A 57,671-nucleotide genomic window follows, 5' to 3' on the forward strand; every position below is an offset into this window, starting at 1 on the left:
CGGTGTCCGCGGGGCCGGTGGAAGCGTCCGCGCTCGGCAACGTGGGGTGCCAGCTCATGGCGCTTAACGAAGTGACAGACGTAGCGGCCTGGCGCCGGATCGTCACGCGCAGTTTTCCGCTGGCGCACTACCTGCCCAGCCCGATACCCGATTTTGCCCATCATTGGCAACGCTTTCAGGCGCTTTGCCATTCGCAAGAGGAAATCCTGTTATGAACTCATCCCTTGAACAAGCCTGGCAACTGGCCAAACAGCGCTACGCCGATAGTGATGTCAACGTGGAGCAGGCGCTGGCGCTGCTGGATACGCTGCCCGTTTCGATGCATTGCTGGCAGGGCGACGATGTTGCCGGTTGTGAGAACCCCACCGGCACCTTGACCGGGGGGATTCAGGCCACCGGTAATTATCCCGGTAAAGCCACCAATGCTCAGTAACTGCGCGCCGATCTGGAGCAGGCGTTTAGCCTGATCCCGGGATCGAAGCGGCTCAATCTGCACACCATTTATCTGGAGGCGGAGCAACCGGTAGAGCGCAACGCCATCGAGCCGGCGCATTTCGCCCGCTGGGTCGCCTGGGCGCGGGATCAGCATCTGGGGCTAGACTTTAATCCTACCTGCTTTTCCCATCCATTGAGCGCTGATGGCTTCACCCTTTCCCATGCCGATGACAAGATTCGTCAATTTTGGATTGAGCACTGCCAGGCCAGCCGTCGCATTTCCGCCTATTTCGGCCGTGAATTGGGAACGGCGTCGGTGATGAATATCTGGGTACCGGACGGGATGAAAGATCTCACCATTGATCGGCTGGCGCCGCGCGAGCGGCTGATGGCGGCGCTGGATACGGTTTTGGCGGAAAAACTGGGCCCGCGCCATCATATCGACGCGGTGGAAAGTAAATTATTCGGCATCGGCGCGGAAAATTATACCGTCGGTTCGGCGGAATTCTACCTTGCCTACGCCACCAGCCGCGGTACCGCGCTGTGCATGGACGCCGGTCATTTCCATCCCACCGAGGTCATCTCCGATAAAATCTCCAGCGCCAGCCTGTTTGTCCCGCGTTTGCGGCTGCACGTTAGCCGGCCGGTGCGCTGGGATAGCGATCATGTGGTTCTGCTGGACGATGAAACACAGGCTATCGCCAGCGAGATCGTGCGGCAAAAACTGTTCAACCGGGTCCATATCGACCTGGACTTCTTTGATGCCTCCATTAGCCGTATCGCCGCCTGGGTTATCGGCACCCGTAATATGAAAAAAGCGCTGCTGCGCGCGCTGCTGGAGCCCACGGACACGTTGCGTCGCTTGGGACAGGACGGCGATTATACGGCGCGTCTGGCGCTGCTGGAGGAGCAAAAATCGCTGCCGTGATAGGCGGTGTGGGATCGTTCTTGCCAACAACATCAGGTACCGGTGGGCAGCGATTGGCTGTCGTCGGTGCGCGAATATGAACAAACCGTGTTAAGTCAACGCTGAGGATACCTGGTTATGCAATCATTACTTTCTTCCTGGTTCGTTCAGGACATGGTCAAGGCGACCAGCGATATGTGGCTCAAAGGCTGGGACGAACGCAACGGCGGTAACGTAAGCCTGCGCCTGACGCTAGAGGATGTCGCCCCCCTACCGGGCAGAGTTTAACCCGCAGCCGCGCAGCGAAACATTGTCGGCGCCGGTGCCGGCGCTGGCCGGCAGTTATTTTCTGGTCACCGGCTCCGGCAAATTTTTCCGCAACGTGCAGCTCTCTCCCGCCGACAGTTTAACACTGTTGCAACTCAATGAGGACGGCACCGGTTACCGTATCCTGTGGGGGCTTATCGCCGGTGGACTGCTCACTTCCGAGCTGGCCACGCACCTGCAGTCCCATGCCGTGCGTAAACAAGTGACGGGAGGCGGCGATCGGGTCATCATGCACTGCCACGCCACCAATCTTATCGCCTTAAGCTATGTGCTGGAGCTGGATACCGCCCGCTTTACCCGCGAGCTGTGGGAAGGCAGCACCGAGTGTCTGGTGGTGTTCCCCGACGGGGTAGGCATCATTCCCTGGATGGTCCCCGGGACCGACGGTATTGGCGCCGCTACCTCGGAAAAAATGCACGCGCATTCGCTGGTGCTCTGGCCTTTTCACGGTATTTTCGCCAGCGCTCCCTCGTTGGATGACGCTTTCGGCCTGATTGATACCGCGGAAAAATCCGCCGAGGTGATGATGAAAGTCCGCTCGATGGGGGGCAAAAAGCAGACCATCAGTTGCGCTGAACTCGTCGCGCTCGGCGAGCGTTTCGGCGTGACGCCGATGGCGGCGGCGCTGGACGTTGAGTCGCGTTGAACGGGGAAATGTGATGATAAGAAAAACCTTTATTATGCAGGTCAATCCCGAAGCGCATCAAGAGTATGAACGCCGGCACAATCCGATCTGGCCTGAGCTGGCGCAGACTCTAAAGTAGCACGGCGCCCATCACTACAGTATTTTTCTTGATGAACAGCGCCATCTACTGTTCGCCTATGTAGAGATGGAATCCGAAGCGTGTTGGAATGCGGTGGCGGAGACGGAAGTGTGCCAGCGCTGGTGGCGCCATATGACCGACGTCATGCCCGCCAACGCCGATAACAGCCCGGTAAGCGCCACCCTGCGGCCGGTGTTTTATCTGGAGTAAGTCGGTCCGTGGTAGCGGCAAGAGAGACGCGCCGTTGCCCTGCGTTATGATATCGCCACTGTTGCGGGCCAGGAGACCTTCCTGCGAGCTGTGGCAGTACCGCTGCGCGGCGTGTAGGTCGCCTCTGCCGGCGATGACGCCGCAGGCGACCGACGATGGTGCCGTAGTGTTACTCGGGAAATTGTTCGAGCCAGCTTTCCAAAATGATGACCGCCGACCCTGCGTCCACATTGCCTTTCTCCAGCGCGCGATAGCCGCCGCGCGCAAACAGACCCGCGCGGGCTTCGACGGTGCTGAGGCGTTCATCGTGCAGCACTACCTGTACGCCAAAGCGGCCGTGCAGCCGGTTGGCGAACTTGCGCGCCCGGGCGGTCAGCGGCTGTTCGCTGCCGTCCATATTCAGCGGTAACCCCACCACTACCGTATCCGGCCGCCACTCGTTGAGCAGTTTTTCGATCTGCTGCCAGTCAGGCACGCCGTCACGGGCCTTGAACGCCGTCAGCGGTCGGGCGGTACAGGTAACGCGTTGACCAATGGCCACGCCGATGCTGCGCGTACCGAAATCGAATGCCATGATGCTGCCGGCGCCGGCCATTAGGCATGACCCGCCTGGTTGGCGATATTATGAATATCGATGCCGAGGGTTTTGGCCGCTTCGCGCCAGCGGGCGGCGATGGGGGTATGGAACAGAATTTCGCTGTCGGCGGGGGTGGTAAGCCAGGCGTTTTCCAGCAGCTCGCGCTCCAGCTGGCCCTGCTCCCAGCCGGAGTAGCCGAGCGCGACCAGCACATCCTCGGGCTGATCGGCGGTGCCGAGCGTCTCCAGCACATCCTTGGAGGTGGTTATCATCGTTTGCGGCGAAATACCGATGCTGGATCCAAAACTCTCGCGCGGCGTATGCAGGATAAAGCCGCGGTCATCCGCCAGCGGGCCGCCGGCAAACACCGGTTTGTCCAGCCGGATGGCCGGATCGCGGTCGGCGGGCATGATTTTAAGCTTGTGCAGCACGTTTTCGACGGTGAATTGCTCGACGGGCTTGTTGATGACGATACCTATGGCGCCGTCACTGTTATGCTCGCAGATGTAGACCACCGAACGCTTGAACAGCGGATCCTGCAACGAGGGCATGGCAATAAGAAAATGGTGCTGTAAATTCATGCTTTAAATAGGCAACATCAGTAAGTTTAAAAAATAGACGGCGTCCAGTATGCGGGCAAAATGGTGATAAGTCACTGGCCGCAAGCGAAATCAGATTGCGGCCACGTCACACACATCAGCGTTGTTGCGCCGCCAAGCGTTTTTCTATTGCGTCCATCAACATACCGGTGATGGAAATAGGGAAAGCCGCTTTGATCTCCCGTATGCAGGTGGGACTGGTGACGTTAATCTCCGTCAGCCGGTCGCCAATGATATCCAGACCGACGAAAATCAGCCCTTTCTTCTTCAGTACCGGCGCCACGTCGCGGGCGATTTTCCAGTCGTTGTCGCTGAGCGGGCGGGCCTCACCGCGGCCGCCGGCGGCCAAATTACCGCGGGTTTCGCCGCTTTTGGGAATACGCGCCAGGCAATAGGGAACCGGGTCGCCATCCACCACCAGCACCCGTTTATCGCCGTCTTTGATGGCCGGCAGATAATTTTGCGCCATACAGAAATGGCGGCCGTAGCCGGTCAAGGTCTCAACAATGACCGTCAGATTGGGATCGTCTTGCTTGACGCGAAAAATCGACGTACCGCCCATGCCGTCCAGCGGTTTCAGGATGATGTCGCCGTGCTCTTGCCAGAAGGCACGGATGTGGTCGTCGCGGCGGCTTACCAGCGTATCCGGCGTGTGGCGCGCGAACCAGGCGGTGAACAATTTTTCGTTGCAGTCCCGCAGGCTCTGCGGTTTGTTGACGATAAGCGCCCCTTCATCTTCCGCACGTTCCAGAATGTAGGTGGCATAGATAAATTCGGTATCGAAGGGCGGATCTTTGCGCATCAGGATCACATCCAGTTCGCCCAGGTTGATATCCTGTTCGCCGTTAAAGCTGTACCAGGCGTCATAATCCTGTTTTACCGACAGCAGACGGGTGGTGGCCCGCGCCTCGCCGCCGCGCAGATACAGGGAGCTCATTTCCATATAGTGAATTTCATAGCTGCGGCGCTGCGCTTCCAGCAGCATGGCGAAGCTGCTGTCTTTTTTGATATTGATGGAGGAAATCGGATCCATCACGATGCCAAGCTTAATCATTGTCTTCTCCTTTACCCCAAATCGCCGAAACGCACCTGCAGGGCGGTGATGGCGGTGATGGCGGTGGTCTCAGTGCGTAACACGCGTGGCCCCAGCAGAATATCGGTAAATCCATAATTGGCGGTCAATGCAATTTCCTCCGCCGACAGGCCGCCTTCCGGCCCGATCAGCAGGCGAATATCGTCCGCCGGCAGCGTATTAATGCGCTGTTCGGCGCGGGGATACAAATTAAGTTTTAACCCCGCGTGCTGTTCCGCACACCAAGCCTCAAGTGTCATCGCGGGGCGGATCTCCGCCAGGCGATTGCGGCCGCACTGTTCACAGGCGCCGATGGCGATTTTGCGCCACTGCTGCAGCTTCTTTTCCAGCCGCTCGCCCTCCAGCTTGACGCCACAGCGTGCCGAAAACAATGGTGTGATAACATTTACCCCCAATTCAATGGATTTCTGGATAGTGAATTCCATTTTTTCCCCGCGAGACATCACCTGTCCCAGGTGCAAATGCAGCGGCGATTCGCGATCTTCCGTGCGTACCGACAGCACCCTGGCCTCGACGGTTTTTTTGTCCACTCGGCTCAACCGGGCGCTAAAAACCTGATTACTGCCGTCAAACAGCTCAAGCGGCGCGTCGGTGGTCATGCGCAGCACCCGGCTTAAATGATGCGCCGCGTCTTCGCTAACGTCGAGGACGTCGCCGACGGCCAGCGGCGCCGGATGATATATACGAGGTATTCGCATAAGGCGTGGTTATAATCCTGATTGTCTGGCCGCCCGGGGCGAATTTAACCCTACCGGCGTAACGGCGGGACCACTCTAGTGTAGAGCAGCGCTTTTATTGGCTGCAAGCCCGCGTGATATAAGGATTGAGATTGCCCTGCACCGCGGCGATACGCTGATTGCGTTTGCATTCCCACTCGGTCACCGGATAAGTACGGTCCCATACGTCAAATAACTGCGTTTGCGCCCGGGAAAGACGAAGCTGGTAACGATCGCGTGTGTAGAAGTAAGTCCGGGCGATGGCGCCGCGCGCGCGGGCGGGCGGCTCCGCCTGCTTGTTTTTGAAATCCACCTTCATTTCACAGCGGCCGTACTGGCCTTCGCCGCCGCGCCATTGACTGTATTGATAGTTGCCGCGATCGCCGTTCACTTCGCCGATCGCGGGTTGCAGGTTATGCAGGTCGGTTTCGATTTGCCTATAAACCGCATCTTTGGCGCAGCTTTTACGACCGCCGTTTTGCCAGCATTGGCGCTGATGGCCGAACTCCCAAGCCGGTACCACATGTTCCCATTCGATGCGGTTGGCGCGCAGCTCGCTTTTACGCACCTGATAGCCGCAGGACGCCAGATCCGGGATACCCTTTTTGCCCTGCCAGCGGATGGGACAACCGCAGTAAAAGGTGCCGGGTGCGTCGCGATTGATTTTCACCTCCGCCGCTTTCGCCTGGTTGAAATTGGTAATCTGCTGCACTTTGGCCGCGGTGGAAAAGGAAAGGAACAAGAGGGCAGCGGCCAGCAGGCCGGAAGTTTTATGCAGCATCATCAGCGTGTTCAATTTGGAAAAGCGCAGGTTACCTAATTGCGCAGCGACAGGCAAATTGAACGCGCGGTGCGTCGAATGACGGAAATGATGGAAAGCGCGCGAGGAGTCTTAACGTCCCGCCGTAGTTGTCTCGGGCTGTAATAGGTCGCCGCAGCGTCTGCAGCGGTATTGGGCCTCGCCGCGCAGAACGCGGTTATGCCGGCGTACGGTCAGGGCATGCTGCTGACAGCCGCAGCGATAGGGGAAGGTATTGGGTCTCACGACCGTCAGGTCAAATTCGTGGGTCCGGCGGGCAGGGGTTTGCAGCACGTGACTCATCATCCAGCGCCACTCCCGTCCGTGAGGCGCCACCCGGCCAAACTGGCGAAACACCAGCAGATGCGCCAGTTCGTGCGGAATCACTTCATCAATGAAAGTTTGCTGATTTTCCAGCAGCAACTGCGGATTCAGGCGAATTTCCCACCGCTCCAGCCAGGCGGTGCCGGCGGAGGTGCCGCGCTGTTGGTAGGTGATAGTGGGTTCGGGAAAAGTACAGTCAAAGTACGCCTCGGCCTGTGCGAGCTTGGCCCGCAGGCACTGCATGACGCTCTGTTGCAGGGCTATTGGAATACGTAACGGTTTCATATTCGTCAGCCTAACCGGCGGCGCATCAGGATGCAACCGCGTGAGCACGGCGTGCAGCACCGTCCAACCGTGCACAGGCCAACGTTTCGCTGCCGCAGATGGGCATTATAATCCGAGCGCGCCAGCGCGACCATCCGCCGCTCGGGGCGTCGTTGTCGTTAAGGGAGGTACTTGGGCTGAATTCGCGCCCGGCGCCCCTGGATAAGCATGGAAATAAAAGGGTCTTCCCCTGTTGTGGTGGCTAAGGGCATTATGATGGCAGTCTTGATTTTTGAGGAGTCTGCCATGGACGAAAAGTCCCTCTATGCCCATATCCTTAACCTGTCCGCACCGTGGCAGGTACAATCCCTTTCTCTTGATGAAAAATCTGGATCAGTGACGGTAATTGTCGGCATTGCCGAGCACACACAACTGGCCTGCCCAACCTGCGGTAAATCCTGCTCCATACATGATCATCGGCGTCGTAAATGGCGTCACCTCGATACCTGTCAGTTCACCACGCTGGTTGAGGCTGATGTCCCCCGCGTTGACTGCCCCGAGCACGGTTGCCAGACACTGCCTGTTCCCTGGGCAGGGTCAGGCAGCCGCTACACCTTGTTGTTCGAAGCCTTTGTTCTTTCATGGCTGAAAGTCAGCACCGTGGATGCTGTCAGAAAGCAGCTCAAACTCAGTTGGAATGCCGTTGACGGCATCATGATGCGCGCAGTCAAACGAGGCTTGGCCCGGATAAAACAACCCTTATCCGCCCGTCACCTCTGCGTGGATGAAGTCGGGTTCAAAAAAGGACACCAGTACGTCACCGTTATCTCTGACAGGCAGGGACGCGCTTTGCAACTGACCGACAACCGCGGTGTAGAAAGCCTTGCCAGTTATCTGCGCAGCCTGAGAGATCACCAGCTTGATGAGATAAAAACGCTGTCTATGGACATGAACATGGCCTATATCAGTGCAGCCCGCATCCATCTCCCCAATGCCGTCGATAAAATCGCTTTCGATCACTTCCATGTGGCAAAAATGTTGTGCGCCGTCGTTGATAAAACCCGTCAGGCTGAGATGAAACAGATCCCGTCGTCAGACAGGAAAGACGCCCACCGCTCACGCTATCTATGGTTTTACAGCAAACAAAATCGCCTCGGGTGCCGGGCAGAGAGGTTAGAAGTTGCCCGGCTGGTGTTACCCCAAACGAGCCAGTGCTGGGTAATGAAAGAGCTTGCTCGCGATCTGTGGCACCGCCGCTATGACAATCATAGCCGTAAGCTGTGGCAGGAATGGATGGCGATGGCTAAAGACACCGGCATACCGCTCATGGCCAGCATTGCTCGCATGGTGGCAAAACGCCTTTACAGCATTCTGAATGCAATGAAAAACCGGGTATCAAATGGGAATGCGGAGTCCCTGAACAGCAAAATACGGCTGCTCAGGATCAAGTCACGGGGCTTCAGGAACAAAGAACGTTTCAAGCTGGGCGTAATGTTCCACTATGGGAAACTAAATATGAATTTTTGAGCAATCATTTAAGGGAGTTATAAAATTTTTTTTGCTGGTGATGTTGTATTCGCTCGTCATTCTCCTTTTCTTTTTCCTTTTGCCACATATTGCTGCATCCCGGATCGCTAGGGATAAGACAATATTGAGTTTTATCAACTTGAGACTCACTTTTCTCCCAAGATAATTTTGGCGTTACCTCTGGTGACAGTGAATAGTCTTTTTTATCAGTGTTATACATCATATTTGGTGAGGCCGATGCTGCAACACCATGATGCAGTAAGATAAATGGGGCATATGCATATTTTTTTAAGCATGACATGAACGTTATTCCTTTAAACGTAAATACGTTTGACATCCATATAGAAGTCCAAGTTCCAGCCAAAAGAATAAGTAAAGTAAAAATGCAGAACTGTCGATTGAGCCATCACAACAGGGGAAGACCCAAATAAAAACACCGCCACACCCTGGCCATCGAGCAGGCTGCTAAGGCGGGCCTTTGCGGTCTACCTCGGCATAAAAAACGCCGCCGTCCAACGGGACGGCGGCGCAGGGTCTACGCAAAGGGGAGCGGTTAGTCCCGCGCGCCAATTTCGCGCAGCGGCTTGCCGGTCATCAGATTACGTTCGATATGCTCAAGGGAAACGTTTTTGGTTTCCGGAATCAGCATAATGGTCAATATGATAAAGATGACGTTCAACGCGCCGTACACCCAGAAGGTGTTGGCGTTGCCCAGTGTCTCCAGCATGGTCAGGAAGGTCGCGCCGACGATCATGTTGGCAATCCAGTTGGTGGCGGTGGACACGGTGGTACCGAAGTCGCGCCCTTTCAGCGGCTGAATTTCAGAACACAGTACCCAAATCAGCGGGTCGGCGCTCATCGCGAAGCCGACGATAAACAGCATCAGCATGATGATGGCGAAGTATTTTTGGAATTCGGTGTCGATCCCCAAGTGCAGCAGCGTACCCAGCACGCCCATACCGACCGCCATGATCAGGAAGCCCAGTTTCAGGGTCGGTTTACGGCCCCAGCGATCCACCAGACCGATAGCGATAAACGTCGCCAGCACGTTGACCAACCCGACAATCACCGTTCCCCACATCTGGTTGGAGGTGCTGGTAAAACCGGCAATCCCGAAAATTTTCGGCGCGTAGTACATAATCACGTTCATACCGGTGAATTGCTGCATCACCTGTAGCAGGACGCCGAGAAAGACCGCGCGGCGGAAATTACTGTTGTCTTTAAACAGCGCCCAGCCGCTTTATTTGATTTTCAAACTTTCGCGGATTTCTTCTAGTTCTTTGCGTACCTGTTCGCTGGAGCTGCGCAGCATATCCAGCACTTTTTGTGCTTCATGGTAACGCCCTCGGGCCGCCCGGCAGAAATAGCACGCCGATGAACAGCAATACCGCGGGAATGGTGATGATGCCCAGCATCCAGTGCCAGGAGCCGCTATAGCTGAAAGCGGTATCAGAGAGATAGGCCGCGAGGATCCCGATGGTGATCATCAACTGATACATGGAAATCATCGAACCGCGGATCTTTTCCGGCGCGATTTCCGACAGGTAAAGCGGGGCGGTATATGAGGCAATCCCGACCGCCAGCCCCAGCAGAATACGGGCGATGATCAGCGATTCCACATTGGGGGATAGCGCCGACCACAGCGAACCGATGATGAACAAAACGGCGCTGGTAAGCAGGCTGAATTTCCGCCCCAATTTGGCTGACATCCAGCCGGCGGCAAACATCATGGAGCTAACCACCCATTCCTGTTGCCGGTTATCGATGTGCAGATCCGTAGACAGGAAAGGCAGCGCGCCGGCGATGACGCCAATATCCAGTCCAAATAGCAGGCCGGCCAACTCCGCCATAAAACAAACGAAAAAAGTAAAACGAGCATGGGATCTGCCAGATTTATGTATGGCAATACTCATAATGCCTCCACGTACTACGTAAATTAATAATTATGAATGCTATGTAAATGCATGCTGACAAAGCGTGAACTCGATCACAAATATATAATCGGTTACATACCTTATCCCTATCTGTCAGCATATTCATCCGTAGCAAAAAGCGTTGCCCCTCTAATATAGGGTATTCAGAGCGGTTGTCATCGGGAATAATCCGGATGTCGTACCCATTTTGTAACAAATAAGAAATGAAGTATTTATTGTTTGCCATAATCATATTAACTTAATGATAATTATGATCTATTTTTCTATAATCGGTTTCAAAAAAGATCGGATTCTCTTTGGTGTGGCGGCGTGTTTTAGTTTAGATGAAACAAAAATTTTCGCTGAATAAGTTTTATCGCGCTGCACGGGGCGACTAGACAGTATCAACGCCGTAGAAAAACGTCGCTGTCCTGCGACAGTAGGCAAAATGGCACTAGCCGGTATGCGTCCGCCTGGTAAATAACTCGTATCACCCCGCGTGATGACGGGCCGCAGGCAGCTGGAGGATAACGCTAGGCTAGACCGCAACAGCGGGAAAGGGGCGCGCCAGGCCAGATCGCAGCCGCGGGGCGGCCAGCGCCGGACCCGACCGCATTAGGGGAGTGTGAAAGCAGCGACAGGGTGGGTGCGCGCTCGGCTTAGGCGGACTCTATCGGCAGGCGAATCCGGCGGGAAACCCGTCCCGCAGCAGTTCGGATTTATCGGTCTTTTCCCAAGGGAAATGTTCGCGTCCGAAATGGCCGTAGGCGGCGGTTTCGCGGTAGATCGGCTGCAGCAGATCCAGCATGGTGATGAGCCCATAAGGACGCAGGTCGAAGAATTCGCGTACCAGCGTCGTCAGGTTTTCCGCCGGGATCTTTTCGGTGCCGAAGGTTTCGATGGTGATGGAGGTCGGTTCCGTCACGCCGATGGCGTAGGACACCTGAATTTCGCAGCGATCGGCCAGACCGGCGGCGACGATGTTTTTGGCCACGTAGCGCGCGGCATATGCCGCCGAACGGTCAACCTTGGACGGATCCTTGCCGGAGAAGGCGCCACCGCCGTGACGGGCCATGCCGCCGTAGGTATCGACGATGATTTTACGGCCGGTCAGCCCACAGTCGCCCATTGGCCCGCCGATAACGAAACGGCCGGTCGGGTTGATAAAATATTTGGTCTGGGGGGAGAGCCATTCCGCGGGCAGAACCGGTTTGATGATCTCTTCCATCACCGCTTCTTTCAGCTGCGGCAGGGCGATGTCTTCCGCATGCTGCGTGGACAGCACCACGGTATCAATGCCCACCACTTTGCTGTTGTCGTAGGTGAAAGTGACCTGACTTTTGGCGTCCGGACGCAGCCAGGGCAGGGTGCCGTTTTTACGGACCTGGGACTGACGTGCCACCAAACGGTGCGCGTAGGTGATCGGCGCCGGCATCAGCACATCGGTTTCATTGGTGGCGTAACCGAACATCAGCCCTTGGTCGCCCGCGCCCTGTTCCAGCGGATCGGTGCGATCCACGCCCTGGTTAATATCCGGAGACTGCTTACCAATGGCGTTCAGCACGGCACAAGAGTTGGCGTCAAACCCCATATCTGAATGAATGTAACCGATCTCGCGGATAGTGCTGCGCGTCAATTCTTCAATATCCACCCAGGCGCTGGTGGTGATCTCGCCACCCACCAGAACCATACCAGTTTTAACATAGGTTTCGCAGGCGACGCGCGCCTTGGGATCCTGCGCCAGAATCGCGTCCAGCACGGCGTCGGAAATCTGGTCCGCGATTTTATCAGGATGCCCCTCTGAAACAGATTCAGATGTAAATAGGTGTTTAGCCATTGGTCTTTTTACCTTTGGATACGGGTTGGAAATGACTGCGTAGCGCTGGGGACGGGGCACCCGCAATACGCGATGCCCAGATGATGACGGTACGCGTCATGCTGCCTCCCCCGGAAACTGTCGTTCAGCAGTAAAACAGTTAATCAGTATAGATGGATTAACTTCTGGATGGCCATTTTAGGGTAGGGTCTCGGTTGAATGCCAGTAATTTTTTGGCTGAAATATATCAGCTAGTTTCAACGGAGGACAAAAAAGCGTCAATAAAGTGACATAGGCCAATTTCATTTTGCTTTTTTCCCCATTGAGCGGTATAAAATCGCGCGCGTTTACATCAGGTAACGTAAAAGTTAACCGAACGGGCGCTAAAAAATTTTACACTTATCCCCCGGCGCCCGGTTGAGGGCCTTATTTTCTCAGGAGACAGGGTTCATGACGTGTGTGATGTCTCTCGTTTCTGCATCCCGTTTCCGACGCGCGGTGCGTCAGGCCGCCTTTGCCCACGACGCCTCGCTCATCCTTTCTTGTCGAAGTCGCCGCCCGACCGGAGCGGCTCAGGACGCCCGGGCGGGCTAGCCGCGGGGTTCTGATTTCGGGCCACACGGCCTTTCATGCAATCCTAATTGATGGTGTTCCGCCATCCTGTAGCACGGAGTTCACCAAGGTGTTTTACAATTACTGTCTGGATAGACCGGACGCCGGCAGCGTTTCTTGCCGCGTTCGTTGCGCGCGGGCGGGCTGAGTGCCCTAACCGGCGTGAGCGCTGAACCGACGGTAGCCGGCAATAAAGCGTCGCGCCCGGGAGACCGCCGCCATGACTGATTCACGACTGGACCAGGAACCGCGCCGCGTGGCTCGACAAGACACTTTGCGCTCAATGCAGGAGGTAGCCATGAACGACAGCGACGCCAGCAAAATGCTGAGAACCTACAATGTCACGTACTGGGGCAATAACTACTACGACGTCAATGAGTTGGGTCATATCAGCGTTTGCTCGGATCCTGACTTTCCCGAGGCGTGCGTCGATCTGGTGGAACTGGTAAAACAGCGCCAGACCGAAGGCCAGCGTCTGCCGGCGCTGTTCTGCTTCCCGCAGATCTTGCAGCACCGCTTGCGCTCCATTAACGCCGTTTTTCAGCGGGCGCGCGATTCCTTTGGCTACCAGGGCGGCTATTTCCTGGTTTACCCAATTAAGGTCAACCAGCACCACCGCGTTATCGAATCGCTGGTCAACTCCGGCGAGCCCCTGGGCCTGGAGGCCGGTTCCAAAGCGGAACTGATGACGGTACTCGCCCATGCCGGCATGACCCGCACGGTGATCGTCTGTAACGGCTACAAAGACCGGGAATATATTCGCCTGGCGCTCATCGGCGAAAAGATCGGCCATAAAGTCTACCTGGTAATTGAAAAACTCTCCGAAATCACGCTGGTGCTGGAGGAGGCGGAACGGCTGAATGTGGTGCCGCGCCTCGGCGTGCGCACCCGCCTGGCCTCGCAGGGCTCCGGCAAATGGCAATCGAGCGGCGGCGCAGGTGCTGCAACTGGTCGATCTGCTGCGTGCGAAAGGGCGGTTGGATAGCCTGCAATTACTGCACTTCCACTTGGGTTCCCAATTATCGAATATTCGCGATATCGCTTCCGGCGTGCGTGAATCGGCGCGTTTTTATGTCGAATTGCATAAATTGGGTGTCCATATTGAATGTTTCGACGTCGGCGGCGGTCTGGGGGTCGATTATGAAGGCACCCGTTCGCAATCCGACGGATCGGCCAATTATGGCCTGAACGAATATGCCAACAACGTCATCTGGGGTATCGGCGATGCCTGTAATGAATACGGTCTGCCGCACCCAACGGTCATTACCGAGTCCGGCCGGGAGGTAACGGCGCACCATACGGTGCTGGTGTCCAATGTCATCGGCGTGGAGCGTAATGAATTTAGCGAGCCGCGTCCGCCGGAGACGGACGCCCCGCGCGCGTTGGAAAGCCTGTGGCAGACCTGGCAGGAAATGCAGGAGCCGCGCAATCGTCGTTCGTTGCGCGAATGGTTGCACGATAGCCAAATGGATTTGCATGATGTCCATACGCAATATACTCACGGTATGCTGGATCTGACGCAGCGCGCCTGGGCCGAGCAGCTGTATCTCAGCATCTGCCGCTTGATCCAGACGCAGCTCGATCCGAGCAATCGCGCCCACCGGCCGATAATCGATGAATTACAAGAGCGTATGGCGGATAAGCTGTACGTCAACTTCTCGCTGTTCCAGTCGATGCCGGATGCCTGGGGGATAGACCAATTGTTCCCGGTTCTGCCGCTGGCGGGGCTGGATAAGCCGCCGGAAGGGCGCGCGGTGCTGCTTGACATTACCTGTGACTTTGATGGCACCATTGATCATTACATTGACGGCGATGGTATCGCCACCACCATGCCGATGCCGCCTTACGATGCCGATAATCCGCCGGCCCTCGGCTTTTTTATGGTGGGCACCTATCAGGAAATCCTCGGCAACATGCATAACTTGTTCGGCGATACCGCCACGGTGGATGTGTATGTGTTCAAGGACGGCAGCCTGGAGATGAACGAGTCTGACGAAGGTGATACTGTTGCCGATATGCTGCGCTATGTGCAGCTCGATCCCGATGTGCTGCTGACCCGTTTCCGTGACCAGGTGAAAGATACCGATCTGGATGCCGGACTGCAAAGCGAATTCCTGGAGGAGTTCGAGGCGGGCCTGTACGGTTACATTTACCTAGAAGATGAATAACGTTAAGTAAAGAATGATGATGAGTACCCTGGGTCATAATTACGATAATTCGCTGGTGTCGAACGCTTTCGGTTTCCTGCGCCTGCCGCTGGAATTCAATCCGTATCACACGGACGCAGACTGGGTGATCACCGGTATTCCCTTCGACATGGCGACCTCCGGGCGTGCCGGCTGCCGGCACGGGCCCGCCGCGATCCGCCAGGTTTCCACCAACCTCGCTTGGGAAGGCTGCCGCTGGCCGTGGGATTTCGACGTGCGTAAGCGTCTCAAGGTGGTGGACTGCGGCGACCTAGTGTATGAATTCGGCGATGCGCAGGATTTTTGCGACAAATTGCAGGACCACGCCGAACGGCTCCTGGCGGCCGGCAAACGGATGCTGTCGTTTGGCGGCGATCACTTCGTCACGCTGCCGTTATTGCGCGCTCACGCCAAACACTTTGGCAAAATGGTGCTGGTGCATTTCGACGCCCATACCTATACCTACGCCAACGGCAGCAAGTTCGATCACGGCACCATGTTTTATCATGCGTCCAACGAAGGATTAATCGATCCCGCCCACTCGGTGCAGATAGGCATCCGTACCGAATTCGAGCGCGATAACGGGTTCACCGTGCTCGACGCGGGGCAGGTTAACGACCGCAGCGTTGACGATGTTTTGGCGCAGGTGAAGCAGATTGTGGGTGACCTGCCGGTCTATCTCACGTTCGATATCGATTGTCTGGATCCCTCCGCGGCCCCCGGCACCGGTACGCCGGTCTGACCAGCGATCGGGCGCTGAAGCTGCTGCGCGGGCTGCAACCGCGGAATATCGTCGGTATGGACATCGTCGAAGTGGCGCCAGCCTATGACCAGGCGCAGATCACCGCGCTGGCTGCCGCCACGCTGGCGCTGGAAATGCTTTACATCCAGGGCGCCAAGCGGGGCGACGACTGACGGGGAAGGCGGTGTGCCGGCGGCCCCCTGGGATAATGCCAGCACGCTCCAAGGGGGCGTCAGATGCGTGATAAGCATGGCGTCCGCTTCTGCGCCCGCAGTGGCAAACGGTATGGTCTGTCTGCTCTCGCCCGCGGCGCGAGCCGTGCCGTTTGTCCGCGAGTAAGGTCTAGTTCAATAACAACAGACACGACAGGTCGTCGCCATAATTCAGTTTGTCGATGAGCGCATCAAGCTGGGGCCGGAAATGGGCGGAGTGCATCGTCACGGTGGCGTAATGACTAAAGGTAAGCTGAACCGCTTCTTCCAATACCGCGCGGCCGCGAACCGACTGCACCGATAGCAGGGTTTTCAGATAGAAAAAATCGATAAAATAGTAATATAAAGTCCTTAAGCTATGGGTAAGATCCTTCAGGCCGAATGTTGAGTGATGGAACTGATACAAGAAATAGTTTTTAAGGACGTGCGGCGGGGCCAGGCAACTGTCATGAAGCAGTTTTCTCCATTCATCATCCAATAGTTGCCAATTCTCGGGCATATTCGCTTGCAACATTTCGTCTTGCAGCCCAAAAAATTGCATGGTATCGCCAACCGAGGAGAGTAAGTGTTGACGCGATCGTCCCGTGGTGGTGAAAAAACGCAGCATCACCAAAAGCAAAGAGAATTTGAAGTGGTGTCTGGCCGGTGTGGTGATAGCCTTTCTTTTTTGATAAATCTGGCCGTCGGTCAACTCCTTGACCAGCGAGGTAAACAGACTTTCCATCCGCGGATAATTCTCCTCCACCCGATAATTCAGCGATTGTAAGAAGATCATAAACTGTACTAGGGCATACAGGTTGTCTTCGATAAAGGGGCTGTGCGCCATAATCAGATGACGGCAGAATAACTGAATAATCTGTTGCTCCTGGGTAACCTCTTCTCGCCGAGCGCTGCCGACGGACTCGGTGATTTTAGTGCGTTTTACGCTGGTTTTTTTCTCATACTTCAATGCATCGGGATGGAACAATACGAGGCGTACCGCCTCCGGACACGAGAAACTTAATGAATGCTGGCGATAACTCTGGATGGACGTTTCAATGCGTGGATAGGTTTGGCAGGTTTGACTCATTGCACTCGGACCCAGCGTCAGGTAGATGTTTCACAGTTTTTGCTGGTTGAGAAAAGGGCAATTACCATCCTCTTTCAACGCGATATAGGCGTAGCGATGAGCATGCTGTTCTGAGCTGTTAGGTATCAGATATTTTTCTGTAATATCTTTTATTTCAATTTGATGAGCAGCCTTATAGGTCTTATAGGTTTTTTTATCGATATGAATCGTCCACCCGCGGCAGCAGTGGGAGAGGCATTGCTCGCCTCGGCATTTGAAATTTTTATAGAAAACAGGCGTGATCTCACGATGCAGTTTCATGAATTAGACTCTGGCAGTGGGGGAAGTAGGGGGGGCACGTTATCAGCTGAGGTCGCCCGGCAATCGCCATAAGACCGCGACAAAAGCACGCCGTTTTACGACCGCCGGCAGACGCTTCATCCGGCAGCGTTTTGGCCGGGCGTTCAGGCTTGCCAGTCCCCGGCATCAGGCATTACAGCATCCCGGCACGGCTACTCAAGCGCCTCGGCATCGCGGCGCCCCCCATCTAGGCACCCCAGCCGGCACCCCCAGCCCTCGGCACCCTGCACCCACCGCCACCCGTCTGCACCCCACACTCCGCACCCCACGCCCTGCACCCACCCCAGCATCATCGTTTCCCGCTCGTGACGGCTCACTTAGCATGCGGGGAGAATAGGCTGTCGGCCAGTAGACGGAATCGGCGGAATTGTCATGGCCAGGCGCGATAATTTTGCGTCATTAAGAAGATCTGCATCACAAAATCAGCAAAATTATTCCTGCCGAGAGTAGATTTGATTATTCTAAATGAATCGATTCAGTTAGCGGCGTGATGATCGCGACGGGCGTGACCCCGGCAAGGGATGTTGCGTGCGGTCTCACCTTCCGAGCGGATGGCAAAAGCAGGCACGGGCATTATTTCGTGATATAGTTGATAATAGAGGATTATTAGTCAGGCTGACATACATTGCCCGCCGCCCGCCGGGGTGAGCGGCTGTGGGGCAACGTTTCATCCCCTGACGTGTCAAAGATTCAGGCCTGGCCCATAGACGTTGGATGGACGGGGCCGCGAGCGACTACTGGTCCGGTGTGAGGAAGCCTTTCCCCGCCGCTCAGGCAATTTAGCAAGCATCAAACAAGAGGGTTCACCATGGCTGTAATTAAGATGACCGATTTGGATCTGGCTGGTAAACGTGTTTTTATCCGTTCCGATCTGAACGTGCCGGTTAAAGACGGGAAAGTGACTTCCGATGCGCGCATCCGCGCCTCTCTACCCACTATCGAAGCCGTATTGAAACAGGGCGCGCGCGTCATGGTGACCTCCCATCTCGGTCGTCCGACCGAAGGGGAATACAACGCCGAGTTTTCTTTGCAGCCGGTGGTGGATTATCTGAAAGGCAAATTGTCCTCTCCGGTCCGTCTGGCCAAAGATTACCTCGATGGCGTAGATATCGCCGAAGGGGAACTGGTGGTGCTGGAAAACGTGCGCTTTAACAAGGGCGAAAAGAAAGATGACGAAGCCCTGGCGAAGAAATACGCCGCGCTGTGCGACGTGTTCGTCATGGATGCTTTCGGCACCGCTCACCGCGCCCAGGCTTCTACTCACAACGTAGGTAAATTTGCCCCCGTTGCGTGCGCCGGTCCGCTGCTGTCTAATGAACTTGAGGCGCTGGGCAAGGCGCTGGATAACCCGGCCCGGCCGATGGTGGCCATCGTTGGCGGCTCAAAAGTCTCTACCAAGCTGACCGTACTGGACTCGTTGTCGAAAATCGCCGATCAGCTCATCGTCGGCGGCGGCATTGCCAATACCTTCGTGGTGGCCCAGGGACATAATGTCGGCAAATCGCTTTACGAGGCCGATCTGATCCCGGAAGCCAAACGTCTGCTGGAAAGCAGCGATATCCCCGTGCCGACCGATGTCCGCGTCGCCACCGAGTTTTCCGAAACCGCGACCGCCACCTTGAAATCCGCCAGCGACATTCAGGACAATGAGCAGATTCTGGACTTGGGCGATGTTTCCGCCGCCCGTCTGGCGGAAATTCTGAAAAACGCCAAGACCATTTTGTGGAATGGCCCGGTCGGCGTGTTTGAGTTCGCCAATTTCCGTAAAGGCACCGAAGTAGTGGCGCGCGCCATCGCCGACAGCGAGGCGTTCTCTATCGCCGGCGGCGGTGACACCCTGGCGGCCATCGACCTGTTTGGCATTGCCGATCAGATCTCCTATATTTCTACTGGCGGCGGTGCTTTCCTTGAATTCGTCGAAGGTAAAAAACTTCCCGCGGTGGTCATGCTGGAAGAACGCGCGAAACAGTAAATATTCAGCGGGCGGACGCTTTCGGCGTTCGTCGTCGCCGCGGCTGGTTCACAGGCTCGGGCCACGGCGATAAGTTACCTTTTATCAATGGCCTACAAAACAGGACAAAGTAATATGTCTAAGATTTTCGATTTTGTGAAACCAGGTGTTATCACCGGTGATGACGTTCAGAAAGTGTTCGCTGTCGCGAAAGAAAACAACTTTGCTCTGCCCGCCGTCAACTGTGTAGGCACCGATTCCATAAATGCGGCGCTGGAAGCGGCCGCAAAAGTGCGTGCGCCGATTATCGTGCAGTTCTCCAACGGCGGCGCCGCTTTTATTGCCGGCAAAGGCTTGAAAGCCGAAGGCCAGACCGCTGCGGTGCTGGGCGCGGTGTCCGGCGCGCTGCACGTGCATCATATGGCCGAGCATTACGGTATCCCCGTTATTCTGCATACCGACCATTGCGCCAAGAAATTGCTGCCGTGGCTTGACGGACTGCTGGACGCTGGCGAGAAGCATTATGCCGCCACCGGCAAACCGCTGTTCTCATCCCATATGATCGACCTCTCTGAAGAGTCGCTGGAAGAGAACATTAAAATCAGCGCCAATTATCTGACGCGTATGGCGAAACTGGACATGACGCTGGAAATCGAGCTGGGTTGCACCGGCGGCGAAGAAGACGGCGTCGACAATAGCCATCTGGACAACTCCGCGCTCTACACCCAGCCGGAAGATGTCGCCTATGCCTATGAAAAACTGCATGCCATCAGCCCGCGCTTCACCATCGCGGCCGCTTTCGGTAATGTTCACGGCGTGTACAAGCCTGGCAACGTGCAGCTGACGCCAAAAATCCTTGATAACTCCCAGAAATACGTTTCAGAAAGATTTGGTCTCCCGGCCAAATCTTTGAATCTGGTCTTCCACGGCGGTTCGGGCTCTACGCCGGAAGAAATCAAGGAAGCCGTCAGCTACGGCGTGGTCAAGATGAACATTGATACCGATACCCAGTGGGCAACGTGGGAAGGTATTCTGAAATATTATCAGAAAAACGAAGGTTATCTGCAGGCTCAGCTGGGCAATCCCGAAGGCGCTGATAAACCCAACAAGAAGTTCTACGATCCGCGCGTATGGATCCGCGCCGGTCAGGCATCCATGGCAACGCGCCTGGAGCTGGCCTTTAAAGAACTGAACGCTATCGACGTACTGTAATCGTCCGGCGGTACCCCCGCGCGCAGCGCGGTGTGCCGCTTGCCTGCTTCCCGCCGTGGCGCGGGGGCGGGGGATATCCACCGCGCAATCCACCGGAAAGTCGTCTCTCCCTTGGATGGCGCGGTTTTTTTGTGTCCGTGGCGGGGCATGGCAATATTTCGCCTAAGCGGGTCGCGACAACGCTACAGTGGCGCTTAAAACGGTCTCGCTCCTGATTAACATCATGAATCATCTGGCATTTTTCTGCCGACTTGGCTAATTCCGTTGGAGTGATGAGGCGTTGCGGTATAGGCTTAATACTGTCTTGTCATCGGCCCCGGGCCGAGGGACCTTTGTTATACACCAGAGCGGGAAACTATATGGAAGATATAGACGTTGTAGATAAAATCAATCATGCCGGTAACTGGCTGGTCAATAATCAAGAATTGCTGATTCATTACGCGGTGAATATCGCCGCCGCCATTATCATCCTATTTATCGGTCTGCTGGTCTCGCGGATTATCGCCCGTACCCTGAATCGGATGATGAAGGCGCGGCACATTGACGCCACGGTGGCCGATTTTGTCTCGGCGATTTTGCGCTACGGCATAGTGATCTTCACCCTTATCGCCGCCCTGAACCGGATAGGCGTGCAGACCGCCTCGGTGATTGCCGTCATCGGTGCCGCCGGTTTGGCCATCGGTCTTGCCCTGCAAGGCTCTTTGTCCAACTTTGCGGCAGGGGTACTGCTGGTCACCTTCCGCCACTTCCACGCCGGCGACTATGTGGATTTTGCCGGCACCTCGGGCACGGTTTTAGTGGTGCAAATTTTCTCCACCACGCTGAAAACCTACGATGGCAAGATTGTGGTGGTGCCCAACAGCAAAATCCTGTCCGGTAATATCACCAACTTCTCTCAAGAGCCGAATCGTTTAATCGATACCATCATCAGCGTCAGCTATGATGCCGACATTGATGCAGTGAAGAAGATAATCACCGATATCCTGGTCGCCGATAGCTGAGTGATCCAGGACATGGGTCTGACCGTGCGGTTAAACGCGCTGGACTCGTCCTCACTGGATTTCATGGTGCGGGCCTGGGTGCCGCGCAGCGATCAGCAAAACGCCACTTTCGACCTGCTAGAGAAAGCTAAGGTGGCGCTGGATGCGCACAATATCGGCATTCCGTATCCGCAGATGGATGTGCATTTGTACCGGACGCCGAAGCCACAGCCCGAGCACGAGCAGCAATCCGCCAATACCGCGACCTCGTCGGACGCCTCCCGGGATGCCGAGGAGAGTCAGCAGGTGCAATCGCAGCCGGACGTCGATACCGGTAAGCCGGCATGAACCGGCTTGACGATATGATGCGCGCGGTCACGGCAGAATAACGGGCCAGGGCTGCGCGCCGCCGCTGCACGCCCGGTGACCGACAGCGGGTGCCTTGCCGTACCGCGCAAATTCTCTTTGCCCCGAGGCGGTTAGGGGGTTTCTACAGGCGTGCCGTGCCGGCGCGGTTGCTCACTAACGCTGCTTATCGGGGATAAGATCATTCCATTTCAACCGTCGCCGGACGGCCGGTAAACTGCCCGCCACAATCGGCAATCGACGGGACGGTATATGTAGCGTTTTTTCTTACAAGGATTTTTTCTCGGCATGGTCCTGATTGTGCCCATCGGGCCGCAAAACGTGATGGTGATGAATCAGGGGATACGCCGGCAGTATTTTTTGCTGGCAACCACGCTGTGCTTTATTAGCGACCTGTTACTTATCTGCGCGGGGGTGTTCGGCGGCGCGGCGCTCGTCACCCGTTCGTCGTGGCTATTGCTGGCCATCACCTAGGCAGGCGTGTTGTTCCTCGGCGGCTATGGTTTTTACGCCTTGCGCAACGGCTGGCGCAGAGCGATACCCGGGCCGCCGGCGGCAGCCGTCGTCGGGTGCTGTTGACCATTCTGGCGGTCACCTGGCTCAATCCTCATGTCTATCTGGATACGGTAGTGATCCTGGCAGCGTCGCCGGCCAATTGGCCCCGGCGGGACGCGGCTGGTTTGCCGGCGGCACCATCAGCGCCTCCCTGGTCTGGTTTTACGGCCTGGCGCTTATTGCCGTACGGCTGGCGCCCTGGTTGATACAGTCGCGCGTGCAGCGCGCCATTCAGTGGCTCGTGGGTATCGTGATGTGGTGCGTGGCATTGCAGCTGCTTCATCAGGGCTGGCGTATGTTCAGAGCGTTGGCCGCGTTTTAGGCAGTCAGTGCCGCCCACCCCTTATTCAGAACTTATCCTATGTTTTCTGTCCCAGACGACGGGATATGCTGGCAACCGGTATAAACGTAACGGTAAAAAACTGCAAATAACATTGTCCCCCGGGGGAAAAGGGGGATGATATACTCAGTTACGTATCTTAATTAGCGAATCATATTCTCCGGGAGGAACCGTGAAGGTAAAAGCACTGGTATTAACCGCTATCGTAGGGCTGGGAGCCTCTATCATGCCGGCATTGGCGGCCGAGTTGCCCCAGGGGCCGCATGTCGTCACCTCTGGGACCTCTTCCGTCGATGCGACGCCGGATATTGCCACGCTATCTATCGAGGTGTCCATTTCCTCCAAAGACGCGGCGGATGCGAAAAAACAGGTGGATACCCGCGTTGCGCAATATTTCGATTTTTTGAAAAAGAACGGCATCGCCAGCAAAGATATCAATGCTGCCAATTTGCGTACTTAGCCGGAATATAACTATCTTAAAACCGGTGAATCGGTGCTGAAAGGTTATAAAGCGGTGCGGCAAGTGCAGGTCACCCTGCATCAGCTGGATAAACTCAACGAACTGCTGGACGGTGCGCTAAAAGCCGGCTTGAACGAAATCTGCTCGGTGGATCTGGGCGTGGCGAATCCAGAACAATATCGTGCCCAAGCCCGGCAGAAGGCGATAGATGACGCCACCTTGCAGGCGCGCGCGCTGGCGGAAGGCTTCCACGCCTCGCTGGGTCCGGTGTACAGCATTCGCTACCATGTCGCCAATTACCAGCCGATGCCGGCGGTGCGCATGTTCAAAGCCACTAGCGCTTCTGCCCAGGCCGATGCCGATCAAACCTACGCTCAGCAGTCGATTCATTTCGACGATCAGGTGGATGTCGTGTTTGAAATGAAGCCGCAGCCTTAACCTTTTCGCCACGCGGCGGGGCAACATTCTCCCCGCGGGTTCGGCAAGCGTTAAACAGACGGGGCAGCGTTCGCCGCGCGGTTTGGCAAGCGCTAAACGGGCGGGGCAGCGTTCGCCGTGCGCGTCCGGCAAGCGTGGAGCCGTTATCAATCCTGGCGCAGTACCTGATGACCGTGGTCTAGCAAGGCGTCGGTCACTTTACGCATCATTCGGCTTTCCGGCGCAAATCGGTGCCAGTACAGCATGCGGCGCTGGTACAAGCCTGGCGTCAGATCGATAAGCTCCCGCTGCGCCAATTCGCGCTCGATTTGCAAATGGGGAATCATGCAGCAGGTGGTGCCTTGACGCGCCAGCTGAACAAAGGCTTCCGAAGAATTTACGATATGGCACGGCACGCTGCCGGGTGAGAGATCGAAATTTTGCTGTAGGAAAGTCTGGTGCATATCGTCGAGATGATCGAACGCCACCGCGGGCGCCTTTAGCAGGGCGCTGCGGGTCACGCCGTTGGGAAAGTAACGGGCGGCGAACGACGGCGACGCGACGAACAGATAATCAAGCGCCCCCAGGCGGTCTACCAGACAACTCGGCAGCGGCTGAGGCTGAATACTGACCGCACCCACTACCTCGCCACGGCGCAGCCGCTCCTGGGTGCGGGTTTCGTCTTCCACCTGCATATTCAACCGGATGGGGGAATCGCTCAGCACGGGCTTGAGCTCCGGCAGCAGCCAAGTCGCGAGACTATCGGCGTTGACCGCCAGCGACAGCAGCAGCGGGGTATCGCTGCCGGTATCGTTGCCCAGCCACTCTTCTTCCAGCAGCTCCACCTGATGCAGCAACGCCATATAGTTTCTGCCCCTGCTCGGTGGGGCGGGATGGTCCGCACCAGCAGCGGCTGGCCAAACAGATTTTCCAACTGTTTTATACGCTGCGACACGGCTGACTGGGTAATACACAGTTTCTGCGCGGCGCGTTCAAAACCGCGCTCTCGTATTACGGCGTCAAGCGCCTGGAGCGTTCGATAATCCGGGCGTTTCATTCATCTTCCCCTGTCAGCATCATATCCCTGCACTATGCCATAGTTTTACACTATTGCGTGTGCAAAGTCTCGACCCTGCCGTACGGCCGTTCTTGGCCGAGGTTGTGGCAATATTCACCCCATTGCCGCCGAGTTTGCTTTATACTGGCCGCTACACAGGGTTACACACGGGCAGAAATAGACCATGATGCAGGATGAACTGAAAAAAGCGGTGGGCTGGGCCGCGCTGAAATATGTCCGGCCCGGTACGATCGTAGGCGTGGGGACCGGCTCTACCGCGGCGCATTTTATTGACGCGCTGGGGTCCGTCAGTCATCAAATCGAGGGGGCGGTTTCCAGCTCCGAGGCGTCGTCCGCTAAATTGAAGAGCCTGGGTATTCCTTTATTTGACCTTAACGATGTCGACGCTCTGGACATTTATGTCGATGGCGCCGATGAGATTAACGGCAGCATGCAGATGATCAAAGGCGGCGGCGCCGCGCTGACCCGCGAAAAAATCATCGCCGCCGTGGCACGCAAGTTCATCTGTATCGCCGATGCCAGTAAGCTGGTGGACGTGCTCGGCACGTTTCCGCTTCCGGTTGAGGTGATCCCCATGGCTCGCGCCTGGGTCGCTCGCGAACTGGTACGCCTGGGTGGTCAGCCGGTTTATCGCCAGGGCGTGGTGACCGATAACGGCAATATCATCCTGGATGTGCACAATCTGGCGATCCTGGATGCGGTGGCGCTTGAAGAGCAAATCAATAACATCCCCGGGGTCGTCACCGTTGGCCTGTTTGCGCGCCGCGGCGCTGATGTGGCGCTTATAGGCAGCGAACAGGGCGTCAAAATCATCGGCTAAACCGAGGGTCGGCGCGCGGTCTACCCGGTCGCCGCCGATGTTAATAAAAAACCGATAATATGTTTTATTTTTCTACCCTGAATTTAGTGATTAATTTCACATTTTTCACGCTTGCCTGCCGGAAATCTTCGCCTAATCCCCCCTGCTAGACGATTTATCCATAACGCGTCCTTATGGCTGTGTCTTATGCTGCACCTCCTGCGCCTATGCCGGTTGCCGCACCGGTAAATTTTGTTATTTTGTCGGAGTGCTGCGTGTCGCAGCCGCATCGTGAGCATCTTAAAGGGTCGGGAAATGGCAAAAGTATCGCTGGAAAAAGATAAGATTACGTTTCTGTTGGTGGAAGGGGTACACCCTTCGGCGCTGGAAAATCTGCAACGCGCCGGTTACACCAATATTGAGTATCACAAAGGCGCATTGGACACCGAAACGCTGAAACACGCGATCCGCGACGCTCACTTTGTCGGCATTCGTTCCCGCACCCATTTGACGGAAGACGTTTTCGCCGTGGCGGAGAAACTGGTGGCGGTGGGGTGTTTTTGTATCGGTACCAATCAAGTGGATCTGCCGGCCGCGATGAAGCGTGGCGTCCCGGTCTTCAATGCGCCTTTCTCCAACACGCGCTCCGTGGCCGAAATGGTATTGGGGGAGATGCTGCTCATGATGCGTGGCATCCCTGAAGCTAACGCCCGGGCACACCGCGGTCAATGGGACAAACAGGCGCAGGGTAGCTACGAAGCGCGCGGTAAAAAACTGGGGATTGTCGGCTATGGCCATATCGGTACCCAACTAAGCATTCTTGCAGAAAGCCTGGGCATGCAGGTGTTCTTCTACGATATCGAAAGCAAGCTAACGCTGGGTAATGCCCAGCAGGTCGCTACGTTGGCCGAACTGCTGGGGATGAGCGATGTGGTGAGTCTGCATGTGCCGGATACGCTGTCGACGCGCAACATGATGGGGAAAACCGAGCTCGCGCAAATGAAAGCCGGTGCGCTGTTGATTAACGCCTCGCGTGGGACGGTGGTGGACATACCGGCGCTGTGCGAGACGCTGGCCAGCAAGCATCTGGCCGGCGCGGCGTTCGACGTTTTCCCGCAGGAGCCGGCGACCAATAGCGATCCGTTCACGTCGCCGCTGTGTGAATTTGACAATGTGATCCTGACGCCGCACATCGGCGGGTCAACTCAAGAAGCCCAAGAGAATATCGGCATAGAAGTGGCCGGCAAATTGGTGAAGTATTCCGATAACGGTTCCACTTTGTCGGCGGTCAATTTCCCCGAGGTGTCGCTGCCGGAGCACGGCGAACGCGTGAGCCGTTTGCTGCATATCCATGAAAATCGTCCCGGCGTGTTGACTCGGATCAACCAGATTTTCGCCGAGCAGGGGATCAACATCGCCGCGCAATATTTGCAGACAACGCCGGAAATCGGTTATGTGGTCATCGATGTGGAAACGGTGGCGGAAGATACCGCGCTGCAGCTGATGAAAGCGATACCGGGCACCATACGCGCCCGCTTGCTCTACTGAGGGCCTACAGGAATGCGCGGCGCGCGATGGCTCTGAAAGTCAGGTAAGCCCGGCGCATGCAATGGCGGCCACCGCCGGCGGCGGGAGTGGAGTAAGGTAAACCCGGCGCCTGCCCCTGTGGTCTCTCTTCGCCCGCGCCCATGTCGCGGCCGTGGCGCAGGCTTCAGCGCCACGGCCGATCTGGGAAACGAAGGGCAAAAACGGCGTCAGCCGTTTTTTTCGCTCCGGCGTCATGCCAGCGCCAGTGGCGGGAGGGGGTAATAATTTCCGGAAGTCCAATATCCCACTCTTCCACCGGCAGCGGATCCGCTACCTGCTGACAATCGTGCGCCAGCCCGATAGGGTAAAAGCCCGCCAGTGGCCGCCAGTGCTGTAGCGTGCGGTCATAAAAGCCACCGCCCATGCCCAGGCGCCGCCCCTGCGCATCGAACGCCACCAGCGGCGTGAACAGCACATCCAGGCCGGTCAGCGGCAATAGCGTGGTGATATCCAGCCGGGGCTCGCGGATGCGCAACCGGTTCAACACCAGCGGCGTGGTGGCGGTATAGCGCATAAACAGCAAGTGACCGGGAGTGAAAGGATGCAGTACCGGCAGATAAATCTGCTTGCCGGCGGCCCATAGGGCATCGATCAGCGGACGGGTACCTAGCTCGCCATCGAATGAAAGAAAAACGGCCAGGGTGCGGGCGCTACGGATACGCGCGTCATTCATGACGCGGCTGACGACGCGCAGGGCGGCGTCCGATTGTTCTTGGGACGACAGCGCGCGGCGCCGCAGGCGGATATGATTGCGCAGCGACTGCCGTAGCAGTGATTTTTCCATTGACGAGGTCATAGGGAAACGATGCTTAACTAGGGGATCTCCGAGATGCCGCCGCAGGCTGTAACCCTTGAACCCTTGGTTCAAGGTGAACGCAGCGTCGAGACCTTAAGGCTTCTCGAACGAGCCGAGCATGCGCACCGGTCAAGAATCGCCACATTCTTGTGGTATGAAATATCGGCTCAGGGGACTGACCCGCTGGCGAACACCTCAGAGAAATTTGGTTTTCAGCCCGCGGGTATCGGTATCGGCCCCGCGGTGCGTACGTCGTTATTCGAACTGGTTTCCCGGTCGTTCCGTTATGCGGCCCTGTTCAACCAGCGCCTGCTCAATCGTTTGCTGCAGTAAACGAATGCGCTGTTCTATGTTGGCTGCATAATCCCGGGTTTTCAACCTTTCCTGCGCCAATTCGTGACAGACGTTCAGGGCGGCGATGAAAACAAGTTGTTCCGTATTGGTGACTCTAGTTCGAACTTTCAGATCTTGCAACCGCTGATTAAGATCTTCCGCCGCCTGGTTCAACGCTTCCTGTTGCTCCGGGGGGCAATTGACCCGTAATGTACGGCCAAAAATTTGAATATCTACCGGTTGTGCGGACATACCACCTTCCTGCCTTTGTTACCGCGCCAACCCCGCCACTGCCGCGTAATATCGGCGAGGTGCGAAGGGCGCAACTATAATCTATCTAAAACAGAAGTTACAAGCCCTTTCTGGTATAGCGACGGACCTTGGTGGTAGCATAACACGAACTTATCCCGCCAACATTGATGAAAGCGCATGTCTAAACAAAATACATTCCCCGATTACGAAAACTTGAACCGGCTTTTGGCAGCGCAGGCGGTGGCATTAACCGCTGCGGAGATGCATGGGCTGCTGAGCGGGATAGTGTGTGGCGGTAACAATAACGACAGTTGGCAGGTGTTAGTGCATGAATTGACCAACGACGGGTTGGCGTTCAGCCAAACGCTCGCCGGGCCGCTGCGCGACCTGCACCAAGCTACCGCCAGCGCGCTGGCGGATGCGTCATTCCAATTTCAGCTATTGCTGCCGGCGGACGACGACGAGGGGAATGCGCTATTCGCGCGAGTGGATGCCCTGGCCGGCTGGGTAAACCATTTTCTGCTCGGTCTGGGGGTGGTCCAGCCGCAGTTGGACAAGGTGCGGTGCGATAGACGATTTGCGCAACATCTCTCAGTTGGGGTATGACGAGGACGAAGATCGCGAGGCGTTGGCGCAATCGCTGGAGGAAGTGATTGAGTATGTCCGTATGGCCGCCATCCTTTGCCATAATGATTTTACCCGTCCGGATGACGACGCGGCGCCCACGCCGGCCGGTCCGGTATTACATTAACATTAACGCCGGCCTTGCGGCGGCGTATTGGCCACGGTAAAAGAGCCGAGCATGTTAACCAGGCTGGAGGGAGCGATGATACCACAAGAATATACCCGGCGTCGTCAAGGATTGCTGGCGAAAATGGCCCCGGGAAGCGCCGCGCTGATCTTTGCTGCCCCCGAGGCGACGCGCAGCGCCGATAGCGAGTATCCCTATCGGCAAAACAGTGATTTCTGGTATTTCACCGGCTTTAACGAGCCGCAGGCGCTGTTGATTTTGGTCAAAAGCGACCAAAGCCATCATCACAGCGTATTATTTAATCGGGTACGCGATAAAACCGCCGAAATCTGGACCGGCCGCCGCCTGGGTCAGGAGGCGGCGCCGGAGCGCCTAGGGGTTTCCCGAGCGCTCCCCTGGGACGATATCGGCAGCCAATTGCATCTGCTGCTCAACGGCCTGGACGTAGTTTATCATGCGCAAGGTGAATACGACTTTGCCGACAAATTGCTGTTCAGCGCGCTGGATAAATTGCGCCGCGGCGCGCGTCAGCAATTGCAGGCGCCGGCCACGTTGGTGGATTGGCGGCCCTGGGTGCACGACATGCGGCTGATAAAATCCGAAGAGGAGCTGGCGGTGATGCGCCACGCCTGTGAAATCACCGCTTTGGCGCATACCCGCGCCATGCAGCAATGCTGGCCCGGCATGTACGAGTATCAGTTGGAAGGCGAGATCCAGCATGAATTCAATCGCCACGGCGCGCGCTTCCCGTCTTACAACACCATCGTCGGCAGCGGCGAAAACGGCTGCATTTTGCACTACACCGAAAACGCCTCCAAGATGAAAAGCGGCGATCTGGTGTTGATCGACGCCGGCTGTGAATATCAGGGCTACGCCGGGGATATCACCCGCACCTTTCCGGTCAATGGCCGCTTCTCGCCGGAACAGCGCGCGATTTATGACCTGGTCCTGGCAATGCTTAACCGCGCCCTTGAGCTTTATGGCCCGGGGCGCAGTATTCAGGAGGTGGGTGAAGAGGCGGTGCGCATTATGGTCACCGGTCTGGTGCAGCTTGGCGTCATGAAGGGAGAGGTCGAGGCGCTCATCGCCGAACAGGCGCACCGGCAATTCTTTATGCATGGCCTGAGCCACTGGCTGGGGCTTGACGTTCACGACGTCGGCAATTATGGCTCCTCAGAGCGTAGCCGGGCGCTGGAGCCGGGTATGGTGCTGACCATCGAGCCGGGTATCTATATTGCCAGCGACGCCGATGTGCCCCCCGCCTACCGCGGTATCGGCATTCGCATTGAGGACAACATTGTGATTACCGCCGCGGGTAATGAAAACCTCACCGCCTCGGTCGTCAAAGAGGCCGAGGCGATTGAAGCCCTTATGGCGGCGGCGCACAAAGAATGAGTGTCACCATTATCGGCGGCGGCATGGCCGGCGCGACGTTGGCGCTGGCGCTTTCGCATCTGAGCCGCGGCACCCTGCAAATCGACCTGGTGGAGGCGCGGACGCCGGAAAGCCGCGATCATCCCGGCTTCGACGCCCGCGCTATCGCGCTGGCGCAGGGGACCTGCCGCGAGCTGACCACCATCGGCGTCTGGTCGGCGCTGGCATCCTGCGCCACCGCCATTACCCGGGTGGAGGTGAGCGACAAAGGGCACCTGGGTAAAGTTCAGATTGCGACCGACGACTATCAGCTGCCGGCGCTGGGCTATGTCGTGGAGCTGCACGCGGCCGGTAAACGGCTATTCGATTTGCTGCGTCAGGCCCCCGGCGTGCGGCTGCATTGTCCGGCGACGCTCACGCGCCTCAGGCGCGAGCGCGAGGAGACGATCATTACCTTGGATAATGGCGTCGAGCTCAACGCGCAACTGGTGGTGGCGGCGGACGGCTCGCGCTCGCCGCTGGCGGCGCAATGCGGCATGCGCTGGCGGCAGCGGGATTATCAGCAAATTGCGGTTATCGCCAATATCAGCACCGCCGTGCCACACGGCGGTGACGCGTTCGAGCGGTTTACCCCCCAGGGCCCGCTGGCGTTGCTGCCCATGTCTGGCGCGCGCAATTCGCTGGTTTGGTGCCTGCCGGCTGCGCATGAACAGGACATTGCCGACTGGGATGAGGGGCGGTTTTGCCATGCGTTGCAGCAGGCGTTTGGCTGGCGGCTCGGCCGTATTACCGCCGCCGGCGAGCGCCAGTGTTACCCGCTGCGGCTGCGCACGGCCGAGCGGCATATTGGCCACCGCCTGGCGCTGGTGGGTAATGCCGCGCAAACGCTGCATCCCATTGCCGGCCAGGGGTTTAACCTGGGGCTGCGCGATGTGATGACGCTGGCGGAAACTCTGGCGCAGGCTGCGGCGCAGGGAGAGGATATCGGCGATTACGTCGTGCTATCCCGCTACCAGCGTCGTCGGCAGCCGGACCAGGCCGGTACCGTTGGCATCACCGACGGGCTGATTCATCTGTTCGCCAACCGTCACCTGTCGTTAGTGGTGGGCCGAAATCTTGGGCTGCTGGCCATGGCCCATATTCCGTCGCTGCGCGATGCGCTGGCGCTTAAAACGCTGGGCTGGGTGGCCCGTTGACCCCGACCCGCAAGCAAGGATCCATTAAGCTATGCAAGCATTTGATATCGTGATTAGCGGCGGCGGCATGGTCGGCCTGGCGCTAGCCTGCGGCCTGCAGGGGACCGGATTGCGCGTGGCGGTCATCGAGCGCCAGGGGCCGGAGGTGATTCCCCCTGCCGAACAGCCGGCGTTGCGGGTTTCCGCCATCAATGCCGCCAGCCGGCATTTGTTGCAGCATGTGCAGGTCTGGGAGGCCATCACCGCGCAGCGCGCCAATCCTTATCGGGGCATGGAAGTCTGGGAGCGGGACAGCTTCGGGCGTATCGCTTTCGACGGTGCCGGGCTGGGCTATCCCGAGCTGGGGCATATCATTGAAAATCCGGTCATTCAGCAGGCTTTATGGCGCCGCGCGGAGCAATTGGCCGAGGTAACGCTGATAGCCCCTGCCACGCTGCGCCAGGTGGCCTGGGGTGAAAATGAAGCCTTTATCACCCTTGACGACGACCGGATGCTGACCGCCCGACTGGTCGTGGCGGCGGACGGCGCGCGCTCTTGGCTGCGGACCCATGCCGATATCCCGCTGACTTTTTGGGACTACCAGCATCATGCGTTGGTGGCGACCGTGCGCACCGCTCGGCCTCATGGCAATATCGCCCGACAAACGTTTCACGGTGACGGCATTCTGGCGTTTTTGCCGCTAAGCGACCCGCATTTAAGCTCTATCGTCTGGTCGCTGCCGCCGTCGGTGGCGCAAGAGCGCCTGACGGCGCCCGCCGAAGCGTTCAACGCCGCGCTGGCCATGAACTTCAGTCTGGCGCTGGGGTTATGCGAGCTGCTGGGCGAACGGCAAACCTTCCCGCTCACCGGCCGTTATGCGCGTAATTTTGCCGCTCACCGCCTGGTGCTGGTAGGGGATGCCGCGCATACCGTCCATCCGCTGGCGGGGCAGGGCGTAAACCTGGGGTTCATGGATGTCGCGGAACTGTTGGGAGAAGTGCGGCGCCTGCGAAAAGCCGGCAAGGATATCGGCCATTACCCCTACCTGCGGCGCTACGAGCGCAGCCGCAAACACAGCGTCGCGCTGATGCTGGCGGGCATGCAGGGGTTTCGCGAGCTTTTCGCCGGCCATCAGTCGCTAAAGAAATGGGTCCGCGACGCCGGTTTGCGGCTGGCGGATACGCTACCCGGCGTTAAGCCGCGCTTCATCAAACAGGCGATGGGATTGAACGATTTACCTGCCTGGTTGGCAGCCGAGCCCTTAGACTGAATTATTCTAATTTTACCGTTCCTTTTGAATTATATTTTCTATATCCGATGCCTAAACCCCGCCGGGATTAAAAAAGCAGTGGCGGGATTTTTTGTGATTAAACTTTCCTTTTACCCGTTGCGATGCCTGTTTCGTGCGCCGAAATCTGCTTTTATGCAGCATAATATCGCGCCTGGCTTTCCTTACCTTTCACGTAGCTTTTCCTTCGGTTGATAATTTAAGTTATGGTTTCCACCGCCGTTCAATGGTAAGTTCTGCCTAAAGGTATCGTTTGCGTCAGCCCTCTTTACCCGCCCGGGCAGAGGCTTGGAGCGCTTCGGTAGTTATCTGTCTTCCCATTGAGTAAGAGAGAAAAGATGGCTCAGCAGACCCCGTTGTATGAAGAGCACCTCGCGTGCGGCGCCAAAATGGTGGATTTCCACGGCTGGATGATGCCGCTCCACTACAGTTCCCAACCGGATGAACATCATCAGGTGCGGCGCGATGCCGGCATGTTCGACGTGTCCCATATGACCATTGTCGACTTAGCGGGGCCGTGCACCCGTGATTTTCTGCGCCATCTGCTGGCCAATGATGTCGCCAAGTTGACAGTGCCCGGTAAAGCGCTTTACACCGGCATGCTCAACGCTTCCGGCGGGGTGATAGACGATCTTATCGTCTATTTCCTTTCCGAAACCGAGTTCCGCCTGGTGGTGAATTCCGCCACCCGTGACAAAGACGTTGAGTGGATCACTCGTCACGCCGAACGCTACCAGGTGGCGGTAACCGTGCGCGACGATCTCGCCCTGATTGCGGTGCAGGGGCCGCAGGCGCAAAACAAAACGCAGACGCTGTTCACCCCGCAACAGCGTCAGGCGGTGGCCGGAATGAAACCGTTTTTCGGCGTGCAGGCCGGTAATTTGTTCATCGCTACCACCGGCTATACTGGGGAGGCGGGCTATGAGATTGCGTTACCCGCCACGCAGGCCGCGGATTTCTGGCTGCTGCTGCTAGCGGCCGGCGTGAAGCCCTGTGGACTGGGCGCGCGCGATACTTTGCGCCTGGAGGCGGGAATGAACCTTTACGGCCAGGAAATGGACGAAGGCATTTCTCCGCTCGCGGCCAATATGGGTTGGACCATTACCTGGCAGCCTGAGGACCGCGATTTCATCGGGCGCGAGGCGCTGGAGGCCCAGCGCGCCGCCGGCGACGGCGAGCAATTGGTCGGATTGGTGATGTCCGAAAAAGGCGTATTGCGCAATGGCCTGCCGGTCCATTTCACCGACGTCTCCGGCAATATGCAGCAAGGCATCATCACCAGCGGCTCGTTTTCGCCCACTTTGGGCGTCAGCATTGCGCTGGCGCGAGTGCCGGCCGGTATCGGCCAGCAGGCGATAGTGTTAATCCGTAACCGCGAAATGCCGGTTAAGGTCACCAAACCCGGTTTTGTGCGCGCCGGTAAAACGGTTGCGCAATAACTAACTTTGTCATAGTGAGGATGGCGATGAGCAATGTGCCGACAGAATTAAAATATACCGCATCCCATGAGTGGGTGTTAAACGAAGGCGACGGCGTTTATTGTGTCGGGATTACCGAACATGCGCAGGAGCTGCTAGGCGATATGGTGTTCATGGATCTGCCGGAAGTTGGCGCCTCGTTCTCCGCCGGCGAAGATTGCGCCGTGGCGGAATCGGTAAAAGCTGCGTCGGATATCTATGCGCCCATCAGCGGCGAAATTGTGGCGGTGAACGACGATCTCGACGGATCGCCGGAGCTGGTCAACAGCGCGCCTTATACCGATGGCTGGCTGTTTAAGATCAAATCCGCCGATGAAAGCGAAGTGAACGAATTGCTCGACGCTGCCGCTTATCAGGCTGCCATCGACGAAGAAGACGAATAACGCTGACGCCGCGACCGCCGGGGCGCCTTTTGCGATTACCCTTTTTCGGTCCCATGCCCGATGCAGGAATTGTTGTCCATGACCCAGACTCTCAGCCAGCTTGAACATCATGACGCCTTCATAGCCCGTCATATCGGCCCTTCCGCGCCGCAACAGGCAGATATGCTTGCCGCCGTGGGCGAGCCGACGACGGAAGCGCAGGCGCTGGCCGAGCTAAAGGCTATCGCCAGTCAGAACCAGCGCTACAAATCCTTTATCGGCATGGGCTATAGCGCGGTGGTAACGCCGCCCGTTATTCTGCGCAATATGCTGGAAAACCCGGGCTGGTACACCGCCTACACACCCTATCAGCCCAAGGTATCCCAGGGCCGGCTTGAAGCGCTGCTCAATTTTCAACAGCTGACGCTGGATCTGACGGGTCTGGACATCGCTTCCGCCTCGCTGCTGGATGAAGCCACTGCGGCGGCCGAAGCCATGGTGCTCGCCAAGCGCGCCAGCAAGTTGAAACAGGCCAATCGCTTTTTCGTCGCCGACGATGTGCATCCGCAAACCCTGGATGTCGTGCGCACCCGCGCCGGCACCTTTGGCTTTGAGCTGGTGATCGATAAGGCAGAGGCGGCGCTGGAGCACCCCGATCTCTTCGGCGTGCTGTTACAGCAGGTGGGCACCACCGGCGAGCTGCATGACTATCGCGCGCTAATTGCCGAGCTCAACAGCCGCAAAATCATCAGCTGCGTGGCGGCGGATATGCTCTCGCTGGTGCTGCTGGCCGCGCCCGGCGCGCAGGGGGCCGATGTGGTGTTCGGTTCGTCGCAGCGTTTCGGCGTGCCGATGGGGTACGGCGGCCCGCACGCGGCGTTTTTCGCCGCCCGCGATGAGATGAAGCGCGCCATGCCGGGGGGCGGATTATCGGTGTTTCCCACGACGCCGCCGGCGATATCGCACTGCGCATGGCGATGCAGACGCTCGAGTAGCATATTCGCTGCGAGAAAGCGAACTCGAACATTTGTACTTCACAGGTGTTGCTGGCCAATATCGCCGGCCTGTATGCGGTCTATCACGGTCCGCAGGGGCTGCAACGCATCGCGGGGCGTATTCACCGGCTGACAATGATTCTGGCGCAGGGGCTGCGCGACGCCGGGCTGACGCTCAGGCACGATTGTTGGTTCGATACCCTGACCGTCGAGGTGGTCGATAAAGCGGGGGTGCTGGCGCGCGCCGATGCCGCCGGCATCAATTTGCGCAGCGACATCCATGGCGCGGTGGGCATCACCCTTGATGAAACGACCGTGCGTGAAGATATGCAAACCCTCTGGCAGGTGGTGACGGGCGCCACGGGCACTCTGGTAATCGATGCGCTAGACGCCGGCTGCGGCGACGTGATCCCGCAGGAGCTGCTGCGCACTATGCCAATCCTAACCCACGAGGTGTTTAACCGCTACCATAGCGAAACGGAAATGATGCGCTATATGCACCGGCTGGAGCGCAAGGATCTGGCGCTGAACCAGGCGATGATCCCGCTCGGATCTTGCACGATGAAGCTTAACACCGCCGCCGAAATGATCCCTATCACCTGGCCGGAATTCGCCGAGCTGCATCCTTTCTGCCCCCCGGAGCAGGCGGCGGGATACCAGCAGATGATCGCCCACCTGTCGCGCTGGCTTATCCAACTGACCGGCTACGATGCCCTGTGCATGCAGCCGAACTCCGGCGCCCAGGGTGAATATGCCGGCCTGCTGGCGATTCGTCGTTATCATGAGAGCCGTAATCAAGGCGAGCGTCATATTTGTCTTATCCCTAGCTCGGCCCACGGTACCAACCCGGCGTCGGTGCAGATGGCCGGCATGTCGATCACCGTGGTGGCCTGCGATAAGAATGGCAACATTGATTTGCACGATTTGCGCGCCAAGGCCGAGTAGGCAGGCGAGCAACTGTCTTGCATTATGGTGACCTACCCCTCGACCCACGGCGTCTATGAAGAAACCATCCGTGAAGTGTGCCAGATTGTCTATCAGTACGGCGGGCAGGTCTATCTGGACGGCGCCAACATGAATGCGCAGGTGGGGATCACGTCGCCGGGCTATATCGGCGCCGATGTATCGCATCTCAATTTACATAAAACCTTCTGCATTCCCCACGGCGGCGGCGGCCCGGGCATGGGCCCCATCGGCGTGAAGGCGCATCTGGCTCCGTTCGTCCCCGGTCATTCGGTGGTGGAACTGGACGGCGTTTTAACCCGCCAGGGTGCCGTCAGCGCCGCGCCGTTCGGCAGCGCGTCGATCTTACCCATCAGTTGGATGTATATCCGTATGATGGGCGCGGAAGGATTAAAATAGGCCAGCCAGGTGGCGATTCTGAACGCCAATTATATCGCCAGCCGGTTGCAGCAGACTTATCCGGTGCTGTATACCGGACGCGATGGCCGGGTGGCCCACGAATGTATCCTGGATCTTCGACCGCTGAAAGAGGCCACCGGCATCAGCGAAATGGACATCGCCAAACGCCTGATCGACTATGGTTTCCACGCCCCCACCATGTCTTTCCCGGTGGCCGGTACGCTGATGGTCGAGCCCACCGAATCGGAAAGCCAGCTGGAGCTCGATCGCTTCATTGAGGCGATGCTGGCAATCCGCGCCGAAATCCAGCAGGTGGCGGACGGCATCTGGCCGGCTGACGATAATCCGCTGGTGAACGCGCCCCATACCCAGCGTGAACTGGCCGGCGAGTGGCGCCATCCGTACGATCGGCAGGTTGCGGCGTTCCCGGCCGAGTATGGCGATAAATACTGGCCGGCGGTGAAGCGGTTGGACGATGTTTATGGCGACCGCAATCTGTTTTGCTCCTGCGTGCCCATCGGCGATTATGCCTAAGCGTCACGGCTAGGCGCCGACGGGCGCCGCGCGCAAGCCTGCCGGCATAAAGCGATTTAACATTACGCCTGTGGCCGCACGTCCAGGCCCGCCGGAAACCCACCGTTAAGCGGCGCCCTCCGGTCGGTATGCCGCCGATAAACATTGTCCCGGCGAGGATGTCGTCAGTCGCTGCGTTATTTTAGCCAGCCTTGCTGCTGCGCCTGCTGCAGGTGCCGGCTGAGATGCGTCCACAGCGCCGGATAGACATCGGCGATAAACGCGTTGCATGTCAGCACCTGTTCGAGGGTAATGCCGTTCTCGATCCAGCTCTGCCCCTGGTTGTGCAGGTTCATCAGCACCGGCATTAGCCTATCGATCATCAGGGCGAAACGGGCGCTAGGGGTTTCGCCCGCCTCATACTCCAGCCACAATTCATGAAACTGGCGACGCTGCGGCGTCGGCAGCAGCCCGAACAGCCGCTGTGCCGCCTTTGCTTCCATCGCGTGAACCGCCTCGCGCCCCGCGAGATCGTAAACCAGCACGTCGCCGGCGTCGATTTCGGCGATGTCGTGAACCAGCGCCATCTGCGTCACGCGAGTGATATCGACGCCGTCGTCGGCATAGGGGGCCAGGGCCATCACCGCGACCGCAAAGTGCCAACTGTGCTCCGCGGTGTTCTCCTGTCGTTGGGTACCAAGTACTTTGGTGCGGCATTGTATGCTTTTAAGCTTATCAATTTCGATTAAGAAAGCGACAACTTCGGTCAGTCCGTCGAAAGCCAGCGCGGGTGGTGTTGCAGCCATCAGATTCCCCGGCATAATCCATTTGAGCGGCCTAGTGTAGGCCAAATCACCCGTGAATTCGACCGGAATAGCCGCGCCCTGGACGGCGCGCCTTTACAATTCCTCACGGTTTATTTCAGCGTACACATGTACACCGAATAGACTGTCGATTACCCTATACACTGCGCGCGCGGACGAACGCATCATCAAGCGGAGGTAAGATAATCCATGAGAAACAAACCATTAGCCAAAATCTACTCCTTGGCGGAAGAGATAGCCAATAGCGTCAGTCACGGCGTGGGGGTGATCTTTGGTATTGTAGGTCTGGTTCTCATGCTTAATCAGGCCGGCGAAGCCGGAGCCACCGCGCTCGCGGTGACCAGCTACAGCCTTTACGGCGGCAGTATGATCCTGCTGTATCTGGCTTCGACGCTTTACCACGCCATCCCCCATCCACCGGCAAAATGCTGGCTGAAGAAGGTCGACCACAGCGCGATTTACCTGTTGATCGCCGGCACCTATACGCCGTTTTTATTGATAGGCCTGGCCTGGCCGCTGGCCAAATGGCTGATGGTGGTCATCTGGGTGATGGCGGCGGTGGGCGTCCTGTTCAAACTGGTGTTTGCGCATCGCTTTCGCGCTATCTCCATCATCACGTATTTAACCATGGGCTGGTTATCGCTGGTGGTCATTTATCAACTGGTGCAACGTTTACCCGCGGGTGGGGTGGCGCTACTGGCGGCGGGAGGCGTGGTTTACTCGCTGGGCGTGGTGTTTTACGTATGGGATCGGATACCGTTTAACCATGCGATATGGCATGGCTTTGTGTTGGGAGGAACCGTTTGTCACTTTCTGGCAATCTATTTGTTTGTTGCCTGACCCGCCGCGTTTTCCGGCCGGCAGCCCCTTGCCGGCCATGTCTGTTCACCCGCCGCGCAAGTTACCGGAGCCGCTTTCCCGGGTCGGGCGCCTCAGCGGCGCGCGGCAGGTCACTCGCCGATAACGTACGGCAGCGGACGCACGGCCAACGCGCCGGCGTCGTCGTCGCGTACTCGTAGCTGGCTGTCAGGCGCCAGATCGTTATTCAGCACCGCTTGTATCCAGACGCTGCTATCTTCCAGCTGGCAGGCCGCCAGCACCGTACCGGTTCGCCGCCAATTGTCGCCCAGTTTGAGTTCCAAATCGTCGCCGGCGGCGGGAAGATGGCCGGCTTTGCCCGCCAGCCAGTACAGGGCGCGTTTATTGGCGCCGCGATATTTGGCGCGCGCCACCATTTCCTGACCGGCATAGCAGCCTTTATTAAAGCTAATGCCGTCCAACGCCTGGACGTTGGCCGCCTGAGGGATGAACTGTGCGCCGTTGGCGCTGTCGATAACCGGATAGCCTGCCTCGATATCCAGCGCCAGCCATTGCCGACTGTCGTTTAGCTGGGCCTGGCCCTCCAGCTTGTGTTGCAGCGCGTCGCGCACCGCCGGCGTGGTGATAAGCAGAAAGCGCGGCGCCGGCAAATTGAAAAAGAGCAGCGTTGTGTCCTGGTGATGCGCCACCGGACGCGCCGCATCGGGGACGCTAGCGAAAAGTCCGCCGAGCGCCGCCTGCGCTTGAAAACCCGCTACGCCGAGTAATACCGCCTCGTCATCGGCGGCGATGGTGGTTTTGGAGAAAACGGCATACTTTTTTAATTCCGCGAGCTGGCTATTGCGCACGCTGCGCCGTTCGATTAAGGCCATGCCCTCCTGGTGATGAAAGACGCACAGGTGGCTGAACATTTTGCCCTTGGCATCGCAATGGGCGGCAAAGCTGAAGCGATCGGCCTCCAACGAGGCCACATCGCAGGTCAACTGGCCCTGTAAATATTTAACGTTGTCCGGCCCATTAAGGGTGATCAACGCCCAATCCTCCAGTGAAATGAGCGTCAGCGGCAGATGGCTGGAGGGCGACGGCAAACGCGGAGGGAAAGGAACTTCAGATGACATGGAACGGTCCTATCAGTAGTCTGACAATAGCCTAATGGTAAAAGACCGCCTGGGGTTTGCAAGCGGATCTTGCCTTAGGTTTTTGGTGATACGTGCCCGGTGCGGAATAAAGCGCGCAGAACATGTCGAAATGTGTCGTTTTATCTCATGTGGCAGGACAAAACGGGGTAAACTAGCCGCAGTACGTAGGGTGTATGAGGGTAAAGTAAAACATGGATATCACCAATAAAGCGAGGATCCATTGGGCCTGCCGACGCGGCATGCGCGAGCTGGATATCGCCATTATGCCGTTCTTTGAACAGGATTTTGACGCCCTGGATGACCAGGACAAGCGGCGCTTTGTCCGGCTGCTGGAGTGTGACGATCCCGATCTGTTTAACTGGTTGATGAATCACGGCCAGCCTGACGATCGCGAATTGCAGCAAATTATCTCAATGATACAAACGCGAAACAAAGCCCGTGGCCCTTTGGCGATGTGATATTCGGGTCTCTTGGCGCACTTAGCTTTGCTCGCTGGCGTTTTACGGGATCCTGATAATGCTGATTCTGCTTTCTCCCTGGCCGGAGAATTACGGGCTGGTGTAGTTGACGCTGGTGCTGGTAGTGGTGTTTGAGTGCATCCGCAGCCAGCGCAATATCATGTCCTGCCGTGGCGAGCTGGTGCTGATGAGCGACAGCAGTATTCAATGGCATCGCGAGGAGTGGACCTTTACCCGCAAAGCCTGGATGCTCAAGGGCGGCGTATTGCTCAGCCTGCGTAAAGCCGGCGGCACGCGGCGCCGGCGTCTGTGGCTGGCGGCGGACAGCATGGACGGCCGGGAATTTCGTCACCTGCGCCAGCTGCTGGCGCGACAGACCGGGTCTTAGCGTGGAGGCGGGGGCGGCGAACCCTCCGCTGTCGCGGGGTTACAGCAGCGCCGCCATTTCTGTCAGGATCTGCTCACACCACTGTTGCAGCCGCTGCTCGCTCAAATCGTATTGATTCACTTCATCCAGCGCCAGGCCGACAAAATGGTTGCCGTCGGGGGTGACGGCTTTCTGGCTGGTAAACTCGTAGCCGTCGGTGGGCCAGTAGCCGATGAAGCTGGCGCCCAGCGGTTGCAGAACATCGTGAAGGTAGCCCAGCGCATCCAAAAACCATTCGCCGTAACCCAATTGATCCCCCATACCGTAGAGCGCGATAATTTTACCGCGCAGGTCGAGGGTTGAGAGCTGCGGCCAGAGGGCCTCCCAGTCTTCCTGAATCTCGCCGAAGTCCCAGGTGGGGATGCCAAGAATCAGGATAGTATAGTCCGCCATGCGCTGCACCGGGACATCTTTTAGGTTATGCAGATCTACCAGCTCCGCTCCGAGAATATCGCGGATTTTCTCGGCGGCCATCTCAGTATAGCAGGTGCTGGAGCCATAAAATAAACCGACTTTCATCTCTCATGTTACTCTTGCAAACAACCTAATAGCGTCAAGTGTACCAGATTTGACGGTATGTCAGGCATAATGTCGTCTGCCGCCCCATACAGGAGTCAGATATGGAACAACCGGATGTCGTCATTATTGAGCAGTTTCTTGATGCCCTATGGCTGGAACGCAATTTGGCGGAAAACACGCTGGCCTCCTATCGTCTTGACCTGCAGGCGCTCGCGGCCTGGCTACGGCGTCAGCAGCGCGACTGTCTAAGCGCGAGCGCGGTGAATTTGCAGGCCTTTCTTGCCGATCGCCTCGATCATGGCTATAAGGCCACCAGCTCCGCCAGGCTACTTAGCGCCACGCGCCGGTTTTTTCAGTATCTGTACCGGGAAAAGCTGCGCACCGACGATCCCAGCGCCGGTATTTCGGCGCCCAAATTGCCGCAACGATTGCCTAAGGATCTCAGCGAGGCGCAGGCCGGCGATTTACTGGCGGCGCCGACCATTGCCGATCCCGTCGAGCTACGCGATAAGGTCATGCTGGAGGTGCTCTATGCCACCGGTTTGCGGGTGTCCGAGCTGGTGGGGCTGACTCTGTCGGACGTGAGTCTGCGACAGGGCGTGGTGCGGGTGATTGGTAAAGGGGATAAGGAGCGGCTGGTGCCATTGGGGGAAGAGGCGGTATACTGGATTGAGTATTATCTGGAACATGGCCGTCCGGCGCTGACCCATGGTCAAAGTCTGGACATTTTGTTCCCCAGCAACCGCAGCCGCAAAATGACCCGCCAGACATTCTGGCATCGCATCAAACATTATGCCATCCTGGCGGGCATTGACAGCGAGCGGCTCTCCCCCCATGTTTTGCGGCACGCCTTTGCGACCCATTTACTGAACCACGGGGCGGATTTGCGCGTGGTGCAGTTGCTGCTGGGACATAGCGATCTTTCGACGACGCAGATCTACACCCATGTCGCCACCGAGCGGCTGAAGATTATCCATCTGCAGCATCATCCCCGCGCCTGAGCGGTGGAATTGAAACGAATTTCAGGCGTATGAATGCGCCGGCCCCGACCCGGGTGTTTAGATAAGGATTAAACTGTGAAGAAAAGCCTGGTACTGTTTTCTTTTATGGCGCTGGCCCTGGTGCCCCTGGCCCACGCTGACGATGCGGCCATTAAGCATTCGCTCTCGCGCCTCGGTATTTACAGCGCCGATATTCAGCCGTCGCCGGTTGCCGGACTGAAAACCGTATTGACCGAAAGCGGCGTGTTGTATGTTTCCGATGACGGTCGCCACGTCATCCAGGGTCCGCTGTATGACGTCGGTAGCGATCACCCCGTCAATGTCACGAATCAGCTCCTCGGCAAGCGATTGAATGCCCTGCAAAAAGAGATGATCATCTTCAAAGCGCCGCAGGAAAAACATGTGGTAACCGTGTTCACCGACATCACCTGCGGCTATTGCCACAAGCTGCACGAACAGATCAAAGACTATAATGCGCTGGGGATAACCATCCGCTATTTGGCGTTTCCGCGCCAGGGCCTGAATTCCCAGACGGAACGGGATATGGCGTCGGTATGGTGCAGCGTTAATCCCAAAGACGCCTTCACCCAGGCGATGAACGGCGGCAACGTTCAACCCGCCACCTGCGATATCGATATCAGTAAACATTATACGCTTGGCGTCCAGTACGGTATTCAGGGCACGCCGGCGCTGCTGCTCGATAACGGTACCCTGATCCCCGGTTATCAAAGTCCGAAAGAGCTGGCCGCCATCTTGGATCAGCAAGGAACTGGCCAGGCATCAGGCGGTTAATACGGCAGTGAACATGACAACAGAACTACGCCGGCGTCCGCTGGGCGATATCGTTTTGCTGGCGGAGGCGGATATCCCGCCGCTGCTGAAACGCTTGTACGTGCAACGCGGCGTTTGCGCGGTCGATGAGCTGGAACGGGGCGCGCGTGGGTTGCTGGCCTATCATCCACTGACCGGTATCGAGCAGGCGGTGGATTTGCTGGTCGGCGCCCTGGCGGATCAGCGCAGATTAATGGTGGTCGGCGATTTCGACGCCGACGGCGCGACCAGCACCGCGCTTACGGTGCTGGCGCTGCGGCAAATGGGCGCACAAACGATAGAATTTCTGGTGCCGAATCGCTTTGAGGATGGCTACGGCCTCAGCCCCGAGGTGGTGGAGCAGGCGGCGGCGCGCGGCGCGCAGGTTATCCTGACGGTGGACAATGGCATCTCTTCCCATGCCGGCGTCGATCTGGCGCATGAGAAAGGCATCCCGGTGCTCATTACCGATCATCATCTCCCAGGTGATACCCTGCCGGCCGCCGATGCCATCGTTAATCCCAATTTACGCGGCTGCGCCTTCGCCTCGAAATCTCTGGCGGGCGTTGGCGTGGCGTTTTATCTGATGCTGGCGCTGCGCGCGCGCCTTAACGACAGCGGCTGGTTTACGCAGCAGGGCATTGCGGCCCCCAAACTGGCCGAGCTGCTGGATTTGGTCGCGCTAGGCACCGTGGCGGACGTAGTGCCGCTGGACGCCAATAACCGTATTCTGGTGCATCAGGGGTTAAGCCGCATCCGCGCCGGCCGCTGCCGTCCCGGCATCCGTGCGCTGGCGGAGGTGGCTAACCGCGACCTCGTTCGGCTGTGCGCCAGCGATCTGGGCTTTGCGCTGAGTCCGCGGCTGAACGCCGCCGGCCGGCTGGACGATATGTCGGTCGGGGTTGCGCTGCTGTTGACGGACGATCTGTCGCAGGCGCGTATGCTGGCGGCGGAGCTGGATGCCCTCAATCAAACCCGGCGTGAAATCGAACAGAGTATGGAAGCCGAAGCGTTGGCGCTGTGCCAGGCGATGGCGCGCGACGAGCAGTCGATGCCCTTTGGTCTGGCTATCTATCATGCGCAGTGGCATCAGGGCGTGGTCGGCATCTTGGCGTCGCGGATAAAAGAGCGTTTTCACCGGCCGGTTATCGCCTTTGCGCCCGCTGGGGATGGCGTACTGAAAGGCTCCGGGCGATCGGTGGCCGGCTTGCATATGCGCGATCTGCTCGAACGGCTGGACACATTACACCCCGGTTTAATGCTGAAATTTGGCGGCCATGCTATGGCGGCCGGTTTAACGCTGGAGCAGACGCAATTTGACCGATTCCGCCAGCGTTTCGCTGAACTGGTCGATGAGTGGCTCGATCCCGCGATGCTCGAAGGCGTGATTTGGTCGGACGGCGAGCTGGCCGGCCCGGAGCTGTCGCTGACCACCGCCGAGCTGCTGCGCGACGGCGGCCCCTGGGGACAGGCGTTTCCCGATCCGCTGTTTGACGGGCGGTTTCGCGTGCTAAATCAGCGGCTGGTGGGGGAAAAACATCTGAAGCTGCTGCTGGAACCGCTGGCCGGCGGCCCGATGCTGGATGGCATCGCTTTCAATATTGACCCGCGCCTGTGGCCGGACAATAGCGTGCATACCGTCGAATTGGCCTACAAGCTGGAGGTTAACGAGTTTCGCGGCAATCGCAGCCTACAGCTATTAATACAGCATATTTGGCCGCTGTAATGAACCGCCGCCGTCGCCAATACGATGGCGACGGCTACTACCGCCCGGGGCGCTGATCCGTTACAATAGCGGGTTAACACGCATTCCTTTTCGTCAATGAGCACATTAATCCATGTTTGAAATAAATCCGGTAAAAAACCGTATTCAGGACCTGTCGGAAAGGATAGCCGTTCTGAGGGGGTATCTTTGACTACGATCTCAAGAAAGAACGCCTCGAAGAAGTAAACGCCGAGCTCGAACAGCCGGACGTCTGGAATGAGCCCGAACGCGCGCAGGTGCTGGGTAAAGAGCGCTCGTCGCTTGAGGCTATCGTTGAAACTATCGACAAGCTTACCCAGGGTATGGAGGACGTCTCCGGCCTGTTGGAGCTGGCGGTGGAAGAGGACGACGAAGAGACCTTCCTCGAAACCCAAAGCGAACTGGATGGTCTGGAGGCCAAACTGGGCCAGCTGGAATTCCGTCGCATGTTTTCCGGCGAGTACGACAGCGCCGATTGCTATGTGGATATCCAGGCCGGTTCCGGCGGCACCGAAGCGCAGGATTGGGCCAGCATGTTGCTCAGAATGTATTTGCGCTGGGCGGAATCGCGCGGTTTCAAAACCGAAATTATCGAAGAGTCGGAAGGGGAAGTGGCCGGTATCAAATCGGTGACCGTCAAGGTCATCGGTGACTACGCCTATGGCTGGCTTCGTACCGAAACCGGCGTGCACCGCCTGGTGCGCAAGAGCCCGTTCGACTCCGGCGGCCGGCGGCACACCTCATTCAGCTCCGCTTTTGTTTATCCGGAAGTGGACGATGATATCGATATCGAGATTAACCCGGCGGATCTGCGGATCGATGTTTACCGCGCTTCCGGCGCCGGCGGCCAGCACGTTAACCGGACCGAATCCGCGGTGCGTATTACCCACTTGCCGACCAATATCGTCACCCAGTGCCAGAACGACCGCTCGCAGCATAAAAATAAAGATCAGGCGATGAAACAGCTGAAAGCCAAGCTGTATGAATTCGAGCTGCAGAAAAAGAACGCCGAAAAGCAGGCGCTGGAAGATACCAAGTCCGATATCGGCTGGGGCAGCCAGATCCGCTCCTATGTGCTGGACGATTCCCGCATTAAGGATCTGCGTACCGGCGTGGAAACCCGTAATACCCAGTCGGTGCTGGATGGCGATCTGGACAAATTTATCGAAGCCAGTCTTAAAGCAGGGCTATGAGGAACCCATATGTCTGAATCACACTCACAGGACGGTGCCCCTCAGGCGCTGGATCTCAATAACGAGCTGCGTTTGCGGCGAGAAAAGCTTACCCAATTGCGCCAGCAGGGCATCGCTTTTCCCAACGATTTCCGCCGGGACGCGGTTTCCGACCAGCTGCACGCCCGCTATGGCGAGAAAAGTAACGAAGAGCTGGAAGCGTTAAATATCGAAGTCAGCATCGCCGGGCGCATGATGACCCGCCGCATCATGGGCAAAGCCTCCTTTGCCACCCTGCAGGACGTGGGGGGGAAACTCCAGCTGTACGTCGCCCGCGACGATCTCCCCGAAGGCCAGTACAACGAGCAGTTCAAAAAATGGGACCTCGGAGACATTCTCGGCGCGCGCGGCAAATTATTTAAAACCCGCACCGGCGAGCTGTCTATTCACTGTAGCGAAATTCGCCTGCTGACCAAGGCGATGCGTCCGCTGCCGGATAAGTTTCACGGTCTGGCCGATCAGGAAACCCGCTATCGCCAGCGTTATCTCGACTTGATCGCCAATGACGAATCGCGCCAAACCTTCAAGGTTCGTTCGCGCATCATGGCGGAAATTCGCCGATTTATGATGGACCACGACTTCATGGAAGTGGAAACGCCGATGATGCAGACCATCCCCGGCGGCGCGGCGGCTCGTCCGTTTATTACCCACCATAATGCGCTGGATATCGACATGTATCTGCGCATCGCGCCTGAGCTTTATCTCAAGCGGCTGGTGGTGGGCGGTTTTGAGCGGGTATTTGAAATCAACCGCAACTTCCGCAACGAAGGACTGTCGCCCCGCCATAATCCTGAGTTTACCATGATGGAACTCTATATGGCCTACGCGGATTACCGCGACCTGATTGTGCTGGTGGAGGATTTGTTCCGCACCCTGACCCAGCGGGTATTGGGCAGCAGCGTGGTGCATTATGGCGACCAGACCTTTGATTTCGGCAAGCCGTTTACCCAGATGACCATGAAAGAGGCCATTTGCCATTATCGCCCGGAAACCCAGCCAGAAGCGCTGGACGATATGGCCTCCGCGATCGCCATTGCCGAGTCGTTGGGCATTAAGGTAGACAAAGGCTGGGGCCTGGGTCGGGTGCAGACCGAAATTTTTGAAGAGACGGCGGAAAGCCATCTGATCCAGCCGACGTTCATTACCGCCTACCCGGCGGAAGTTTCGTCGCTGGCGCGCAGCAATGATGAAAATCCGTTCTTCACCGATCGTTTTGAATTCTTTATCGGCGGGCGTGAAATTGGCAACGGCTTTTCGGAGCTTAACGATGCCGAAGATCAGGCAGCGCGCTTTGCCGAGCAGGTCCAGGCTAAAGACACCGGCGATGATGAAGCCATGTTCTATGATGAAGACTATGTCACCGCCTTGGAACACGGCCTACCGCCGACCGCGGGCCTGGGAATCGGTATCGATCGCCTGATGATGCTGCTGACCAATAGTCACACCATTCGCGATGTGATCCTGTTCCCGGCGCTGCGTCCGCAAAAATAGTCCCGGAAACGGCGGGCTAATATGCGCCCGCCGTCCTGGCGCGTCCCTTGCACCATTGCGGGACATCACGCCGCATGATGGTGCTTGCAACGCGCCAGGGCCGATGGGTGCCGGTTAGGGCTTGCGATTGCGCGCGCTAACATGCTGTCGCTAACGCCCGTCCGATGGCGTTCGCTTTAGCCGTCAACGCCACCCGCGGCAATGCCCCTTGGTGCGAGGGTCGTCAGCGCCGTCCGCGGCGATGTCCTTTGGCAGCTAGGGTCGTCAACGCCGCAGAGGGTGATACTATTTACCGCGACCGACGGCCGTTCAAGGGCGTTCTCACCGCGGTGATAACTACCAGAGCGGCAGGTCACTCGTCTGCGCCACCGCCGTGCCCCCCTCTTGTTTTCGCCTCCCGTTTAACTTTACGTCTCCTTTGTCACGACGAATGCTGGTGATCTCATGGAGCGCACCTTTATGGTGATAATTATTATTGTTTTGCACTATTTTGGTTCATGCTAATGACGGTTTTCCGTTACTCGCTGCGCGAGATCCCCTGACTGCGCGCTTGCCGCAGCCGGTATGTTTGGCCTGCATCTTGCTAGTTGTTACAACAATTTCCCTTCATTTGTTTCAGAGGTCACCAGGTAATGAGTATGGACGCCAGCACCCCGGTATCTACCCCATCAACCGCACAGCCGGACAGCCGGACAGCCGCACGCTGGAAGAAATCTGGTCGCTCATCGAAGCCAGCCGCGCGCAATTTTGCGCGCTAAGCGACAACATTTGGGCTACACCTGAGCTGAATTACGCCGAGGTGCAATCGTCGGCGCAAATCGCGGCAATGCTGGAACAGCAGGGGTTCCGTATCGAACGCGGTATGGCGGGTATCCCTACCGCCATGGTCGGGGAAGCCGGTGAGGGCGGCCCGGTCATTGCAATATTGGGTGAGTATGATGCGCTACCGGGGCTCAGCCAGCAGGCGGATGTGGCGGAACCCCGGCCGGTGACAGCGGGCGGCAATGGTCACGGCTGCGGCCATAATTTACTGGGCAGTGCGGCGTTACAGGCCGCCAGCGCGGTCAAAGATTTTTTTGCCGCCCGTAATCTACCGGGTCGGGTGCGATTCTACGGCTGTCCGGCGGAAGAGGGCGGCTCCGCCAAAGGATTTATGGTGCGCGCGGGGGTGTCCGATGATGTGGATATCGCCATCAGCTGGCACCCCAACGCTTTCAGCGGGGTAATAGAAGCGAATTCCCTGGCCTGTAATGAAATTAACTACCACTTCAGCGGTCGGGCCGCCCATGCCTCCGCCAGCCCGCACCTGGGCCGCAGCGCGCTGGATGCGGTCGAACTGATGAACGTCGGCGTCAATTACATGCGCGAGCATATGCCCAGCTCGGTGCGTATCCATTATGTGGTTACCGATACCGGCGGTCATTCGCCCAATGTCGTGCAGGTGCGGGCAACGGTACGCTATTTGATCCGCGCGCGCGAACTGTCGGCGTTGCAGCAATTGGTCAAGCGGGTCGACGACATTGCCGCCGGCGCGGCGCTGATGAGCGAAACTACCGTTACCAGCCAGGTGCTGAGCGGCGATGCGAATCTTATCGGCAATAGTCTGCTGGAAGAGCGCATGCAGGCGCATCTGGAATTGTTGGGACCGCCGCCTTTCTCTGAAGCGGACCGCGATTATGCCGCGCGTTTCCAGCAGACCCTCAGTCAGGACGATCTGAAAAGCGCCTATGACCGCTATGGCCTGCCGGTGGATTATCACCGACCGCTGTGCGATTTCGTATTGCCGCTGCGCCGTCCCTATAGCGACATGGTTGGCTCCACTGATGTGGGCAGTGTGAACTGGGTGGTGCGACCGTGCAGGTTTACGGCGCCACTTATGCCATCGGCACGCCGGGCCACTCGTGGCAATTGGTCGCGCAGGGCAAAGCCGCCTTCGCCCACAAAGGCATGGCCCACGCCGCCAAGATCATGGCCAGTACCGCCGTGGATTTGCTCGCGCATCCCGAACTGATTGAGCAGGCGAAGGCGGAACATCGCGCCAGGCTTAATGGCGTTGAGTTTATTAACCCGATTCCCGAGGGCGTGGCGCCGCCGTTCCCCGACAATGACTGATGCGCCTCACCCGCTGCGGGCTTAATGGACAATGACATGCAAACGATCAATTTTTGGCAATTGGTGAGCTTCGGCGAACACGGCTGGGGCGCCATGCTGCTGTCGGGCATGGCGGTAACCATTGCGCTCTCGGTATGCGGCTTCGTGCTCAGCGCGGTCATCGGCGCGCTGGTGGCCTGGGCCAAAATCGCTGGAAACGCGCCGCTGCGTATTGCTGGCGACATCTATACCACGGTACTGCGCGGTATTCCCGACCTGCTGGTGATTTATCTGTTTTACTTTGGCAGCAGCAGCCTGCTTAGCGCCCTCGGTGGGCTTTTCCACGCGGATGGTTTCATCGCCTTTCCCGGCTTTCTGGCCGGTATGCTGGCGGTCGGCATCACCGCCGGCGCCCAGCAAACCGAAGTTTTCCGCGGCGCCTACCGGGCCATCTCCCCCGGCGAACTGGAGGCGGCGGTGGCCTGCGGCATGGTGCGCGCGACCCGGCTGCGACGCATTATCGCGCCGCTTACGCTGCGCTTCGCGTTACCGGCTATGGGCAACGTTTGGCAATTGGTATTAAAAGAGTCGGCGCTTATCTCGGTGACCGGCGTCGCGGAACTGCTGACCCAGGCGCAAACCGGTTCCGGATCCACCGGCCGGCCGTTTGATTTTTATATCGCCGCTGCGCTATTGTATTCGCTTATCTCCGCACTGTCCGGCTGGTCCCTGCGTAAGGCGGAACATCACTACTCACGGGGTGCGACACGCTGATGGATTTTGAATTTTTACGCGACACGCTGATGCAGCTCTTGCCCGGCGTCCCGTTGACGCTTGAACTGGCGATCGGCTCGGTGGCGCTAGGATTTTTCCTTGCCCTACTGTTGGCGCTGATGCGTCTGAGCGGCGTGTGGATCCTGGACACCATCGCCCGCCCTTACGTCTTCGCCTTTCGCGGCTCGCCGTTGCTGGTGCAGATGTTTCTCATATATTATGGCCTGGGGCAGTTCCCCGCCGTGCGCGAAAGCGTGCTCTGGCCCATCCTGCGTGAGCCCTACTGGTGCGCGCTGCTCTCGCTAACCCTGTGCACCGCCGCTTACGCCAGCGAAATTATCCGCGGCGGCCTGCTGTCGGTGCCGGGGGGGGGGGGGACACATTGAAGCCGCCTATGCCTGCGGTATGACCCGGCAAAAGGTGTTCCGCCGCATTATGTTGCCGGTGGCGATGCGCCAGGCGCTGCCCGCCTACGGTAACGAAATGATTTCCATGGTTAAATCCACCTCATTGGCCTCAATCATTACCCTGATGGAGATAACCGGCATCATCGCTGAAACCTACCGCGCGCTCGAAGTGTTTTTGGTGGCGGGGGGCCGCTGTATTTGGCGATTAATCTGGTGCTGACTCGTTTGCTGCAATGGTTGGAATACCGGCTGACGCCGCATTTACGGCCGCAACAGAACCTGTCTTATGTTAAAAATACGCGGCATGCTTCCTGATGTCGGCAAGACATTATTTAACACCGCTCCGGCGATATTTCCGTTGGCATTTTTCACCAGAGGTAGGCTTAGAATGAAATTATCCACGATGGTTTGCGCGCTGTGTATGACGGCGACGCTGTTGGGCAGCGTTAGCGCTCAGGCCGCGGAAGGGAAAAAATGGACCACGGTGCGCATTGGCACCGAAGGGGCATTCCGACCGTTCAATTTTACCAAACCGGATGGCACGCTTGATGGTTTTGAAATTGATTTGTATAAGGTGCTCTGCAAATCGATGCAGGTGGCATGTGAGATTGTCGTCCAGCCCTTTACTGGCATGATCCCGGCGCTGCAGGCCGGCAAATTCGACGCGATTATGTCCGGGATGTCGGCGACCGATAAGCGTCGGCAGGTGATTGATTTTTCGGTGCCCTACAGCAATTCGGGCCAGACCTTCGCCACCCTGAAAGACAGTCCGTTGGCTAAATTACCGGATACCGGCATGCGTTTTTCGCTGACCAAGGATGAAGCCGGAGCGGTGAAGGAGCTGGAGAAGATTAAACCCGCTTTGCAGGATAAGGTCATCGGTGTTCAGACCGCCTCGATTGCCGCCACTTTTCTGAATAAATATCTGCAGGGCGTGGTGAAGGTGCGGGAATATAAAACCACCGAAGAGCACGATCTGGACCTGGCCGCGGGCCGTGTGGATCTGGTTATCGCTTCGGTAACCTATTTGAATGGCGCGCGGGAAAAACTCGGCAACGCCAATATGGTCCTGGCAGGGCCGCAATTTATTGGCGGCCTGCTGGGCAGCGGTTCGGCTATCGGTCTGCGTAAATCCGATCCCGAACTGAAGAAAATGTTTGACGATGCCATCATGAAGGTCAAGCAGGATGGTACTCTGAAGACGCTGGGTATGAAGTGGTTCGGCCAGGATATTACGCCGCAATAAACGCGCGGTAGCGTGGGGCGCAATCTGCTCTGATTGGGCTTTGTTGAATAAATCGAACTTTTAGGTGACTGGCGGCTCTGATCACTACATTCGTTTCAACATCAGGTCCCCATGGCAAAGCAAAAGTTTAAAATTACCAACTGGCCCGCATATAACAATGCGCTCAGGCAGCGGGGGGACCTGACAGTATGGCTTGATGAGCCAGCCATTGCTGCATGGACTGAGAGTACACCACCTGAACATCGTGGCCGACCGCTTCACTACACCGATATGGCCATTACCACGGTTCTGATGATAAAGCGCGTGTTTAACCTTTCGCTCCGGGCGTTACAGGGTTTCGTTGACTCGATTTTTAAACTGATGGGGCTGTCGCTGCGCTGCCCAGATTACTCTCTGGTCAGCCGGCGAGCAAAAACCGTCGACATCAGCATAAAAACGCCAACCCGCGGCGAAATCTCACATCTGGTCATCGATGGCACCGGCCTGAAAGTCTTCGGCGAAGGCGAATGGAAAGTCAGGCAGCATGGGGCTGAGAGGCGCAGAGTATGGCGCAAGCTTCATCTGGCAGTAGATAGCGTGACACATGAAATTATCTGTGCCGATTTATCGCTAAGCGGTACGACAGATGCGCAGGCGCTGCCCGGGCTGATTAACCAAACCCACCGGAAAATCAGGGAAGCGTCGGCTGACAGTGCTTACGATACGCGTTACTGTCATGATGCTCTGCTGAGGAAAAAAATAAAGCCGCTTATCCCACCGCGAAGTGGTGCGCAATATTGGCCAGCTCGATACCATGAGCGTAACCATGCGGTGGCAAATCAGCATCTGAGCGGCAATAACGATACCTGGAAAAAGAAAGTAGGTTATCACCGGCGTTCACTGGCTGAAACGGCCATGTTCCGGTTTAAAACACTTCTGGGTGGTCATCTGAGTCTGCATGACTATGACGCGCAGGTAGGTGAGGCAATGGCAATGGTTAAAGCACTTAACCGGATCACACTGTTAGGAATGCCAAACAGCGTCCGCATCATGTAACAATCGCCCTGATAGGAAGGAAGTCGTCACAAATTTCGGATTTATTCAACAAAGCGCCGCGACGGTAGAAGATGTACGACTTCTCAAAGCGAATATTCAAGCGCCTTATCGGGTAAAAGTTTCCGGTAAAGTCAATACGCTGGCTAAGATGAAAGAAATGTTTGTCGCCGGCGCCGAACTGCTGGGAACCAGTTCCGGACCGGAGCTGGTCGGCGATATTAACGCTTACTGACCGGCGTGCGCCGTCGGCACGCACCGGCGGCGCTGCGCAAGCCATGACAACGAGCACTACAGTTAACGGAGCAGGTGATGAGTGTATTTATTCTCGGTAGCTACGCGAAAGCGCTAGTGATGACCACCGACCGTATTCCCCTCGCCGGAGAAACGCTGATTGGCGAGGATTTCCGTCAGACCTGGGGCGGAAAAGGGTCCGACATGGCCGTGCAGGCGGCCCGTCTGGGGGCCGAGGTCGCCTACAGCGGTGTAGTGGGCGACGATGCGTTTGGGCAGAAATTCATTACCCTGATGCTGCAGGAGGGCGTCGATATCACGGCGCTGACCGTAACCACCGCGCTGCCGACCGGCGCGGGGCTTATCATCAAAGATCGCCAAGCGCGGAATGTCATTGTCGTAGATATGGGCGCCAACCGGTTATTTACCCCGGCCCTGGTTGACCAGACGCTGACGCACATCAAAGGCAGCCGGGTGGTTTTGGCACAATTGGAAATTCCGCTGGAAACGGCGCTATACGGCCTGCGTCAGGCCAAGAAACTCGGCAAAACCACCGTGCTTAATCCGGCGCCCGCCCGCGACTTGCGCGGTATTGATCTTAGCGTCATTGACTATTTGACGCCCAATGAAACGGAAGCCCGCGTCGCGCTGGGCCTCGCCCCCGACGATGGGCGCAGCAACCGGGAAATCGCCGATATGTTACTCGCTACCGGCTGCTGCTATGTCGTCATGACGCTCGGGGAGGCCGGCTCCGCCGTGTTCAGCCGCGATCGGATGTGTACGGTTCCACCCTGTCCGGTGGCTGTCGTCGACAGCAACGGAGCGGGAGACAGTTTCAACGCGGCGCTGGCTGTTGCCCTGGATGAAGGCCAGCCTATCGCAAACGCCGTACTGTTTGCCAACGCCACGGCGGCCCTTTGCTGCACCGACTGGGAAACCGTACCCTCCTATTGCGACCGCAGTGAGGTCGACGCTTTTATGCAAACCCTGTCCGCCGCGGAGGTAATGCTCTCATGAGACCCGATAGAATCTTGCATCCAGAACTCGCTGGCGCGCTGGCAACTCTGGGCCATACCGACATTGTGCTGGTCACTGACGCCGGTTTCCCTATCCCGCCGCAGGCAAAGCGTATTGATTTGGGTTTTTGGCTCGGCACCATCGATGTGCTGTCGATCCTGCGCGTACTGCGCCAGGAGATTTTCGTCGAAGAGGTTCGCTTTGCGAGCGAGGTACGCGACTGCCATCCGCAGCTTTATCAGACGCTACAGGAATTGTACACCGGTTCAGGCGCCGAGTTCCGCACCGCCAGCCACGAAACGCTTTGCCGCGACATCGCTTATGAGGCCAAAGTTATCATCCATTCCGGATCTTTCAATCCTTGGGCCAACGTCGCTCTGGTTGCCAGCACCGATCCCTTTGCCTGGTTCACCGACGTTTCCGGCGTACCCCCCCTGCCGGCCTACATCGCAAGACGCCAGCGCATTCACGATAACGTTGTACCGATACTCAACTGACAAGGAAATACAATGAAAGCAGCCGTAGTAAGTCAACGTCATGTCGGCAAAGTCGAGATCAAAAACATCGCCCTGCGGCCGCTAAAAGCCGGCTAAGCCTTAGTCGATGTGGAGTACTGCAGCGTTTGCCATACCGATCTGCACGTCGTGAAGGGCGACTTTGGCCCGGCGCCCGGCCGTGTGCTGGGCCATGAAGGCATCGGTATCGTGCGCGCCGTCGCCAATGATGTAACCTGCCTGCGTATTGGCGATCGCGTCAGCATCGCCTGGTTTTATGCCGGTTGCGGCGTCTGCGAATACTGCGTCAGCGGCCGGGAAACCTTCTGCCGTGAAGTCAAAAACGCCGGTTACAGCGTCGACGGCACCATGGCGGAACAATGTATCATCAAAGCCGATTACGCGGTGAAAGTGCCTGATGGTTTGGATCCGGTCATCGCCAGCAGCATTACCTGCGCCGGCGTGACCACCTACAAGGCCATTAAGGTTTCTGGCGTGCGTCCCGGGCAGTGGATAGCCATTTGGGGCGCGGGAGGACTCAGCAATCAGGCGGTGCAATTCGCGCGCGCGGCTTTCCATCAGGCCGTCAACAGCGTGCGGGCGGGCGGCAAAGTCGTGTGTCTGGCGGTACCGGCCGGCAGTCTGGAATTGAGTATTGTGAAAACGGTTCTCGACGGTATCGAGATCGCCGGCAGTCTGGTAGGTACCCGGCAGGATCTGGCGGAAGCCTTCGAGCATGCGCGGGCGGGCCGGGTGCGTTCCGTGGTGCGAACCCGTCGTCTGGATGAAATCAATACCATTTTCGACGAAATGGAAAACAGTACGATTCAGGGCCGGATGGTCATCGATTTACGCGCGGGACAGACCGTGACGGCATTGACGGCAGAGGAGCTGACATCATGAAAATCACGGGCTGGCGCACGCTGAATACGGTTCACCGCTGGCAGCGTCCCATTGGCGACGTCAATGGCACCCTCGACGCCGGCGTGACCGACGTGCCGGTGCTTATTTTGGAAACCGATCAGGGCGTGAGCGGGATTGGTCTTGGCGGTCACGCCGAATTCCCTCAGCTTTACCCGGCCCTTGACGGTCAGGATCCGCGCGCGGTTACGGCGCTTTACGATCGGATGCTGTCCTGGGTATTCAAAAGCGGCCATGCCGGCAGCGTGTTTGGCGCTATCGGCGCGGCAGACATGGCGCTTTGGGATTTGAAAGCCAAGCTGGCGGGCGAACCGCTGTGGCGTTTGCTGGGCGCGCGACGGCCTTTTGTCACCGGTTATGCTTCCGGCCTGGATTACCCTCTCTCCCTGGACGCGCTTGTCGCCCTACATGAGCGTTTTGCTGAACGTGGCTTTTGCGCCTTTAAACTGAAAGGGGGCTGGGATGTTGAGCAGGATATCGAACGCCTGCGCGCCGTCCGCGAAGTCTATCTGCCTAACGCCGCCTCGCCGGCCATGATGATCTATGTCAACGAATCGATGAACGCGAAACAGGCCATTCGCTATGTTCGCCGCCTGGAAGACACGTTGGACATCAGTTGGATAGAAGAGCCCGTGCGGCGCTGGGACGCGGCGGGCCATGCGCTGGTGCGCCAGCAAACGCGCTGCGCCGTCGCCATCGGCGAGAATTTGACCGGTATAGAGCAGTACCAGCCACTTCTTCGCGGGCAAGGCGTTGATGTTCTGCAAGCGGGAATGTGCTGGGGCATCACCCATTTCTTGCGCGTCGCCAACCTGGCGCACGCCTTCAGCTTACCGGTAAGCCCCGTTGGCTATAATGCCAATCCAGTCGCGCACGCGGCGGCCGCTATCCCGAATCATCTGAGCTGCGAAGTCCAGGATCTTGCTTTTCCGGAAGGGTTCCACGTCGATCAGCGGATCGAAAACGGCGGCATCTTGCTGGGCGATACCCCCGGACTGGGCATTACGCTCGATAAGGCGCTGGAACAACAAGCCGGCGGCAAGCTGGACCACGCCGCAGGGGCCGCATGTGCGACCCGAACGGGCGGGTCTTGGCCTGTCGCTGCGCAAGGCGCGCAAACCTTGATGCTCAACCAC

At 57.6% G+C, this 57,671-nt stretch carries 37 protein-coding genes, 1 other RNA gene and 18 pseudogenes (2 of these 56 running past the window's edge); 39 read left to right on the forward strand and 17 right to left on the reverse strand.

Going from position 1 to position 57,671, the window contains the following annotated elements:
• From SOPEG_RS20835 to rhaM, 4 genes and pseudogenes are all read left to right on the forward strand, one after another.
• Positions 1-215, forward strand: partial view of an FGGY family carbohydrate kinase gene (locus tag SOPEG_RS20835; protein WP_038469178.1) — the final stretch only. 1,027 nt of this gene lie to the left of the window's left edge; 215 of the gene's 1,242 nt are visible here — the last part of the coding sequence; its start codon lies beyond the left edge, outside the window; its stop codon occupies positions 213-215.
• Positions 212-1,468, forward strand: a pseudogene (locus SOPEG_RS20840) (L-rhamnose isomerase). The gene SOPEG_RS20835 and the pseudogene SOPEG_RS20840 overlap by 4 nt, the downstream one beginning before the upstream one ends.
• A gap of 12 nt (positions 1,469-1,480) precedes the next feature.
• Positions 1,481-2,315, forward strand: a pseudogene (gene rhaD, locus SOPEG_RS20845) (rhamnulose-1-phosphate aldolase).
• 13 nt (positions 2,316-2,328) lie between these two features.
• Positions 2,329-2,643: pseudogene (gene rhaM, locus SOPEG_RS20850) on the forward strand (L-rhamnose mutarotase).
• Positions 2,644-2,812: 169 nt separating this feature from the next.
• On the opposite strand, the gene ruvX reads toward rhaM, so the two are convergent.
• The 6 genes from ruvX to SOPEG_RS20880 form a co-directional block, all read right to left on the reverse strand.
• Entirely contained in the window at positions 2,813-3,238 is a 426-nt protein-coding gene (ruvX, locus tag SOPEG_RS20855; RefSeq protein ID WP_025246785.1) for a Holliday junction resolvase RuvX, read from the reverse strand.
• Positions 3,238-3,801, reverse strand: a complete 564-nt coding sequence (locus SOPEG_RS20860) for a YqgE/AlgH family protein (protein WP_025246786.1) — start codon at positions 3,799-3,801, stop codon at positions 3,238-3,240. The genes ruvX and SOPEG_RS20860 overlap by 1 nt, the downstream gene beginning before the upstream one ends.
• 115 nt (positions 3,802-3,916) lie before the next feature.
• Positions 3,917-4,873, reverse strand: coding sequence for a glutathione synthase (gene gshB, locus SOPEG_RS20865; RefSeq protein WP_025246787.1), 957 nt, complete (start codon positions 4,871-4,873; stop codon positions 3,917-3,919).
• A gap of 11 nt (positions 4,874-4,884) precedes the next feature.
• Entirely contained in the window at positions 4,885-5,610 is a 726-nt protein-coding gene (gene rsmE, locus SOPEG_RS20870) for a 16S rRNA (uracil(1498)-N(3))-methyltransferase (RefSeq protein ID WP_025246788.1), read from the reverse strand.
• A 94-nt stretch (positions 5,611-5,704) separates the two neighbouring features.
• Positions 5,705-6,409 carry a deoxyribonuclease I gene (gene endA, locus SOPEG_RS20875; RefSeq protein ID WP_025246789.1) on the reverse strand — a complete coding sequence of 235 codons (705 nt, stop codon included), beginning with the start codon at positions 6,407-6,409 and terminating at the stop codon, positions 5,705-5,707.
• A 111-nt stretch (positions 6,410-6,520) separates the two neighbouring features.
• Positions 6,521-7,036 carry a SprT family zinc-dependent metalloprotease gene (locus tag SOPEG_RS20880; RefSeq protein ID WP_025246790.1) on the reverse strand — a complete coding sequence of 172 codons (516 nt, stop codon included), beginning with the start codon at positions 7,034-7,036 and terminating at the stop codon, positions 6,521-6,523.
• Between the two features lie 285 nt (positions 7,037-7,321).
• On the opposite strand from SOPEG_RS20880, the gene SOPEG_RS20885 reads away from it, so the two are divergent.
• Positions 7,322-8,542: an ISL3 family transposase gene (locus SOPEG_RS20885; protein ID WP_025246791.1), complete on the forward strand. Its 1,221-nt coding sequence runs from the start codon at positions 7,322-7,324 to the stop codon at positions 8,540-8,542.
• 4 nt (positions 8,543-8,546) lie between these two features.
• On the opposite strand, the gene SOPEG_RS28055 is transcribed toward SOPEG_RS20885, so the two are convergent.
• The 3 genes and pseudogenes from SOPEG_RS28055 to metK form a co-directional block, all read right to left on the reverse strand.
• A complete protein-coding gene (locus SOPEG_RS28055) occupies positions 8,547-8,843 on the reverse strand; it encodes a hypothetical protein (protein ID WP_148297154.1) in 297 nt (98 codons plus the stop codon).
• Between the two features lie 252 nt (positions 8,844-9,095).
• Positions 9,096-10,455 (reverse strand): annotated as a pseudogene (locus SOPEG_RS20890) (sugar porter family MFS transporter).
• A gap of 670 nt (positions 10,456-11,125) precedes the next feature.
• Positions 11,126-12,292, reverse strand: a complete 1,167-nt coding sequence (metK, locus tag SOPEG_RS20895) for a methionine adenosyltransferase (protein WP_025246792.1) — start codon at positions 12,290-12,292, stop codon at positions 11,126-11,128.
• An 811-nt stretch (positions 12,293-13,103) separates the two neighbouring features.
• On the opposite strand from metK, the pseudogene speA reads away from it, so the two are divergent.
• Together speA and speB are read left to right on the forward strand one after the other, a co-directional pair.
• Positions 13,104-15,051, forward strand: a pseudogene (speA, locus tag SOPEG_RS20900) (biosynthetic arginine decarboxylase).
• 19 nt (positions 15,052-15,070) lie between these two features.
• Positions 15,071-15,984: pseudogene (speB, locus tag SOPEG_RS20905) on the forward strand (agmatinase).
• Positions 15,985-16,153: 169 nt separating this feature from the next.
• On the opposite strand, the pseudogene fliB reads toward speB, so the two are convergent.
• A pseudogene (gene fliB, locus SOPEG_RS20910) lies at positions 16,154-17,392 on the reverse strand (flagellin lysine-N-methylase).
• An 847-nt stretch (positions 17,393-18,239) separates the two neighbouring features.
• On the opposite strand from fliB, the gene pgk reads away from it, so the two are divergent.
• From pgk to SOPEG_RS20940, 5 genes and pseudogenes are all read left to right on the forward strand, one after another.
• Complete coding sequence (pgk, locus tag SOPEG_RS20920; protein WP_025246795.1) at positions 18,240-19,403, forward strand: phosphoglycerate kinase; 1,164 nt, start codon at positions 18,240-18,242, stop codon at positions 19,401-19,403.
• A 114-nt stretch (positions 19,404-19,517) separates the two neighbouring features.
• Positions 19,518-20,594, forward strand: a complete 1,077-nt coding sequence (gene fbaA / locus SOPEG_RS20925; RefSeq protein ID WP_025246796.1) for a class II fructose-bisphosphate aldolase — start codon at positions 19,518-19,520, stop codon at positions 20,592-20,594.
• Between the two features lie 359 nt (positions 20,595-20,953).
• Positions 20,954-21,922, forward strand: a pseudogene (mscS, locus tag SOPEG_RS20930) (small-conductance mechanosensitive channel MscS).
• Positions 21,923-22,228: 306 nt separating this feature from the next.
• Positions 22,229-22,817: pseudogene (locus SOPEG_RS20935) on the forward strand (LysE family transporter).
• Positions 22,818-23,007: 190 nt separating this feature from the next.
• Positions 23,008-23,733: pseudogene (locus tag SOPEG_RS20940) on the forward strand (oxidative stress defense protein).
• Positions 23,734-23,879: 146 nt separating this feature from the next.
• Here the strand turns inward: SOPEG_RS20940 and SOPEG_RS20945 are convergent.
• Positions 23,880-24,769: pseudogene (locus SOPEG_RS20945) on the reverse strand (LysR family transcriptional regulator ArgP).
• Between the two features lie 184 nt (positions 24,770-24,953).
• Here SOPEG_RS20945 and rpiA point away from each other — a divergent pair.
• On the forward strand, positions 24,954-25,610 hold the full coding sequence (rpiA, locus tag SOPEG_RS20950) for a ribose-5-phosphate isomerase RpiA (protein ID WP_025246799.1): 657 nt from the start codon (positions 24,954-24,956) through the stop codon (positions 25,608-25,610).
• A gap of 294 nt (positions 25,611-25,904) precedes the next feature.
• The gene (gene serA / locus SOPEG_RS20955; RefSeq protein WP_025246800.1) at positions 25,905-27,137 is read left to right on the forward strand and encodes a phosphoglycerate dehydrogenase; all 1,233 of its coding nucleotides are present in this window, start codon (positions 25,905-25,907) and stop codon (positions 27,135-27,137) included.
• Positions 27,138-27,300: 163 nt separating this feature from the next.
• On the opposite strand, the gene SOPEG_RS20960 is transcribed toward serA, so the two are convergent.
• The 3 genes from SOPEG_RS20960 to zapA form a co-directional block, all read right to left on the reverse strand.
• Entirely contained in the window at positions 27,301-27,972 is a 672-nt protein-coding gene (locus SOPEG_RS20960; RefSeq protein WP_025246801.1) for a 5-formyltetrahydrofolate cyclo-ligase, read from the reverse strand.
• A 21-nt stretch (positions 27,973-27,993) separates the two neighbouring features.
• Positions 27,994-28,177: non-coding RNA, 6S RNA (ssrS, locus tag SOPEG_RS25610), on the reverse strand.
• Between the two features lie 50 nt (positions 28,178-28,227).
• Positions 28,228-28,557, reverse strand: coding sequence for a cell division protein ZapA (zapA, locus tag SOPEG_RS20965; RefSeq protein ID WP_025246802.1), 330 nt, complete (start codon positions 28,555-28,557; stop codon positions 28,228-28,230).
• Positions 28,558-28,734: 177 nt separating this feature from the next.
• Between zapA and SOPEG_RS20970 the strand changes: the two are divergent.
• The 7 genes and pseudogenes from SOPEG_RS20970 to gcvP all read left to right on the forward strand — a co-directional run bounded on the left by SOPEG_RS20970 (position 28,735) and on the right by gcvP (position 37,876).
• Positions 28,735-29,308, forward strand: a pseudogene (locus tag SOPEG_RS20970) (YecA/YgfB family protein).
• Positions 29,309-29,383: 75 nt separating this feature from the next.
• Entirely contained in the window at positions 29,384-30,703 is a 1,320-nt protein-coding gene (pepP, locus tag SOPEG_RS20975; RefSeq protein WP_025246803.1) for a Xaa-Pro aminopeptidase, read from the forward strand.
• Entirely contained in the window at positions 30,700-31,878 is a 1,179-nt protein-coding gene (ubiH, locus tag SOPEG_RS20980; protein WP_025246804.1) for a 2-octaprenyl-6-methoxyphenyl hydroxylase, read from the forward strand. Before pepP ends, ubiH begins: the two co-directional genes overlap by 4 nt.
• Positions 31,879-31,909: 31 nt before the next feature.
• Positions 31,910-33,127 carry an FAD-dependent 2-octaprenylphenol hydroxylase gene (gene ubiI / locus SOPEG_RS20985; RefSeq protein WP_025246805.1) on the forward strand — a complete coding sequence of 406 codons (1,218 nt, stop codon included), beginning with the start codon at positions 31,910-31,912 and terminating at the stop codon, positions 33,125-33,127.
• 356 nt (positions 33,128-33,483) lie between these two features.
• Entirely contained in the window at positions 33,484-34,584 is a 1,101-nt protein-coding gene (gene gcvT / locus SOPEG_RS20990; protein WP_025246806.1) for a glycine cleavage system aminomethyltransferase GcvT, read from the forward strand.
• Between the two features lie 26 nt (positions 34,585-34,610).
• Positions 34,611-35,006, forward strand: coding sequence for a glycine cleavage system protein GcvH (gcvH, locus tag SOPEG_RS20995; protein ID WP_025246807.1), 396 nt, complete (start codon positions 34,611-34,613; stop codon positions 35,004-35,006).
• Between the two features lie 78 nt (positions 35,007-35,084).
• Positions 35,085-37,876: pseudogene (gene gcvP, locus SOPEG_RS21000) on the forward strand (aminomethyl-transferring glycine dehydrogenase).
• 176 nt (positions 37,877-38,052) lie between these two features.
• Here gcvP and SOPEG_RS21005 read toward each other — a convergent pair.
• Positions 38,053-38,661, reverse strand: coding sequence for an HD domain-containing protein (locus SOPEG_RS21005; RefSeq protein ID WP_025246812.1), 609 nt, complete (start codon positions 38,659-38,661; stop codon positions 38,053-38,055).
• A gap of 207 nt (positions 38,662-38,868) precedes the next feature.
• Here SOPEG_RS21005 and trhA point away from each other — a divergent pair, with 207 nt between their 5' ends.
• Positions 38,869-39,519 carry a PAQR family membrane homeostasis protein TrhA gene (gene trhA, locus SOPEG_RS21010; protein ID WP_025246813.1) on the forward strand — a complete coding sequence of 217 codons (651 nt, stop codon included), beginning with the start codon at positions 38,869-38,871 and terminating at the stop codon, positions 39,517-39,519.
• Between the two features lie 110 nt (positions 39,520-39,629).
• Here the strand turns inward: trhA and ygfZ are convergent, their stop codons facing one another.
• Positions 39,630-40,616, reverse strand: coding sequence for a tRNA-modifying protein YgfZ (ygfZ, locus tag SOPEG_RS21015; RefSeq protein ID WP_025246814.1), 987 nt, complete (start codon positions 40,614-40,616; stop codon positions 39,630-39,632).
• A 212-nt stretch (positions 40,617-40,828) separates the two neighbouring features.
• On the opposite strand from ygfZ, the gene sdhE reads away from it, so the two are divergent.
• Both sdhE and SOPEG_RS21025 read left to right on the forward strand, forming a co-directional pair.
• Entirely contained in the window at positions 40,829-41,095 is a 267-nt protein-coding gene (gene sdhE, locus SOPEG_RS21020; RefSeq protein WP_025246815.1) for an FAD assembly factor SdhE, read from the forward strand.
• A 34-nt stretch (positions 41,096-41,129) separates the two neighbouring features.
• Positions 41,130-41,483: pseudogene (locus SOPEG_RS21025) on the forward strand (protein YgfX).
• 39 nt (positions 41,484-41,522) lie between these two features.
• Here SOPEG_RS21025 and fldB read toward each other — a convergent pair.
• A complete protein-coding gene (gene fldB / locus SOPEG_RS21030; protein WP_025246816.1) occupies positions 41,523-42,041 on the reverse strand; it encodes a flavodoxin FldB in 519 nt (172 codons plus the stop codon).
• 101 nt (positions 42,042-42,142) lie between these two features.
• Here fldB and xerD point away from each other — a divergent pair, with 101 nt between their 5' ends.
• From xerD to SOPEG_RS21100, 15 genes and pseudogenes are all read left to right on the forward strand, one after another.
• On the forward strand, positions 42,143-43,042 hold the full coding sequence (gene xerD, locus SOPEG_RS21035) for a site-specific tyrosine recombinase XerD (protein ID WP_025246817.1): 900 nt from the start codon (positions 42,143-42,145) through the stop codon (positions 43,040-43,042).
• A 75-nt stretch (positions 43,043-43,117) separates the two neighbouring features.
• Entirely contained in the window at positions 43,118-43,834 is a 717-nt protein-coding gene (gene dsbC / locus SOPEG_RS21040) for a bifunctional protein-disulfide isomerase/oxidoreductase DsbC (RefSeq protein ID WP_025246818.1), read from the forward strand.
• 13 nt (positions 43,835-43,847) lie between these two features.
• On the forward strand, positions 43,848-45,578 hold the full coding sequence (recJ, locus tag SOPEG_RS21045; protein WP_417903425.1) for a single-stranded-DNA-specific exonuclease RecJ: 1,731 nt from the start codon (positions 43,848-43,850) through the stop codon (positions 45,576-45,578).
• A gap of 112 nt (positions 45,579-45,690) precedes the next feature.
• Positions 45,691-46,789, forward strand: a protein-coding gene (prfB, locus tag SOPEG_RS21050; protein ID WP_148297155.1) for a peptide chain release factor 2 whose coding sequence is annotated in 2 segments (ribosomal slippage) — positions 45,691-45,765 and positions 45,767-46,789 — 1,098 coding nt in all. Because the reading frame shifts where the segments join, the coding sequence is not laid out codon by codon here.
• Between the two features lie 9 nt (positions 46,790-46,798).
• The gene (gene lysS / locus SOPEG_RS21055) at positions 46,799-48,319 is read left to right on the forward strand and encodes a lysine--tRNA ligase (RefSeq protein ID WP_025246821.1); all 1,521 of its coding nucleotides are present in this window, start codon (positions 46,799-46,801) and stop codon (positions 48,317-48,319) included.
• Positions 48,320-48,977: 658 nt separating this feature from the next.
• Positions 48,978-50,431, forward strand: a pseudogene (locus SOPEG_RS21060) (M20 family metallopeptidase).
• A gap of 36 nt (positions 50,432-50,467) precedes the next feature.
• A complete protein-coding gene (locus SOPEG_RS21065; protein ID WP_025246822.1) occupies positions 50,468-51,184 on the forward strand; it encodes an ABC transporter permease in 717 nt (238 codons plus the stop codon).
• Positions 51,184-51,906 (forward strand): annotated as a pseudogene (locus tag SOPEG_RS21070) (ABC transporter permease). Before SOPEG_RS21065 ends, SOPEG_RS21070 begins: the two are co-directional and overlap by 1 nt.
• Complete coding sequence (locus SOPEG_RS21075) at positions 51,878-52,837, forward strand: transporter substrate-binding domain-containing protein (RefSeq protein ID WP_236851582.1); 960 nt, start codon at positions 51,878-51,880, stop codon at positions 52,835-52,837. The pseudogene SOPEG_RS21070 and the gene SOPEG_RS21075 overlap by 29 nt, the downstream one beginning before the upstream one ends.
• A 111-nt stretch (positions 52,838-52,948) precedes the next feature.
• Positions 52,949-53,872: an IS5-like element ISSoEn1 family transposase gene (locus tag SOPEG_RS21080; RefSeq protein ID WP_025246824.1), complete on the forward strand. Its 924-nt coding sequence runs from the start codon at positions 52,949-52,951 to the stop codon at positions 53,870-53,872.
• A gap of 55 nt (positions 53,873-53,927) precedes the next feature.
• Positions 53,928-54,104: pseudogene (locus SOPEG_RS25615) on the forward strand (deoxyribose-phosphate aldolase); the annotation flags it as partial.
• 77 nt (positions 54,105-54,181) lie between these two features.
• The gene (locus SOPEG_RS21085; protein ID WP_025246825.1) at positions 54,182-55,120 is read left to right on the forward strand and encodes a ribokinase; all 939 of its coding nucleotides are present in this window, start codon (positions 54,182-54,184) and stop codon (positions 55,118-55,120) included.
• Positions 55,117-55,617 (forward strand): D-ribose pyranase, encoded by a 501-nt coding sequence (gene rbsD / locus SOPEG_RS21090; RefSeq protein ID WP_025246826.1) that lies wholly within the window; start codon positions 55,117-55,119, stop codon positions 55,615-55,617. Before SOPEG_RS21085 ends, rbsD begins: the two co-directional genes overlap by 4 nt.
• 12 nt (positions 55,618-55,629) lie before the next feature.
• Positions 55,630-56,517, forward strand: a pseudogene (locus tag SOPEG_RS21095) (alcohol dehydrogenase catalytic domain-containing protein).
• Positions 56,514-57,671, forward strand: partial view of a mandelate racemase/muconate lactonizing enzyme family protein gene (locus SOPEG_RS21100; RefSeq protein ID WP_200867844.1) — the 5' portion only. The gene runs 15 nt beyond the window's last position; only the first 1,158 of its 1,173 coding nucleotides appear in the window; it begins with the start codon at positions 56,514-56,516; its stop codon lies off the right edge, out of view. The pseudogene SOPEG_RS21095 and the gene SOPEG_RS21100 overlap by 4 nt, the downstream one beginning before the upstream one ends.

Origin of the sequence: Candidatus Sodalis pierantonius str. SOPE (genome assembly GCF_000517405.1) — a bacterium.
In the GTDB taxonomy this organism is placed as follows: Bacteria; Pseudomonadota; Gammaproteobacteria; order Enterobacterales; family Enterobacteriaceae; genus Sodalis_C; species Sodalis_C pierantonii.

Coding starts and splice junctions, on each gene's coding strand:
- ruvX (WP_025246785.1), bottom strand. CDS start 3,238: ATGGCCGGCGCCGGCAGCATCATGGCATTCGATTTCGGTACGCGCAGC.
- SOPEG_RS20860 (WP_025246786.1), bottom strand. CDS start 3,801: ATGAATTTACAGCACCATTTTCTTATTGCCATGCCCTCGTTGCAGGAT.
- gshB (WP_025246787.1), bottom strand. CDS start 4,873: ATGATTAAGCTTGGCATCGTGATGGATCCGATTTCCTCCATCAATATC.
- rsmE (WP_025246788.1), bottom strand. CDS start 5,610: ATGCGAATACCTCGTATATATCATCCGGCGCCGCTGGCCGTCGGCGAC.
- endA (WP_025246789.1), bottom strand. CDS start 6,409: ATGCTGCATAAAACTTCCGGCCTGCTGGCCGCTGCCCTCTTGTTCCTT.
- SOPEG_RS20880 (WP_025246790.1), bottom strand. CDS start 7,036: ATGAAACCGTTACGTATTCCAATAGCCCTGCAACAGAGCGTCATGCAG.
- SOPEG_RS20885 (WP_025246791.1), top strand. CDS start 7,322: ATGGACGAAAAGTCCCTCTATGCCCATATCCTTAACCTGTCCGCACCG.
- SOPEG_RS28055 (WP_148297154.1), bottom strand. CDS start 8,843: ATGTCATGCTTAAAAAAATATGCATATGCCCCATTTATCTTACTGCAT.
- metK (WP_025246792.1), bottom strand. CDS start 12,292: ATGGCTAAACACCTATTTACATCTGAATCTGTTTCAGAGGGGCATCCT.
- pgk (WP_025246795.1), top strand. CDS start 18,240: ATGGCTGTAATTAAGATGACCGATTTGGATCTGGCTGGTAAACGTGTT.
- fbaA (WP_025246796.1), top strand. CDS start 19,518: ATGTCTAAGATTTTCGATTTTGTGAAACCAGGTGTTATCACCGGTGAT.
- rpiA (WP_025246799.1), top strand. CDS start 24,954: ATGATGCAGGATGAACTGAAAAAAGCGGTGGGCTGGGCCGCGCTGAAA.
- serA (WP_025246800.1), top strand. CDS start 25,905: ATGGCAAAAGTATCGCTGGAAAAAGATAAGATTACGTTTCTGTTGGTG.
- SOPEG_RS20960 (WP_025246801.1), bottom strand. CDS start 27,972: ATGACCTCGTCAATGGAAAAATCACTGCTACGGCAGTCGCTGCGCAAT.
- zapA (WP_025246802.1), bottom strand. CDS start 28,557: ATGTCCGCACAACCGGTAGATATTCAAATTTTTGGCCGTACATTACGG.
- pepP (WP_025246803.1), top strand. CDS start 29,384: ATGATACCACAAGAATATACCCGGCGTCGTCAAGGATTGCTGGCGAAA.
- ubiH (WP_025246804.1), top strand. CDS start 30,700: ATGAGTGTCACCATTATCGGCGGCGGCATGGCCGGCGCGACGTTGGCG.
- ubiI (WP_025246805.1), top strand. CDS start 31,910: ATGCAAGCATTTGATATCGTGATTAGCGGCGGCGGCATGGTCGGCCTG.
- gcvT (WP_025246806.1), top strand. CDS start 33,484: ATGGCTCAGCAGACCCCGTTGTATGAAGAGCACCTCGCGTGCGGCGCC.
- gcvH (WP_025246807.1), top strand. CDS start 34,611: ATGAGCAATGTGCCGACAGAATTAAAATATACCGCATCCCATGAGTGG.
- SOPEG_RS21005 (WP_025246812.1), bottom strand. CDS start 38,661: ATGGCTGCAACACCACCCGCGCTGGCTTTCGACGGACTGACCGAAGTT.
- trhA (WP_025246813.1), top strand. CDS start 38,869: ATGAGAAACAAACCATTAGCCAAAATCTACTCCTTGGCGGAAGAGATA.
- ygfZ (WP_025246814.1), bottom strand. CDS start 40,616: ATGTCATCTGAAGTTCCTTTCCCTCCGCGTTTGCCGTCGCCCTCCAGC.
- sdhE (WP_025246815.1), top strand. CDS start 40,829: ATGGATATCACCAATAAAGCGAGGATCCATTGGGCCTGCCGACGCGGC.
- fldB (WP_025246816.1), bottom strand. CDS start 42,041: ATGAAAGTCGGTTTATTTTATGGCTCCAGCACCTGCTATACTGAGATG.
- xerD (WP_025246817.1), top strand. CDS start 42,143: ATGGAACAACCGGATGTCGTCATTATTGAGCAGTTTCTTGATGCCCTA.
- recJ (WP_417903425.1), top strand. CDS start 43,848: ATGACAACAGAACTACGCCGGCGTCCGCTGGGCGATATCGTTTTGCTG.
- lysS (WP_025246821.1), top strand. CDS start 46,799: ATGTCTGAATCACACTCACAGGACGGTGCCCCTCAGGCGCTGGATCTC.
- SOPEG_RS21065 (WP_025246822.1), top strand. CDS start 50,468: ATGCAAACGATCAATTTTTGGCAATTGGTGAGCTTCGGCGAACACGGC.
- SOPEG_RS21075 (WP_236851582.1), top strand. CDS start 51,878: ATGTTAAAAATACGCGGCATGCTTCCTGATGTCGGCAAGACATTATTT.
- SOPEG_RS21080 (WP_025246824.1), top strand. CDS start 52,949: ATGGCAAAGCAAAAGTTTAAAATTACCAACTGGCCCGCATATAACAAT.
- SOPEG_RS21085 (WP_025246825.1), top strand. CDS start 54,182: ATGAGTGTATTTATTCTCGGTAGCTACGCGAAAGCGCTAGTGATGACC.
- rbsD (WP_025246826.1), top strand. CDS start 55,117: ATGAGACCCGATAGAATCTTGCATCCAGAACTCGCTGGCGCGCTGGCA.